This is a genomic window from Kribbella sp. NBC_01505 (assembly GCF_045040285.1).
In the GTDB taxonomy this organism is placed as follows: Bacteria; Actinomycetota; Actinomycetes; order Propionibacteriales; family Kribbellaceae; genus Kribbella.
The window spans coordinates 4429455-4486254 of record NZ_CP109425.1 but is presented as its reverse complement, the minus strand read 5'-3'; the positions used below and the strand labels follow the sequence as shown (position 1 = coordinate 4486254).

Below are 56800 nucleotides of genomic sequence, written 5' to 3'. Positions count from 1 at the left end.
CGCAGAGCGGGCAGTTCAGACCGGTGGTGGCGTGCAGGACGCACGGGATGCCGAGCCCGGTCAGCTGATAGACACCGGCCAGCACGAAGCCGCCGACACCGACCGCTGCCAGCCCCTGCACGCGCCGGTCGACCGGCGGGACCGGCCCAGCGGGGCGAATTACGACGCCTTCACTCACCGGACCACAGTAACCTGCCTTCCAGTTCGCAGTCGTGCACCAGAGAGGAATTCCGGTGACCACCCCTCCGTCCGGCCCGTACGACGGGTCCACGCCGCCAGGCCAGCCCAATCAGTACCCACCGGGTCAGCCCAACCAGCTTCCGCCGGGACAGCCCGGTGGCGGGTATCAGCCCAGCGGGCACATCCAGCCGGGCTACAACCCTTACAACCAAGGGCCTTCTGGGAAGGGCAGCTACCGGTACGCGCTGCCCGGTCAGCCGGTCGGCTACACCACCCGGGTGGGCGCCTCCCTCATCGACAGCGTTCTCCAGGGGTTTCCGATGGGGATCGGCCTCATCGTCACCATTTCGATCAGCACCGGCCCCCACGCCGACGCAGCCGGTCTCCCGCTGACCATCGGCGGCATCTGCAGCACCGTGATCTGGTTCCTGAACCGGGTGGTCCAGCAAGGCCGCACCGGCCAGTCACTCGGCAAGAAGATGACCGGGTCGCGGGTCATCAGCATCAGTACCGGTGAAAGGATCGGCTTCGGCGCGAACCTCGGCCGCGAGCTCCTCGCCTACTTCTTCAACTACCTCTGCTTCATCAACCTGCTCTGGCCGCTCTGGGACGAGAAGCAGCAGACCTGGCACGACAAGGTAGTCAACGACATAGTCGTCAGCACATGACCACTCCGTCTCAGAGCTAGTGCGATAGAAGGAAGCCGGCGCAGGTCACTGACCACAGGACGCTGGTGAAGGTGCCGATGATGAAGCGCTCCGCTACTGCTTGCGGAGTGACGGAGGCGGGCTGGTCAGGACTGCGTAGCTCGGGATAGCGGGCCAGCCCCTTGATCGCCAGCACGATGGCCAGCCCCTCCGGCCAGCCGGCCACCAGGGCCGCGAAGATCGCACCACGCTCGAGTGAACCGATCAGGGCGCCGCCACGCAGCACCTCACCGGCCTTTTGGGTCGACTGGGCCCGAGTGTTGCCCCGGTCCACCAAAGCGAGCACAGAGGTCGTCAGCGGGCCGCCGCCGGTCACTGCGAGCCCTCCGGCCAGCAGGAGCAGCACATTCCACCAGCGCTCGTCCCAGTCGGCCACACCGTTGCCGTAGAGCAGCACCAGGCCGCCGGCCACTCCACAGGCCAGCATCAGGCCGCTGAGGATGATCTCCAGCGTCGCACCAGCCTTGGGCACCCACGCCAGTACGGCGAGGATCAGCCCGGCTCCGGTGAGCGCCAGGACGAGTGCCGTCACGCAGCGACCTCGACGCGGGCGAGCAATTCGGTCGCGAGCAACCGTCCACGCTGCTCCTCGGCCACTCCGGCCGCCTGAGCCCGTTGGGTTACCGCAGATTGGCTGATCCCCAGTTTCACGCCGATCTCCCGTCGTGTCAGTCCCTCTGCCAGCAGGTCGGCGACAGCCCACCCGCGGTCGCTGCGCCGGCGCAGTACCGACGCCATCAACCAGAGCACCGTCTCCACCTGATCGGCCACCTGGGCGTCGGAGCCGCACACATTGACATGGTGCGGACTGATCTTCGCCTTGTCGACCGCCTGCCGCGCATACACGAACGCGTCCCCGTTACCGGCCCGCGTGCTGCGCGGGAGCGGCTCGATCACGTCGCCGATCCCGAGCCCGACGTACCAGGAGTCCAGGCGGAGCAGCTCGACGATGATGTCGATCGTTGCCTTGGCCCCGGAAAGCACGCCCTGAAACTCGTCCCCCGCGGTCCGCTCGAACTTGCGGAGAAGTCCGGGACGCCGGGGACGGCGATTCAGATTGTTCAGTAGCTCGGGTACGAGATCGCTGGTGATTCGACTGCCCCGCTGATCTACCGTGAGAACAAAGACCACTGCCCTGCACCTCCTCACTGACGGATTAAGGCTACAGTCTTATTCACGCTGAGTGAAGGCAAAAACCTGAATCGGTTCACCCGATCACTCCCCGTAGTCACCCCGCAAGGCAGCCGATTCCCCAATTCTCCGCTCAATCGAGCCACTTCGCCATCTCGACTCACCGGGCGATTTCACTCCGCGTAAGGCCGAAAAGCTCACTTTTCCTGCTCCAAAGGCCCCAAAACCGCCGCCCAGCACCCCATCGACCTACGGTGACAAGGTGGCGACACGAGCCCAGGGCCGGGCCGGCCGGGGCTCCCGGAATTCGCCGGTGGACATTCGGCCGGGGCCGGATTGATCCTCAACAGCCTGAACCGGTTCCCTGACGCGATCGCCGGTCACGTCTTCCTCGCTCCGGACTACGGGCTGCATTCCGACACCGAGAAAGTCGCGCGGGGCAGTAACTTCGCGACGATCTGCACCAGAGCCATCATCACCGACGCAGCATCGCCAATGCCGTGGCCGGTGGCCGGATCGACGGCCACGCCAAGGCGCTCGGCTTTGCTTACACCACTGAAGAACTGCGCGAGTCCGGGATGGTGAACCGGTACACGGTGAACATGGCGCTCGCGCAGAACGCCGATCACGCGGACACCGATCTGCAGCGGATCGACGGACCCGTCGGCGTCCAGGTCGGTGCGGACGACGAGGTGTTCGACGCGACGAAACTGGCCGAGTTCTCCCGGCAGGCGCCCCATGTGAAGGTGACGATCCTGCCGGGAGAGACTCACCTCAGCCTGCTCGACACTGCAGCGGCTCAGGTCGGACCCTGGCTGCAGAGTCAGTCGGCCAACGGCAGATAGACCTTGCTGTCATTGGCCTTGAAGGTCTCGGACATCTCGTTGAAGCCGGCCTCGATCGCCTCGGTCGACGTCAGCCCGCGCTCCTCGGCGTACTTGCGGATGTCCGCGGTGATCCGCATCGAGCAGAACTTCGGCCCACACATCGAGCAGAAGTGCGCGGTCTTCGCGGGCTCGGCCGGCAGCGTCTCGTCGTGGTAGGACCGTGCCGTGTCCGGATCCAGCGAGAGGTTGAACTGATCCTCCCAGCGGAACTCGAACCTGGCCGTCGACAACGCGTCGTCCCAGGCCTGCGCCCCCGGGTGCCCCTTGGCCAGATCGGCAGCGTGGGCAGCGATCTTGTACGTGATCACGCCGACCTTGACGTCATCGCGGTCCGGCAGACCGAGGTGCTCCTTCGGCGTGACGTAGCACAGCATCGCCGTACCCAGCCAGCCGATCTGCGCCGCGCCGATGGCGCTGGTGATGTGGTCGTACGCCGGCGCCACATCAGTTGCCAACGGCCCCAATGTGTAGAACGGCGCCTCACCGCAGAGCTCCTCCTCGAGCCGCACGTTCTCCGCGATCTTGTTCATCGGCACGTGCCCCGGACCCTCGATCATCACCTGGACGTCGTGCTCCCAGGCGATCTTGGTGAGCTCCCCGAGCGTCCGCAGCTCGGCGAACTGCGCCGCGTCGTTCGCGTCCGCGATACATCCCGGCCGAAGCCCGTCGCCGAGCGAGAACGTCACGTCGTACTCACGCAGGATCTCGCACAGCTCGGCGAAATGCGTGTACAGGAAGGATTCCTGGTGATGCGCGAGGCACCAGGCCGCCATGATCGACCCGCCGCGCGAGACGATGCCGGTGATCCGCCGCGCGGTCAGCGGCACGTACCGCAGCAGCACGCCCGCGTGCACGGTCATGTAGTCGACACCCTGCTCGCACTGCTCGATCACCGTGTCGCGGTAGACCTCCCACGTCAGTGCGGCCGGATCACCCTTCACCTTCTCCAGCGCCTGGTAGAGCGGCACGGTCCCGATCGGGACGGGTGAGTTCCGCAGGATCCACTCGCGGGTCTCGTGGATGTTCTTGCCGGTGGACAGATCCATCACGGTGTCCGCGCCCCAACGGGTGGCCCAGACGAGCTTCTCGACCTCGTCCTCGATCGAGCTGCTGACCGCGGAGTTGCCGATGTTCGCGTTCACCTTCACCAGGAACTTCTTGCCGATGATCGTCGGCTCGCTCTCCGGGTGCCGGCGGTTGACCGGGATGACGGCCCGGCCGCGGGCCACCTCGGACCGGACGAACTCCGGATCCATGTTCTCCCGGAGTGCGACGTACCGCATCTCCTCGGTGATGGTGCCTGCTCGGGCGTGGGCGAGCTGGGTCAGGTTCGCCCGCCCGGCCACCCACTCGCGCCGCAGCGCGGGCAGACCGGTCTGTACGTCGATCTGCGCGGTCGCGTCCGTGTACGGCCCGGACGTGTCGTACAGGTCGAAGTGCTCGCCGTTGGTGAGATGGACGCGGCGAGCTGGAACTCCCAGCTCGCCGCGGTAGATCTTCTCCGACCCCGAGATCGGGCCGGTGGTGACAGTCGGTCGTACGGTGCCGATAGTTGTCACTTGCTGTGCTCCCTACGCCGGAATTACCCGGACAGGTTCGGCGGTCGGCGGCGCCGGATTCCTCCAGCCGCCCTCTCAGCCCACTACGGTGCGAGCTCCCGCGATCTCCAGTTATCAGCCATACCTTAGTAGAGTTCCGACGATGCGCGACTTTGTGTATCCGCCGGTAGTCGGTTTCGCCAGGACGGCCTTCAAGGTGCTGGACGTGAACTTCCAGCTCTCCGGCACCGAGAACGTGCCCCGTAGCGGCGGTGCGGTGATCGCGCTGAACCACATTAGCTACGTCGACTTCATCCTCGGCGGGTACGGCGCTGTGCCGAGCAAGCGGCTGGTCCGGTTCATGGCCAAGGACATCCTGTTCCGGAACCGCTGGTCCGGTCCGCTGATGCGCGGGATGCACCACATCCCGGTGGACCGCGGTGCCGGCGCGGCGTCGTACTCACAAGCACTTGAGTACTTGCGGGCCGGTGAGGTGGTCGGTGTCTTCCCGGAGGCGACGATCAGCCGGTCGTTCGAGCTGAAGGAGTTCAAGTCCGGGACGGTCCGGATGGCGGCGGAGGCCGGCGTACCGGTGATCCCGCTGATCCTCTGGGGCACCCAGCGGATGCTCACCAAGGACCACCCGAAGGACTTCTCCCGGCACCGCACGATCGCGATCACGGTCGGTACGCCGATGGCCGTGACCACGGACGACGATCCGGTCGAGGCGACCGCCGTACTGCGGTCGACGATGGCCGAGATGCTCGACGACACCATCCGCGCCTACCCGGAGCAGCCGCCGGGCGCCTGGTGGCTGCCGGCCGCGTACGGCGGCTCCGCGCCGACTCCAGAAGAGGCGGATGAGCTGGACCGCGAGGAGCTGGCACGCCGGGCCGAGCGGCGGCAATAGCACCGACGCACCCCGGACAAGGGGTTGACCCTTGACGGTCTGTGAGGGTACGAAGGGCACTTGTTATTGACAAGGCAGGAATCTGGGGGATTTCTGTGCTGCTTGCCTTGTGCTGGGCGGGGGAAGGTTTTGTGTTCGATTCACCGGAAGAACTGCGCCTGTTCGAACCCGGGACGCTGGTGGTGGCACCGCATGTCGCGGAGCACATCCCGGATGCGGGGGCCTATTTCATCGACTGGTCCACCCGGGACCTGGACGCCGAGCGCGCCCGTGAGGTCGAGGCCGCGGTCAACGGGCGCCGCTGCGCGAACGGCTGGTTCCCGCTCGAGCGCCTGGACAGCATCGGTCACCGGGGTTTCTGGCGCGGTCCACTGACCTATCTGGCCCAGATGACGGCAGACGACGCGGCCATCCTGCAGGACTGGGCCGCACGCGGCCTGACCGGTGAGAACCGGCGGCGTATCCAGGCCACCGTCGATCACCTGCTGCACCAGCAGGGGCACGCGGCCGCTGCCACCTGGGCAGTGGCCGTTCGCCCCCAGGCTGGTCTGGACGCGGACGCCCTTGGCGACCGGCTCTTCACAGCCTGGGAACAGAACCTCGACGCGGTGCGCACCAAGGACGTGGCCAAGGCAGTGCGCCGCTGGAACCGCTAGTGCCTAATGGAACTGCGGGATGATCAGGTAGAGCCCGTAGAGCACCGCAGCGAGGCACGCTGCGAAGCACAGTGACGCCACTGCGGTGTCCACCATCGGGGCCGGCCGCTTCTCGTCGATAGCTGCCGCCCGGCGCGCCATGGCGGTCACACCGAAGGCGAACAGCACCGCCAGCCCCACTCCGAAGAGCAGGCTGACCAGGGCGACCTCACCGAGTGCACTCCAGTTGATGTGCATCGTCCTGCCCCTCTCAGACCGCCGCGGGCGCCGAGGAGGCGGCCGGGGTGCTCGGGTACTCGTTCACGTTGTTGGAGGTGACCGGCGTACGCCGCGAAGCCAGGTAGATGCCCCCGCCGGCCGCCACAGCCAGTACGGCGATCAGCGCGACCCCGAGGTTTCCGGAGTTCGCGACGCGACCGGCCAGTGCCCCCACGATCGCCGCGGCGGGCAGCGTGAACAGCCAGGCCAGCGCCATCCGGCCGGCGACCGTCCAGCGCACCTCGGCCAGCCGCTTGCCCAGACCAGAGCCCAGGATGCTGCCGGAGCAGACCTGCGTGGTGGACAGCGGGAAGCCGAGGTGGGAGGAGGCCAGCAGCACTGCGGTCGAGCTGGTCTCCGCGGCGAAGCCCTGCGGCGACTCGATCTCGGTCAGGCCCTTGCCCATCGTCCGGATGATCCGCCAGCCGCCCAGGTAGGTACCGGCCGCGATCGCCAGACCGGCGGCGAAGATCACCCAGAGCGGCGGACGCGAACCCTGCGCGAGGCTGCCGGAGGTGATCAGGACCAGCGTGATGATGCCCATCGTCTTCTGCGCGTCACCGGTGCCGTGCGCCAGCGAGACCAGCGAGGCGGACGCGATCTGACCGACCCGGAAGCCGTCGTCGACGCTCTTCTTCCGGGCGCGGGCGGTGATCTTGTAGGCCAGGAAGGTGCCGAGCAGCGCGACCACACCGGCCACGATCGGCGCGGCGACCGCCGGGATGATGATCTTCTGCGCGACCGTGCCGAAGTTGACCGCACCGCTGCCGGCCGCAATCCACGTGGCGCCGATCAGGCCGCCGAAGAGCGCGTGCGACGAGGAGCTGGGCAAACCGACGTACCAGGTCAGTAGGTTCCACAGGATCGCGCCGACCAGGCCGCCGAAGATGATGGGGACCGTGACCTTCGTATCGTCGACCAGACCGCTCGAGATGGTCTTGGCGACTTCGGTGGAGACGAACGCGCCGACCAGGTTCAGTACGGCGGACAGCCCCACCGCGACCTTCGGTTTGAGCGCGCCGGTGGCGATCGACGTCGCCATCGCGTTAGCGGTGTCGTGGAAGCCGTTCGTGAAGTCGAACACCAGTGCGGTGACGATCACCACGATGACGAGAAACGACAGATCCATCCCGATCACATCCCTCGGCGGACGAGTTGTGGCACTCGACCGACCGTAGGGGTGGTGGATGAATTCGAAATGAATGAGATTCGGGAATCTCATTCCAGGATCAGGTGCGCGATCCCGTAGCAAGCGGCGGCGACCAGACCAGCGGCCGGAATGGTCAGCACCCAGGCGGTGACGATGCCCTTGGCGACACCCCACCGGACGGCGGACAGGCGCTTCGTGGCGCCCGCACCCATGACGGCGCTGGTGATCGTGTGGGTCGTGGAGACCGGTGCGTGCAGGCCGATCGCCATCACATACAGGACACCGGCGGCGATGGCCTCGGAGGCGAAGCCGCGGGCCGGGTCGAGGTGGATGATGCGGCGGCCGAGGGTACGCATGATGCGCCAGCCACCGGAGTAGGTCCCCAGCGAGATCGCGGTCGCGGCGGAGAACTTCACCCACAGCGGGATGCCGTCGTCGGCGTCCGCGTGCCCGGTCGTGAGCAGCGCCAGGAAGATCACGCCCATCGTCTTCTGCGCGTCCTGCAGACCGTGCCCGAGCGCCATCGCGGCGGCTGACAAGGACTGCGCCAAGCGGAAGCCGCGGGTGGTCTTGCCGGGGTTCTTGCGCCGGAAGATCCAGAGGATCGCGATCATCAGCAGGAACGCACCGAGGAAACCGATCGCCGGCGAGAGCACCATCGGGATGACGACCTTGTCGACGATCCCGGTCCACAGCACCACGCTGGACGAGGCCAGTCCGGCGCCGACCAGGCCGCCGATCAGGGCATGCGAGGAGGAACTGGGCAGGCCGAAGTACCAGGTGATCAGGTTCCAGGTGATCGCGCCGATGAGGGCCGCGATGACAACCACGAGTCCGTGTTGTCCGGACGGAGCGGTGATGATGCCCTTGCCGACGGTCTCGGCGACCTCGGTCCCGGCCAGCGCGCCGAGGAAGTTGCAGACCGCGGCCATCGCCAGCGCCACCCGCGGCGTCAGCGCCCGGGTCGAGATCGAGGTCGCGATCGCGTTCGCCGCGTCGTGGAAACCGTTGGTGTAGTCGAAGGCCAGTGCGATCACGACGACCGCGATGACGAGCGTGAGCTCCAACGCTCAGCTCTCCTTGACGGCGATCTGCTCGACCGTGTTGGCGACATGCTCGAACGCGTCGATCGCAGCCTCCAGCAGATCGACCACGGTCTTCAGCTTCAGCACCGTGAGCGTGTCGTACTCACCGCTGAACAGCTTGGCGATGATCCGGCGGTGCACCGCGTCACCGGTGTTCTCCAGCCGGTTGATCTCGATCCAGTACTCGGCGAGGTCCTTCATGGTGCGCAGCCGCGGCATCGTCTCGGCGGTCAGCTGCGCGGCCCGCTGGAGGACCTCGATCTGCTCGGCGACCTCCTCCGGCAGCTTCTCCAGGTTGAAGAGGTGGATCGTGTCCACCGCCTCCTCCATGAAGTCCATGACGTCGTCGAGGTCGGAGGCCAGCCGGTAGATGTCCTCACGGTCGAACGGCGTGACGAACGTCGAGTTCACCCGCCGGATGATCGAGTGGGTGGTCTCGTCGGCGGCGTGCTCGGCGTCCTTCATCTGGACGGCGATCTGATGACTGGCCGAGAGGCCACTGCCGACGGTGCTGCCGAGCAGTTCGGCGAGGATCCGAGCTCCGTCCACGAGGTGGTTGGCGGACTCGGTGAAAAGGTCGTAGAACGTCGGGTCGTTCGGACGCAGACGTAACGGCACTTCAAGCTCCGGGTGAACGAGGGACAAACCGTTGATCATGCTAGGGGGAACAGTCCACGGATCTCGCATCCGCGGGGTCAACGTAGCGCGTCGGGGTGAACTAGTTCACTAGGAGATGACAACCGAGTAATCAATCGGTATCAGCGCGTGATCACGGCGTACAGGTCGAAGAGGCCGACGACGAGCACCAGACCGGCGGCGACGCGGAGCACTCGCTCGTGGCCGAGGGCATGCACCGCGGCACCCCGGGAACGGCGGTAAACCGCGCTCACAGCCGCCCAGCAGCCGAGTGAGAGCACCAGTACGACGATGCCGAGGCCGGTGCGCACGTCGGACGAACCGTGGCCTGAGGCAAGCAGCAGGATCCCGTTGGCGATCAGGCCGAGCGAGGTGCGTCGCCAGGCGAGCAGGGTCCGTTCGGGCTGTAGTCCGGGGTCCGGTGTGCTCATCGCCACAGTTATCGCCAGAGGGCGAAGATCAGACCGATCAGACCGGCCCCAGCGATAGTTGCCGCCAGCATCAACGGCAGTCTGGTCACAGGCAATGGCTCGCCGCGGCGCATCGCGACCATGTTCTGCTGCCAGCGCCGCAGTGCCCCGAACGTCGTGACCAGTCCGGCACTCACCAGGATCAGTCCGATGATCCGGGCCGGCCAGCGATCCAGTCCGAGGTCGAGGAACTGCACCGCCGAGAGGCCACCGGCATAACAGGCCAGTGATGTCCGCAGGTAGGCCAGATAGGTCCGCTCGTTCGCCAGAGTGAACCGGTAGTCGGGCTCCTGCTCCTCCTGCATCAGCAGGTCACCAGACCGTGCTTCTGCTTGAGTGCCAGCACGCGCCGCACACTGGCGTCGAGCTGTTTGGCGAAGGCCTCGTCCTGCTGGGCCTTCACCACCAGTGCGTTCACCATGGCCGCGGTGAGGTCCGCCGCGCCGTTGATGACGATGTCTCCGCCGGCCGCGATGACCCGAGTGGCCCGCTGACCGGCCGGGACCTTCGCCACGTTGGCCGCCGCCCCGACATCGTCGGTGATCACGACGCCGTCGTACCCGAGGTCGCCCCGGATCATGCCCTGGATGACGGTCGAGGAGAACGCCGCCCGGTTCTTCGGGTCGATCTTGGTGTAGGTGACCGTGGAGACCATCAGCATCTCGGTGCCGGCCTCGATACCGTCCGCGAACGGCTGCAGGTCGTCGTCACCACGAACCGTGACGTTGTCCAGTACGTCGGCGGCGAAGTCGGTGTTGCCACGCACCTTGCCGATGCCCGGGAAGTGCTTGACCGAGGTGATCACGCCACCCGCCATCATGCCGCGGACGAACGCCTGGACCGGCGGGCCGATCTCTGCGGGCGTATTGCCGAACTCGCGGTCCAGACTGCCGATGGGCGCGTTCTGCTTCTTCAACGACACCGGTACGACGTCGGCCACCGGAGCGAGGTCGGTATTGATTCCGGCCTGCTTGAGCTGGCCTGCCCATTGCGTCGCTTGGGCGGTGAGCTTGTCACTCGTCCACGTGCCCTGAACTGTCGCCGCCGGGATCCGGGTGAACCCGGCGCCCTTCAGCCGCTGGATCTGACCGCCTTCCTGGTCCGCTGCGACCAGTGGCCGAATGCCTTCCACCGTGGCAGCCTTCGTGGCCGCGGCGGTCGCCGTACGGGTGTGGGCCAGGCTGCCACCTGCTCCTAGCAGCAGGACTCCGCCGGGCTTCTGCTTCTGGACGATCGGGCGCTGGGCAGAGGTCATGCCGTTGGCGCTGATGCCGGTCATGATCAGCTGGGCTGCTCGCTGGCGCAGTGTGAGGTCCTGCAGCTTCGCGTCGAGGCAGCTGGGCGTCGACGTCGGCGTAGCTGATGGCGTCTTGGTCGGCTGGCCGGTGGTTTTCGTCGGCAGCGGTACCGACGATGACGGGACCGTGTCCGGCCCAGCTGTTGGCGACGACTGGTCGTCGCTGCAGCCTGCGAGGAGTAGCGCGGACAGTACGACGAGGGCGGTGGAACGGGTCCGCATCACCGCTCCTGGCCGGTGTTATCGGCCAGGGCCTTGCAGATGGTGAACAACTGGTCCACCTGCTCCTCGGTCAGCGCATCGAAGATCGCACTGCGCACCTCTTCGACATGGCCGGGCGCGGACTCCACCAGCTTCTCCCGACCTGCCTCGGTGATGATCGCTACCTGACCACGGCGGTCGGACTCGATGCCCTCACGACGCACCCAGCCATACTGCTCCAGCCGATTGACCGCATGCGAGAGCCGGCTCCGCGAGCCGAGCGTCGCAACGGCGAGCTCGCTCATCCGCAGCCGACCGTCCGGTGCGTCGGACAACCGCACCAGGATCTCGTAGTACGTGTGCGGAATCCCGGCGTCACGCTGCAACTGCTGCTCGATCCGGCCGTTCACTACGCGTTGGGCCGCGATGAACGCACGCCAAGCCTGCTGCTCTTTCTCATTCAGCCATCGGGGTTCCGCCATGTCCGCAGCGTAGTGCCTCGTCGAGGAGCGTTGGTGCCTTTAGCGGTGGTCCAGTCGTTCGCTGGCAAGGCGGAGGAGGAGAGCGATGCGGAGCATCTCGCGACGACGACAACGCCGCCAGCGGGCGTCTGGGGCGCCGCTAAAGGTGCCGAACGCTTCTCGACGAGGCACTGTCGTTTGCTCTGATCAGCAGTACTGCAACGGCGCAGACCGACATGCCGAGGATCGCGAGTACGCCGATGGTCTCGTCGAGCACGAAGTAGGCCAGCACCATCGTGGTCGGCGGCACCAGGTAGAGCAGGCTGCTGACTCTGGTTGCGCCGGAAAGCTTGAGATTCACCAGGTACAAGCCCCATCCGCCACCGGTTGCCAGCAGCACCAACCACAGGACAGCGCCGTAGAAACCCGGCTCCGTCGGGACGGTGAGCTGGGTGGTCGCGGCCCCGAGTGTGACGAACAGGACACCCGAGACCAGGCTCTGCACGCAGAGCGCGTCGAACGAGTTGACTGTCGACTTGCGTCGGCGATCCAGGCAGGTGCCCGCGACCAAGCCCAGCAGACCGGCCAGCGGGATCAGGAACAGCAGCAGCGAGCCATGGCCCGCGTGGAGGTCGTCGGCGACCACCAGCGCCACTCCGGCTAGCCCGATCACCAGTCCGATCCATTGGCGTCGGCTGACCGACTCTCCCAGCAGCGGTCCGGCCAAGGTCGCGATGACCAACGGTTGGAGCGATCCGATCAGCGCTGTGGCTCCGGCGGTGATGCCGTGGTCGATGCCGGTGAAGATGGCGCCGAGGTAGACGAACTGGGTCAGCACGGCCATCCACACCTGGGTGACGAGGTCGCGACGGGTCAGGCGCGGGCGCCGGACAGCCAGGATCACCGCGCCGAGCAGTCCGGCGACGAGGAAGCGCCAGGCCAGCAGGTCGAACGCACTCGTGTACCGAGTTCCCCAGCCCGCGCCGATGAAGCCCGAGCTCCAGAAGACGACGAAGCCGGCTCCCGCGGCCAGCGTCATCAGGCGCAGGCTCGGCGTCCGTCGTACTGCCAGGGCGGTTGTCATGGCCCGAGAGTAACCACACCGGTCGGTATACTGTCAGTATGCCTGTTCAGCAGATGAGACTCCTGGTCGATCGCGCAGTGCCGGCGGCGGACCGGCTGACACCGGCCGGTGCGCGGATCCTGGCGGCGGCCTCGACCCTGTTCTACGAGCAGGGCATCCGGACTGTCGGAGTCGATGCGATCGCGGCGGCGGCAGACGTCACCAAGAAGACTCTCTACGACCGGTTCGGCTCGAAGGACCGACTGATCGCGGCCTACCTGGAGCACCGGAATCGGGTGTGGCACGAGTTCCTCGACGAACAACTGGAGGAGCGCGCGCCCGGAACGCCTGAGGAGGTGGTGCTCGCACTGTTCGCTGCGCTGACCGACTGGCTCGCCGGGTCGCGCAACGGCTGCGGGTTCATCAACGCGAGCGTGGAACTGGCAGCGCCCGATCACCCGGCGATGCCAGTGATCGTCGGCCAGAAGCAGTGGATGCGATCCGAGTTCGAGGCGCAGGCACGGCTGGCCGGGATGGCCGACCCGGGCGAACTCGCTGATCGACTGCTCTTGCTCCACGAGGGCGCGCTGGTCAGCTATCGCGTCGCGGCGATGGCGAACGCGACCGAAGTCGCCGCTCGCGCCGCCGCCGACATGCTGGCCGGCTGGTCTCGGGTTGGTTTTTGCGACAGAGTGTCGTAATCTCGTTTTTACGACAACTTGCCGGATAACGAGGGAGTCATGATGAACGCAGTTGCTGACCGGGCCGAGATCCTCGAGCTGTTCGGGCGGTATGCCGACATCGCGGACCTGAAGTCGTTCGACGCCCTGCCCGCGCTGGTCCACACCGACCCGCTGACCATCGACTTCTCGTCGGTGACGGGGATGGCGCCGATGACAGTCCCGCTGGACTCCTACCGCGAGGCGCTTCGCGGATCCTTCGGTGCCTTCAAAGCCACCCACCACGCGATCACCGGCCACGTCGTCACCATCGACGGCGACCACGCGACGATCCACGCCCACGTCCGCGCCGAGCACTGGCTCCCGAAGGAGCTCGCCGGCGACGGCCCCGATCGCTGGCTGGTGGTCGGCTTCTACGACAACGAGGCAGTCCGGACACCGGATGGCTGGCGCCTCACCAGCGTCAAGCTCACCGCGATCCACCAGGAGAACGAGCACCTGGCCGCCACCACAGCAGCGCAGGCAAGCTAAGTGCCGAGGATCCGTGGCGGCAGCATCGAGAAACACCACGAGCTCGTCTGGGCCGACCTCGCCGACGCAACGCGCCGACTCCTCCTGGAGCGCGACTACGACTCGATCAACATGGGCCACATCGCAGCCGAGGCCGGCATCGCCCGCAACACCCTCTACAACTACGCCCGCGACAAAGCCGCATTGGTCCAAGCCCTGACCGAGCGAGCCAGCCGACCAATGCTCGAGCGCGTCACCACAATCGCCGCCAGCACCGAAGAGCCCGCCGCCGACCGTATGCACCAGATCGTCGAGGCAGTCTTCGAAGCCTCCACAGACCAAGCCCTGCAACCGATGTTCCGACCAGGCGCCGGCCCCCTGATCGACGAACTCCCCAAAGGCCCCGGAGGCCCGTTCCACGCCATCATGGCCGAGGTAGAAAACGTAGTCCGAGCCGGAATCACCCGCGCCGAATTCCGCGACATCCCCGACGTCCCCCTCACCGTCGAACTCCTAGCCGGCGCCATGCGAGCCGGCGCCGAACGCATCGGCCGAGACCCCGCCACCTACAAACCCACCGTCCGCGCCACCCAACAACTAATCCAGGCCGCCCTAACCCGCTAACCCGGCCGTTCGGGCCGAGGGCCGCGCACGCTCCGGCCGCGATGCCCTCCTGGCCGATGTACGGATGGATACCGCCGCCGACCGGGCACGCCAGTGCGGACCTCACTCCGCGGCGCGAGCGGAACGCGCCTTAGCGGGATCTAGTGCCTGTTGCGATTTGGCGGCTGCTCGCTCCCCAAACCGGTTTGGGGAGCGATAGCGGATCGGTGATCGGTCGCGGTGGCTGGGCACTTCGGTTGGCCAGTAGCCCCTCCGTCCCGAAGGTGCTCGTCTCGTCCCGCCGCTCGGGTTCGGCCGATTTCGTACGCGATGGCTGGTCGCCGCTGCGGCCGGTTTGACTGGACCGGGTGGCTGGGGGTGGTCTGGGGCTGGGCCGGATGGTGCGGTCGGTGACCGCGGTTCCCGTTGCCTGTGGCTGACGGGTTGTGGTTGCCCCCAGACGATGAGCATTCCTGTCAGGTGACCCGCCGCTGCAGTTCGGGTCGGGTGCCAGGTCGACCACCGCAGCTCCGGTCGGGGGCCAGGTCGACCACCGCGGTTCGGCTCGGGTGCCGGTCGACCACCGCGGTTCAGGTCGGGCGCCAGGTCGACCATCGCGGTTCGGGGCATCTGCCTAGCCTGCGGAGTTTCGCTGGATCTCCGTTGAGATTAACCCTTCTCTGCTCAAAATTTGAGGGGCGAACCGGCAACTTGCGGGGAGATCCCCTCGTTTTCTGCACCGCAACCGAAGCCCGGAAGCCCAGGCGACGGGCACCCGGGGCGCCGGCCTCGCCGTCCACCTCGGCCACAGGATCGGCCAGCCAGCCTGCTCGTTGGCGCCGGCCGCGGCGGCGAGTACCCGGCACCGAGGCCTCCGGCCGCATCCCAGCGCGCCAAGGCGCGGTTTGCGGGGATCTACTGTCACCCAGAGACAGCAGATCCCCGCAAAGACGCAGTAGCTAAGGGGATAGCGAGGTCAGCGACCAGGTTCCGGTCGCTTGGGCCTCTCGGCACAGGTTCACGGACGATTGCTGCCGGTATTTGGCAGTAGATATCCGTGGATCTCCCCTTGGGGAGGTCAACCACTGCGGCCTGCAGCTCCTGCGGTAGCTGGTCGCCGCTGCGGCCGATTGGCAGAGAAGCGGGTGCCTTGGACGGGCTCGGGCTGAGGGGATGGCGAGGTCGGCGACCGCGTGCCCGCTCCTTGAGCTTCGCGGCTGCGGCTGCGGCTGCGGCTGCGGCTGCGGCTGCGGCTGCGGCTGCGGCTGCGGCAAACGCGGGGATCTCCCTTCAAAGTTGCTGCTTCTCGCCTCAAATTTTGAGCAGAGAAGGGCCAATCTCAACGGATATCCGGCCAAACGCCACACAGCACCCCGCCACGGCGACGGATCAGCTGGCAAGCCTCGTGGCGATCGGCAGCAACCACCGAGACGGCTCACCTACTGGCCTCGCCGCGCCCGCAGCAACCACCGCGACCCAGCAACTGGCCTCGCCGCGCCGGCAGCAACCACCGCGGCGGCTCAGCAAATAGACCTCGTCGGCGGCGGGCTCAGCCGAAGCCCGTCAGCCCTGAGCAGCGGCAACCTCGGTCACCAACCGCACCATCCCGCCCAACCAAAGACGACCCAAGCCACACCGCTTCAGTCAAACCGGCCGCAGCGGCGACCAGCCACCGCGTACCCCGCCGGCCGAATCTGAGCGACCGGACGGGACGAGCACCGTCAGGGAGGCGGGGCGCCTGGCCAGACCGAGCCATCAACCATCGCGATGGATCAGCCACAAGCCCGCGACAGACGACGCCCACCTTGGCGTCGAGCGTTAGGTGGTCCGGCGGGAAAGGGTTAGGCCCACCAGGCGGGAGACGACCATTGCGACGTAACCGAGGCCGGCGAGTTGCTCGAGCATGACCACGGAGCGACCCCAGTCGGAGATCGGGACGACATCACTGAGCCCGGTGCTGGACAGAGTGGTGAAGCTCAGAAAGAGCAGCTCCATCCAAGTACGGTCGTTGCTAGGGGCAACCGCTGCGATGAAGCTGCCAGGCACGAGGACCTGGACAAAGACGAACAGGTACGCGAACCCCCAGGCCACCAAGGTAAACGTGGCACCGGTCGCGTACAGCTCGTCCGTGCTGACGTCGTGGTCGGACAGCATGTAGCGCAGCAAGCTATAGGCAGCGTAGAAGTAGAACGCCGCGTGCAACACGGCGGAGATGGCCACCACAGCGTCGCTCGAGTTGTACACATCAATGAAGGAGAGCGTGACCGCCGGTATCCCCAGCCCGATGCTGATCCAGGTGAGACCCGGCGTAGCTCGGACCGAGAAGACAGCGAGCACCAGCACGACGATGCCGATGATCTCGAAGCCGACGCGCCCTGCCTGTGAGCCTTGCGTCAGCGGGTAGATCACCACGCCGAGCAACTGCACGACGAGCAGTACGGCGGACGGATGCCGCCGGGCGCCGGTGAACCAGCTCATGTCCGATCTTCCTCACGGGACGCGATGATCGCGGCCCGGCGAGCGAGGCGGTGGCTGCGGCGGATCTCCGCCTCCCGCATCCGGCGGAGCTCCTCGTCGGTCTCCGGCACCACCTGCGGCACCTCGCGCGGCTTGCCGTCCGCGTCGACCGCCACGAACACCAGATACGCCGAGGCCACGTGCACCTCGGGGCCGACCGCGTCCCACCGGTCGGCGGTGATCCGTACCCCGACCTCCATCGAGCTCCGGCCGGTCCAGTTCACCTGGCTGCTGAAGTGCACGACATCGCCGACCCGGACCGGGACCAGGAAGACCATCTCGTCCATCGACGCGGTCACCGCCGCGCCACCGGAGTGCCGGGCCGCGACCACGCCCGCGACCGAGTCGACCAGCGTCATGATCACGCCGCCGTGCACGGTGCCGAGCAGGTTCGTCTCGTGCTGCGCCGTGATGTGCGACAGCGACAACCTGGTCACCGAAGTCGGCCGTGACGCCGGGATGCTGGACATCTGGTCCCTCCTTGACCTCCGGACCGGGTTCGGTCCCGGGCCGCAGAGTACCGACCGAGTTGTCCACAGGTTCGAATTGACCGGCGGAAAGCAGGGCGATTCCTCGTACTTTCTCTGGCGAGGAGGTGCCCATGACAACCACCGAGACTCGCACCGACCCCCACCTGAGCCCGCTGATCGTCCTCCAGGCCGACCGCCTGGTCGCCCTGTCCCTCGCCACCTGCCGCCGGCACGGCTTCGCCCTGGAGTACGACGCCGGCGCCCTGATCCCCGCGGATTCCAGCCCCGGCCCGATCCTCGGCCTCACCAACCTGGCCCGGGCCATCGCCCAGGAGGATCCCGACGACTGGCCCCAGTTCGTCGACACCCACTTCATCGAGCTTCTCCGCCGGCTGGACGAAGGGGCCCCTGACCCACCCAACGACCCTGCTCGCGAGCTCATCCAGCGTCTGGTGCCACGTTCCGCGCTCCCACCCAACTGGATCGACGACCGACCCGACGTGCTCCCGGGTCTGCTGTCCGTGCCCGCGACGCTGCACGACACCACCGTCACCATGTATCTCGACCCGACCGACCTGGGCCTCACCTGGTCGGCCGCCGAAGCACTTGGCCTCGCCAACCTCCGCCGCCGCACTGACCACCTCGAGCTCCTCGAGGAGGACGGTGTTCAGCTGGCCCGTCTCACCGGCGATTGCTTCACCGCGTCCCGTGCTCTGGTCCTCGACACGGTCCTGCACGAAACCCTCAACCTCTCCGAGCTGCCACCTGCGGTCCTGGCGGCCGTCCCGTCCCGAGACCTCCTCCTGCTGCACGTGGTCCAGGACCTCTCGGTCCTACCCGCCCTCGGGCTCCTCCTCCATCTCACCGACCGAGCTCACAGCCAGGCGCCCGGCCCGCTGTCCCCCGACATCCACCTGGTCACCTTCACCCCGGCTGGCCATCCCACCTGGCATCCCGCCACCACCACGACCTCCCCCACCACCCTCGCCCTCTCCCCACAACTGACAACCCTCATCAGCTCCCTGCCGCCGGAGGTCAGGAACGAGGTGGAGTGAAATGCCCAGGCCAGTCGCGAGCGGAGATACGTGTGATCTCGCGGATCTCGCCCAGCGTGGACCACTCGTCCTTGCCGAGCCGCGCGAGCGGGCGCAACAGCCGGACCTCAGGCCGGCCCTCCGCGAGCACCGAGTCGTCGATGGCGATGGCACGGACCTGCCCGATCACCACCGTGCAGTCGCCGAGTTCGAGGGTGGTGTGCAGGGTGCACTCGATCGCGACCGGCGACTCGGCCACCCGCGGCACGGAGACTGTCCGGGACGGCTCGGCGGTGACACCGATCGCGTCGAACTCCGACACCTCCGGCGGGAAGTTCGTCCCCGATGCGTTCACCTGCTCGAACAACGGCTCCGCCGCGAAGTTCACCACGAACTCGCCGGTCGCCTCGACGTTGTTCAGGCTGTCCTTCCGGCCGACCGAGGTGAACTGCACCATCGGCGGCCGCACACACGACACCGTGAAGAACGAGTGCGGCGCGAGGTTCAGCACGCCGTCCGCCGAGCGGCTCGACACCCACGCGATCGGCCGCGGCACCACCACCGAGTTCAGGGTCGCGTAGATCTCCCGCGGCTCGACACTCTCCGGATCCAGTTCGATACGCACTCCCGCAGTACATCAAACCTGTTGCCCGACACCCCGATCCACCACCAGGATCGCCTCGATCGGAGGAACCCTTGACCGAGTACGACGACGACGATCTGCCCGAGGCCATCATCAGGCTCGCCGGGTACCACAACCTCCCCGCCGAGGAGGTGCACGAGGTTCCCGGCGGTGTCGCGAACCGCGCCTTCGCGGTCAGCTCACGCTGGTTCGTCCGCGTGGCCCGCGAGGGTTTCGAGAGCGATCTGCAGAAGGAGACCATCATCGTCCCGGCCGCCCGGGCCCTGGGCGTCCGCACACCCGCCGTCCTCGAGTACGACAACACCTGCACGATCGTCCCGGCGCCGTACGTCGTGATGGAGCGGGTACACGGGGTCGAGCCGGCCGCTGCTCCGGCGGAGCTCGCTACCGACCTCGCCCGCCTGCACGCCACCTTCCAGGCCCCACCGGTCCAGGCATCACCGGGGACGGCCGACGGACGCGAGAACGGTGCGCCCGAGACCGGTACGCCGCCGAAACCGGACGCTCCGCTGCTCGTCGGCGTACCGGCGGATGGTTGGGGCAGTCCGGAGCACGCCGTGCAGGCGCTGGCCATCAAGGGACACCTCGACCAGGGGACCGCCGACTGGCTGTGCGGGTGGATCATGCGGCTGGAGTCGCGCATCGACCGGTCGGCGCCCAAGGTGCTGATCCACGGCGATGTTGCCCCGCACAACCTTCTCGTCGATCCCGGCACCGGCGCTCTGCACGCACTGATCGACTGGGGTGATGCGGCCTGGGCCCCACGCGCTCAGGACTTCGCGAAGCTCCGACTCTCCGAGGTCGCTGCGATCCTTCCGCACTACCTCGCCGCCGCTACCGGGCCGCCTCTCAGCGCCGACGAGCTGGCCGCCGGCATCCTCCACTTCCACCTCTCCTGGGCCCTCAGCAAACTGACCGCACCACCCGAGCGCAACCAACGACATTGGACCGCGCCACCCCTCAGCCGCCTCGCCGCCCTCCTGCAGTTCTTCACCACCAACCCACCCGCACCGTGGAGCACGCTCACCTGAGCGGCATCAAGAAGACCGGGTTCTGGGTGTCAGAGGTGGCGTTTCTTGTGCAGAACAAGGGGTTTTGCGCTTGTTACGACATGGTGCAGACTGAGGTTCGTGACTGACTACGTGGCTGCACAGGAGCGGTACGACGACCGGATGGTGTATCGGCGGACGGGGCGGAGCGGGCTGCAACTGCCGGCGATCTCGCTGGGGTTGTGGCACAACTTCGGTGACGACAAGCCGTTCGAGACCCAGCGCGACATCCTGCGCCGGGCGTTCGACCTCGGCGTGACGCACTTCGACCTGGCGAACAACTACGGTCCGCCGTACGGTGCGGCCGAGACCAACTTCGGGACGCATTTCGCGCGGGACTTCGCGAAGTACCGCGACGAGCTGATCCTGTCGAGCAAGGCCGGGTACGACATGTGGCCGGGTCCGTACGGGCAGGGCGGTGGCTCGCGGAAGTATGTGCTGGCCTCGCTCGACCAGTCGCTGCAGCGGATGGGCGTCGACTACGTCGACATCTTCTACTCGCACCGCTTCGACCCGGACACCCCGCTCGAGGAGACGATGGGCGCCCTCGACACCGCGGTCCGGTCCGGCAAGGCCCTGTACGCCGGTATCTCGTCGTACAGCGCGGAGAAGACGCGGGAGGCGGCGCGGATCCTGCAGGAGCTGGGGACACCGCTACTGATCCACCAGCCGTCGTACTCGATGCTGAACCGTTGGATCGAGGAGGACCTGCTCGACGCCGTCGGTGACCTCGGCGTCGGCGTGATCGCGTTCTCGCCGCTGGCGCAGGGCGTGCTGACCGACCGCTACCTGGACGGCATCCCGGAGGGATCGCGGGCCTCGCAGGGCAAGTCGCTGAACCCGGACTCGCTGACCGAGGACACCCTCAAGCACGTCCGCGCGCTGAACGAGATCGCCAAGGATCGCGGCCAGACCGTCGCCCAGCTCGCCCTCGCGTGGACGCTGCGCGACGACCGCGTCACCAGCGCCCTGATCGGCGCCTCCAGCGTCAAGCAGCTGGAAGGCAACCTCGAGGCCGTCCGCAACCTCGAGTTCAGCAAGGAAGAGCTCGAGGCGATCGACGCGGACGCCGTCGAGGCCGGCATCAATCTGTGGAAGAAGAGCTCCGACCACTGATCCAGGCCGTCTCCCACCACCCCGGGCAACCGTTACCTTACGGAAAGTCCCGGGGTGGTTGCGTTGTGCAGTCGGTGGGCACACGCTGAGAGAGACCCTGGAGGTGGTTGTTGTGGCTGCTTCGACGCTGGAAATGGCGCTGAGCTACGAACACGAGCGGATCCGGGAGCTGGCCGAACCTGCCCACCACCCGGCCGCCGCCCACCCGGACCGCAGGCATCAGACCGACTGGTTCTACGCGATCGCGGCGCAGCACCTGGCCGCGGCCGAGGATGTGCTGCTGCCTCGCATCCGGCAGCTGCCCGACGGCGCCGAGCTGGTTGCTCGCTACGTCGGCAACGCCAAGGACCTGGAACGATCCCTGCGCTTCCTCAAAGGACGCCAGTACGGCGACAGCCGCGTTCTGCACCTGAATCCGCACGACGTCCTGCGCACGATCGACCGGCTACTCACCGAGCACGAGCGGCTCGAGTCCGACTACAGCCGCCAGCTGGGTGAGCGGCTCGACGCCACCGAGGTCAACGCGCTGACCGAGCAGCTCGTCGAGGCCGAGGAGGTCGCGCCGACCCGGGCGCATCCGAATTCGCCGCACACCGGCCGCGCCGGCCGGCTGGCACACCGGATGTGGCGGGTGGCGGACAACGCCTGGGACAGCGCCGAGGGGCGCGTCGTACCGACGAAGTACCACGTGCATCCCAAGCGCAATTCGGCGTTGTCGCACTACCTCTACGGAACGGCGATGCCCCCGGCAGAAAAATGACCGGCCAAAAAGTGACCGGGCCCGGATCCCCTCGGATGCCTCCGAAGGGCCGGGCCCGGTCGACCGGCTCTCACTGCGCCTGGTTGTGGGAGCCGGCCTGACGTCCTCCCCCGCTGCGCCTGGTGTGCGGGAGAGGACGGTTCAGGGGATTACTTCAAACCGTCGAGCGCCTTCTGGGCGCCCGGGTGCAACGGCACCGGGTCGGTCTTGGCGGCGTTCTCCTTGGTGATGCCCTTGGCCGCGGCGTTCACCGCGATCAGGGCGTCGAGGTTCTCGTAGATGGTCTTGGTGAGCTGCTCGGCCAGTGCGTCCGGCATGTCCTTGCGGACCAGCAGGACGTTCGGCACGACGATCGTCGCGACGTCGGCCGGCTGCTTGTACGTCGCGGCCGGGATCGGCGCCTCGGAGTACACCGAGCCGTACTTCTCGGTCATTTTCGGCAGCAGATCGGCGATCGGCAACAGCTTGACGCCCTTGCCGAGGCTGGTGGTCAGATCGGTGATGCCACCGGTCGGCAGGCCGCCGGACCAGACCAGCGCGTCGATCGAGCCCGACTTCATCGCGTCCACCGACTCCGGCAGGCCGAGCCGCTGGGCGGTGACGTCCTTGGCCGGGTCGAGGCCGGCCGCCTCGAGCAGCCGCCGGGCGATCACCTCGGTGCCCGAGTTCGGCGAGCCGGTGGAGACGCGCTTGCCCTTCAGGTCGGCGATCGAGTTGATGTTCGCCGAGGTGCGGACCGCGACCTGCGTGTAGTTGTTGTAGAGCCGGGTCAGCGCGACCACGTCCTGCTTGGCCTGGAAGCTGTTCTCGCCCTTGACCGCGTCGGCCGCGGTGTCACCCAGCGAGAAGGCGATGTCGTAGTTGCCGCCGACGAGACCCTGGACGTTCTGCACCGAGGCGCCGGTCTCACTCGCGGTCGCCCGGTAGCCGGACATCTTCTGCGAGATCACCGAGGCCAGCGCACCACCGAGCTGGTAGTAGACACCGGTGGTGTTGCCGGTGGCAATGGTCAGCCGGCCGCCGGACGCCGTACCGGATCCGGTGGGTTCGCGCTGACCACCACAGGCGACCAGTGAGAGCGTGGCGGCGAGCGCCACCACAACAACGGGGAGGCGACGGATTCTCATGATCTGGCGGATCCTTCCGTGGGTGCGGCCAGGCGTTGCCGCCGGACCACATTGATGACGACGGCAACAAGTAGCAAACAGATTCCGACGCTGATGGTTACGGGCGCGAGGTAAAGCAGCAGCAGCGCGGCCGGGACGCACAACGCGCGCTCGATCCAGGTGGTCGCGACCACGATCCAACCGCCTGTCACGACAGCGAGTGCGGCGACGGCGAGCATCGAGACGGCGAGCGTCCAGACCATCCCGACGAACGATCCCTGACCGAGCAGGTGCGCGCCGTTGTCGGTGAGCACGAACGCGAACGGCACCAGGAACGCGGGCAGCGTGTACTTCCAGGCCTGCCACATCGTCGGCATCACCTTGCCGCCGGTGATCGCGGAGGTCGCGACCGCGGCCAGCGCCGTCGGCGGCGACACCTCGGACAGGACGGCGTAGTAGAAGATGAACATGTAGGCCTCGGCCTGCGTCACGCCGAGCTGCACCAGCGCCGGCGCGATGATCACCGCGGCGATGATGAACGACGCGGTGACCGGAACCGCAAGCCCCAGGATCAGTACGGCGATCGCCGACAGCACGACGGTCAGAATCAGGATGACCGTGTGGTTGTCGGTGAACCCACGAGCCGCGCCGACGATGATCTCGGCCAGGTTCAGCCCGAGGCCGGTCTGCGTGGTGACCGCGACGATCACTCCGGCCGTCGCACAGGTCGCCGCCACCGGCAGCACCGAACGGGTGCCTTGGGCAAGCGCTTTGAACAGCGGCCGGCCGGTCAGCCGGTGCTCCTTGTCCAGGAACGACAGGCCGAACTGGATGATCACCGCGTAGACGACAGCCTTGAACGGCGGTACGTCGACCGCCATGAAGCCGATGATCACGAACAGCGAGAGGAAGTGGTAGCCGAACCGGAGCAGCAACTTCCGAGCGGACTGGGTCGACGTCTCGGCCGACGTGGTCCCGTGCCGGCGGGCATCGATCTCGATCGCGAGCAGGATGCCCAGGTAGTACAGGATCGTCGGGATCACGGCGTACCCGAGCACGGTCAGGTACGAGACCTGGAGGAACTCGGCGATGATGAACGCCGCCGCGCCCAGGGTCGGCGGCGACAGGATCGCGCCGATACCGGAGGCCGCGAGCATTCCCCCGGCCGGCTCGGGCGGATAGCCGGCCCGGCGCAGGATCGGCCACGACACTGTGCCGAGCGATACGGCGGTCGCCGTACCGGAGCCGGAGACGCTGCCGAGCAGGAAGCCGGCCAGCGTGACAGTCCGGCCGGGTGCGGTGCGGCTACGGCGGAAGGCTGCGAAGGACAGGTCGATGAAGAACTTGCCCGCGCCGGAGTAGTCGAGCACCGCCCCGTAGATCGTGAAGAGCACGATGTAGCTGGCGGCAACACTCAGCGGCGTTCCGTAGAAGCCCGCGGTCCCCATCGTGAACTGGCCGATGATCGCGTCGAAGTTGAAGCCCTGGTGGGCCAGCGACCACGTGTAGGGCAGGTAGCCGCCGTAGTACGCGTAGGCGATGAACAGCAGGCTGACCACCGGCAGGACCCAACCCGTCGTACGACGGCACGCCTCGAGCAGCAGGACGAGCAGCACAGCGCCCATCAGTACGTCGAGACCGGTCGGAGCCTGACGCCGTTCCAGGTAGCCGTCGAAGTCCAGCAGCGGGTAGATGCAGACCGCGAGCGCGATCAGCGCCAGCAACCAGTCCGTCAGACCGGGGTCGTCATGGGACCGCGGTCTGAACGGATTGAGGACCGCAGGGACCTTCCAGCCCCGGTAACACAGCAGCGTGATCGGCAGAATGGCTGCGAGAAAGATCACCAGGTAAAATTGGGTTCCCTGTGGTAATGGGAAGAACACCTGCGCGAGCACTCCGACACTGACGATCACGCACCAGACCGAGATCACCAGGTCGAGGGCAGGGCGAAGCCGCCGAGCGGGGCGCTCCTGCTCGTACTCGGCCAACTCCTCGTCGGAGGGCGTGCTCACGCCACCCCCCGTTCCGATACCGACAGTCATCTACCGGTTCCCTCCTGTGTGCGGAAGGCTAATGTTGCCGAACACTGCGTGGAGTCGCGTGATTACGTCTTTACCAAGATCTGACACATCCACGCGCCACCTGGCCTACGATCACCGCATGAGTGGCGCCGTCAGGATTCTTTTGGTCGAAGACGATCTCGATATCGCCAATGCCCTGATACCCGCATTGCGGCGTTATGGCCTGATGGTGACCCATGTCCGGACGGCGGCGGACGCCCTCGCGGCGGACCCCGGCGACCTGGTCCTGCTGGACCTCGGACTGCCCGACGGGGACGGCATCAACGTGTGCCGGCAGATCCGTTCGGTCTCCGACGTCCCGGTGATCGCGGTCACCGCGCGCGGTGAGGCGGCCGACCGGGTCCGCGGCCTGCGCAGCGGCGCCGACGACTATGTGGTGAAACCCTTCGCGATCTCCGAGCTCCTGGCCCGGATCGATGCTGTACTACGTCGTACCGGCCTGCTGCAGCCCCGCCCCCGGGTCACTGTCGGTGACCTGACCGTGGACATCGAGGCCCGGACCGTCCAGGTCGCTGACAAGCCCATCAGCCTGACCCGCAAGGAGTTCGACGTGCTCGCTGTGCTGGCCGCGCACCACGGCCGGGTCGTCCCCCGCGAACAGGTCGCCCTGTACGCCTGGCAGTCGGTCTTCGAGGCGTCCTCACGCACCATGGACGTGCACGTGGCCAGCCTGCGGGCCAAGCTCGGCCGTCCGGAGCTCGTGCAGACGATCCGCGGTGTCGGTTACCGCCTCGGTTCGGACTGACCGTTGCGTCGTCGCCTCCTGCAGTCCCTCGTTCCGATGGTCGTCCTGCTCGCCATCGTCGCCACCGTCCCACTGGCCAACTTCATCGCCACCGGCGCCTCCCGCACCCTGTTCCTGTCCCGCAGCAACGACGCCGACTGGTTCGCCACCATGGCGGAGGCTCCGCTGCAGTCCGGTGACATCGCCAACCTGCGCGAGATGGCGGTCCGGTACGACGAGCTCTACACCACGCCGGTGTTCATCGTCGACGACAACAACAAGGTCGTCGCCACCTCGAAGTCCGGGGTCGACCTGACCGAGCCGGACATCGCGGCCGCGCTCGGGAGCACCCTGGCCGGCCGGTTGCCGGCCGAGCCGCCGGCGCTGTGGCCGTGGGAAGGCGGCGAGATGATCGTCGCCCGCCCGGTCGCCAACAACGGCCGGATCCTCGGTGCCGCGGTGCTGCGGGTGCCGACCGACGACCCGCGGCTCGAGGTCCGGCGCAGCCTGATCCTGCTGCTGATCGGTCTGCTGATCAGCATCGGCGCGATCATCGCCGGCATCGTCCGGCCGATCAGCCGCTGGGTGATCAACCCGGTCAAGGACCTGGACAACGCGACCCACCAGATCACTCGCGGGGCGCTGGACACCAGAGTCGCCACCGACGGACGCGCACCAGAGCTCCGTCGTCTCGGCGACAGCTTCAACTCGATGGCGCTCAGCCTGCACCAGGCCCGGCAGCGCGAGCGTGAGTTCGTCGCCGACGCGTCGCATCAGCTCCGCACCCCGCTCACCTCGGCCCGGATCCACATCGAGGGTCTGTCCCGGCTGTCCCCGACCGCGCGCTTCGCGCTCAGCGACATCGACCGGCTCGGCCGGATCGTCCAGCGGCTGTCCCGGCTGGCCGGTTCGGACCGCCCCGGAGCCGATGCCGAGGGCAACAGCGAGGAGCCGCTGGACCTGGCCCAGGCGGTCAAGGAGCGGCTCGTCGGCTGGAAGGCCGTGTACGCCGCCGACGACCTCGAACTCATCATCGGCGAGATGGTCCCGGGCGGGGTCGGCCCCGAGCTCGAGGTCGACGACATCCTCGACGTACTGCTCGACAACGCCTCCAAGTACGGCGCTCCGCCGGTCGAGGTGTCGGTCACCCGCGACGGCACCGAGGTCGTGCTCTCGGTGCGCGACCACGGCCTCGGCCTCGGTTCCCGCGATCTCAAGAAGGTCGGCGAACGCTTCTGGCGCAGCGCCCACCACCGCGAGATGCCGGGCACCGGCCTGGGCCTGGCGATCGTGCGCTCCGAGGCGGCCCGCGTCGGTGGCCGGGTCGTCGCCCGCCCGCCGATCGGTGGCGGTCTGGTGATCGAGGTCCGCGTCCCGCTGATCGACGACTACGAGCTCTGACCGACGAACTGGTCGTAGAACGCGGTCTTGATGTCGACGACGACCTGCTCGACCACGCGGAAGCGCTGCTGCGCCTCCGCCGAGTCGAGCAGCTGCAGTAGGCGCGAGCCCAGCTGGTCGGAGTGGGTCTGCGAGAGCGCCGAGTCGGCGACCAACGGCTGGGACTTGGCGTCGTGCACGAGGTGCGGGTAGTAGAACACCGAGCTGCGGCCGAGGATCGGCCCGATCCGGCGCCACAGTTCGCCGTACTCGACGGCGACCAGGACCTCGCCCCACAACCGCAGCACCGTCAGGAGCTCGACGTCCGCGTACTTCGATTCACCGGCCGCCGCGATGAGCTCCAGCGAGGCCTCGACAGCGGCCGCGGTGGCCGGCGACTTGCGCGACCGCAGCACGGCTGACCGGTCGACCCCAGCCGCGAGGATGTCCGCGACCATGTCCTCCCGGTGCGACGGCGTACCGCCTGGTGTGGTGCCTTCTGGGTACTCCTCGCGAAGGATCACGCGGGCGGTACGGATCGCCTGCTCGTCGGTGAGCAGGTCGATCGCCAGGTCATAGGCAGGGGTGAACGCCAGCGACACGAAGCGCCGCTGCAGCAGGATCTCGTGCAACGTTGCCTCGGGCACCGTTTCGATGTCGCGCAGCACCGGATGGCCGCGGAACTGCTCGATCAGGTCGTCTTCGAACGCGTCCAGGTCGCTCACGGCGACACCTCCCCGGTGGGATCCGACTTCTCGATACTCTCGCGCCAGTTGGCCAGGTCCACGTCGTGCCCGATGTTCCACAGCTGGTCGAGCTCTTCCTGGACCTGTACGCCGAGGATCGTGTCCTCGGCCCCCTCGATCTCGAACTGTGGTGTGTCGATCGCCAGCTGCCCGTGCAGGAACACGCTGACCAGGTAGTGCTGGTCAGCGCGGTACACCGAGATCGATGCCTGCGAGTCGAACACCCGGACCTTCAGGTAGCTGCGGTGGCCCCTGTCCAGCCGGCTGTGCAGGTTGCAGAGCTTCTGCAGGCAGTCCTCCACCCCGCTCCGGACATGCGCCGCACCGGCATCGCCGGAGGACGCACGCAGCGCCGCGTCCCGCAGCCCGACCAACTCCGACTTCGGATGCAGCATCAGGATCCGCACCTCGGTACGGCGCTCTGTGATCGCCGTCCGCAGATCGCGTTCCAACCGGCCCAGGTTGGGGATCCAGGTGTTCAGGATCGTCACCTGTTGAGCCGTCGCGAGATAGCCCTCGAACACCTCGACGGGAAACACCCGGTGCACCTTCGTCACCCCGGCGTACTGCTCGCGGCGCTGCTGCTCGGCCACGCCTTCCAGGTCGAGGCCGGCCAGCCGCCGCCGGATGTCGCGCAGCGCGTCCAACGGCTGGAGCGCGACGAACAGGTTCAGGATCGCGCTGCCGACCAGCAGCAGCGTCAGCCGCGCCACACTCTTCTCGGAGACCTTGTCGGCCAGACCGAGCTGGTCCGCCAGGCCGACGGCGAGGGCGGCGATCGCCGGCACCCCGAGGGTCAGCCACTGGATCCAGCGCACAAACTTCGGGGACATGCATCCTCCGCGGGCGGACGGTAGAGACCGGGCGATGGTCCCATACCGATAACGCCCGAATGTGACCGGGGTCACTGCCTGTGAGGACTCAGACGTGGTTGTTGCGGTACCAGCGTTCGGCGGCCGGGTGCAGCGGCACCGGCATCGTCGCGATCGCCGAGCGCGGGTCGAGGGCGCTCGCCTCCGGGTGGTAGTGCTCGGGGTCGTTGATGTTGCCGATCAGGTCCTTCTGGCGGCGGAAGAGCGTGTTGACGATCCACCAGGCCCAGGAGTCGGACAGGTCGACGCGGGAGATCAGGTAGTTCGGGATGGTCAGGGTCGCGACGGCACTGGCCAGGTCGTAGGTCTTCGGCGGGATCGACGAGACGATGTAGCCGCCGAACTGCTTGAGCGCGATGGTCTCCGCGGTCTCCGCGATGTCGACCAGCCGGAAGCCGATGCTCTTCTGCAGCTCCTTGATCGGGCCGGTCGGCAGCCCGCCGCTCCAGATCATCGCGTCGATGCCGCGCGGGTTCGAATCGGGCTCCTCGGCCTTGGCCCGGAGCTCCTTCACCGCGTCCTCCAGTGAGAGCGCCTTCCTCGTCACGTTCGCGACCTTCGCGGTGTCCAGGATCATGTCGGCCACGAACTTGGTCCCGGAGTTCGCCGGGCCGACGCTGACGATCTTCTTCTCCAGGTCGGCGAGCGTCTTCACCTTCGACGCCATCGGCACCACGACGTGCACGTAGTTGTCGTAGGTCCGGCCGAGCGCCCGGAACTTCAGCGCCCCGGACTTGAACCCGTCGAGCCCCTCGTACGCGGCGTACGCGGAGTCGGAGGTGGTGAAGCCGACGTCGGCCTCACCACGCGCGACCCGGCGGAGGTTGTCGATCGACCCCGCGGTCTCGACCGGGGTCAGCGTCATCCCGGTGACCTCGCCGACCAGCAGTGCCAGTCCGGCGCCGAAGCGGTTGTAGACGCCGCCGACGTTCCCGGTCGCGAGCTTGGCCGGGGCCGACGGCGCCGGCTCGTCGGAGCGGCCCCGCGAGCACCCGGGCAGCGCGAACGCCGCCGCGGCGGCCGCGCCGAGGCCGAGCACACTGCGCCGGCTCATCGAATCCGGAAGAATCAGGCGGGAGCGATCCATACGGGACAACCTATGTGGCAACCGGTCCCGATCGGTAGCTGCGCGTGCCCGCCGCTACCGAACCGCTACCCGGAGCGTCTGGACGCAAGTTCTCACAAACTGTGTCTGGACGGGCCCCCGGTCGGTGTGACAGCGTTGTCAGGACGCGCCCGCGTGGGTTGCGTGACTGAACCCCAGTGACCAGGCCCCGGAGGATGATTTCGTGCACGACGACCGTCAACTCATCGAGGAGCGGCTGCAGCGCGCTCTGCGGGAGCGGATCCGCCCCGCGGTCTACGGCGCGGCGGTCCCGCTGGACATCAAGGTGTGGCACGCGCCTGGTGAGCCGGTCGCACCCGCCGAGGCCCTCGCCGCCACCTACGAGCCGGCCGAGATCGGCCTCCCCTGGGGCGCTCCCTGGGGCACCGCGTGGTTCCACTTCAGCGGCCAGGTTCCGGCCGAGTGGGCCGGTTCCGAGATCGAGGCCGTCATTGACCTCGGCTTCAGCGGTGGACCGGGGTTCTCCGCGGAGGGCCTGGTGCACACCACCAAGGGCGTTCCGCTGAAGGGCCTGCACCCGCGCCAGACCTACGCGCCGCTGTCGATCCTGGGCCCCGACGGTACGGCGGCCGCGGCCGGCGACTCGATCGAGTTCTACGTCGAGGCCGCGGCGAACCCGGAGGTCCTCGGTGACGCCGGTGGCTTCTCGCCGACCTCGATCGGCGACAAGCCCGAGCCTGGCGGCAAGCCGATCTACCAGCTCACCCGCGCCGACCTGGCCGTGTTCAACGCCGAGGTGTGGGATCTGATCCTCGACCTCGAGGCGCTGAACAGCCTGCAGCAGGAGCTGTCGCTCCAGGAGCCGCGCCGCCGCGAGATCCTGCGCGCGCTGAGCCGCTCGCTGGACGCGCTGGACTACGAGGACGTCGCCAAGACCGCGACCGACGCCCGCGCGCAACTGACCGACGTACTGAGCCGTCCCGCGCACGCCAGCGCACACCAGGTCTCCGCGGTCGGTCACGCCCACATCGACTCGGCGTGGCTGTGGCCGCTGCGGGAGACCCGCCGCAAGGTGGCCCGCACGGTCTCCAACGTCGCGACGCTGGCCGAGGAGTACCCGGAGCTGATCTTCGCGTTCTCGCAGGCCCAGCAGCACGCCTGGGTGAAGGAGAACTACCCCGAGGTCTGGGAGCGGCTCAAGAAGGCCGTTGCCGAGGGCACCATCGTTCCGGTGGGTGGCATGTGGGTCGAGTCCGACACCAACCTGCCCGGCGGCGAGGCGCTGGCCCGGCAGTTCGTGCACGGCAAGCGGTTCTTCCTGGACGAGTACGGCATCGACACCCAGGAGGTCTGGCTGCCGGACTCCTTCGGGTACACCGCCGCCCTGCCGCAGCTGGTGAAGCTGTCCGGCTCGAAGTGGTTCCTGACCCAGAAGATCTCCTGGAACAAGGAGAACAAGTTCCCGCACCACACCTTCTGGTGGGAGGGCCTGGACGGGAGCCGCGTCTTCACGCACTTCCCGCCGATCGACACCTACAACTCCGACCTGTCCGGTCGTGAGCTCGCCCGCGCCCAGCGGAACTTCCAGGAGAACGGCGCCGCGACCCGATCGCTGGCCCCGTTCGGCTACGGCGACGGCGGTGGCGGCCCCACCCGTGAGTTCATCGCGACCGCCCGCCGGGTCGCCAACCTGGAGTCCTCGCCGCGGGTCACCATCGAGTCCCCGACCGACTTCTTCAGCGCCGCCGAGGAGGAGTACGCCGAGCACGCGCCGGTGTGGTCCGGCGAGCTCTACCTGGAGATCCACCGGGCGACGTACACGTCACAGGCCAAGACCAAGCAGGGCAACCGGCACAGCGAGCACCTGCTCCGCGAGGCCGAGCTGTGGTCCGCCGCGGCCGTGGTCGCCGGCAAGCTGGACAGCTACCCGTACGCCGAGCTGGACCGGATCTGGAAGGCCGTGCTGCTGAACCAGTTCCACGACATCCTGCCGGGTTCGTCGATCTCGTGGGTGCACCGCGAGGCCGAGGCGACCTACGCCAAGCTCGGCGCGGAGCTCGAGGCGATCATCGGCAAGGCCCAGCAGGCGCTGGCCGGCAGCGGTGACGCGCAGATCGTCTTCAACGGCGCACCGCACGGCCGCAACGGGATCGCCGGCCTCGGCGCCGGCGTCGCGGTCGGCGAAGGCAAGTCGGTGACGGTCGAGAACGGCGTACTGGACAACGGCGTCATCCGGGTCACCATCGACGAGCGTGGCCTGATCACCTCCCTGTACGACGTCGAGGCTGCCCGCGAGGTCATCGCACCAGGTGCCGTGGGCAACCTTCTCCAGCTGCACGTGGACACCCCGAACCAGTGGGACGCGTGGGACGTCGACTCGTTCTACAAGAACAACGTCCGCGACGTCACCGAGGTCGACTCGGTCGACTTCAGCTCGGTCGACGGCGTCGCGACGGTCGTTGTGAAGCGTTCGTTCAACCGGTCCACCGTCACCCAGACGCTGCGGCTGCGCCCGGGCGCGAAGCGCGTCGACATCGAGACCGAGATGGACTGGCACGAGTCCGAGAAGTTCCTCAAGGCGTCGTACCCGGTCGACGTGCACGCCGACCGCTCGGCGTCGGAGACCCAGTTCGGGCACATCTTCCGGCCGACCCACCAGAACACCTCGTGGGACGCGGCGAAGTTCGAGATCGCCGCTCACCGCTGGGTCCACGTCGGCGAGCCCGGCTACGGCGTCGCCGTGGTCAACGACTCGACGTACGGCCACGACATCAACCGCACGGCCCGCCCCGACGGTGGCACCACCACCACGATCCGCACCTCGCTGATCCGCGCGCCGCGCTACCCCGACCCGCAGACCGACCAGGGGGTGCACATCGTCAACCACGCGCTGGTCGTCGGTGCCGGCATCCCTGAGGCGATCTCCGAGGGCTACCGCATCAACCTCCCCGAACGCGTCGTCACCGGCGCCGACGGCGTGGACCCCCTCGTCACCATCGACAACCCGAACATCGTGGTCGAGGCCCTCAAGCTCGCCGACGACGAGTCCGGCGATGTCATCGTCCGTCTCTACGAATCCACCGGCGGCCGCTCCCGCGCCACCATCACCCCCACCTTCGCCACCACCGCGGTGACCGAGGTCGACCTCCTCGAGCGCCACCTCGCGGACCGAGCCCTGGAGACCGGAGTCGCTCTCGACCTCCGCCCCTTCCAGATCCTCACCCTCCGCTTCAAGCGTTCCTGACCCCCGAAGGGGCACCGCCCTCCCCCCACCCCGGTGCCCCTTCACCTCGCGCCCGGTGCCAGCTTCTTGGTGCCGGGCGCGAGGTGTTCCTGGGCAAGGATGGTGCCCGAAGGCGCTCGGGCATGGTGAGGTACGGGCGATACTGAGGACATGGGGAAGCCGGTGTTCTGGGGTGTGTTGTTCTGGCTGGTTCAGCCGCTGTACTTCGTGACCGAGATCGTCACCGCTGGACGGGTGACGGTGCCGTATTCGTTCACGGGTAACACGATCAGCGAGCTCGGCGCTGTCACCTGCACGACCTTCGGCGAGCCGCCCTTGGGTCCGTATTCGGTCTGCTCACCGTGGCATGCATTTATGAACGTCTCGTTCGTGGTGTCCGGGGTGCTGTTGGCTGCCGGCGCGATATTGCTTCGCCCGCAGTTGCCGTCCGGACGGATGACCACGATTGCAGTGGTGCTGTATGTGATCGGCGGCCTGACCTCCATCGGCACGGGACTGGTGCCGATGGACAAGAACCTCGCCCTGCACAGCCTGGTGTCCGGCCCGGGCTTCCTCGTCCAGCCCCTCGCGTTGCTCCTGCTAGGCCTCGCCCTCCGCCGCACGCGACCGGCCTTCGGCTGGTCGACCATCGCCGTCGGCCTCGCATCGCTGGCCGGGGCAGTTGCCTTCAGCATCCACCCCAGCGGCACAGGTCACGGCTTCTTCGAGCGACTGTCGCTGTGGCCGGCGAACATCTGGGCCACCGCGCTGGCCGTGCTCATCCTCAGCGCGATGCGACGTCCAGGACGTCAAGCTCGCTCGCAGTGAGCTGAACGTCATTCATCGCGAAGAGCGCCGAGAGCTGCTCGACCGTACGTGCTGAAGCAATCGGGGCGACAACGGTCGGCTGCTGCGCCACCCAGGCGATTGCCACCGTGGCCAGCTGCACGCCGCGCTCCGTAGCGACGGCTTCCAACGCTTCAAGCACTCGGGTCCCGCGTTCGGTGCCCGCATAGCCGCCCGCCATTCCAGGCACGTCGCGGACGTTCCCGGAGGCCTCGCCCGCGCGGTACTTGCCGGTGAGAAAGCCGGAGGCCAGCGCGAAGTACGGCACGCAGGCCAGGCCCTCGCGCTGGACGACATCACGGAGCCCGCCCTCGTAGGTCTCGCGGGAGACGAGGTTGTACTGCGGTTGCAACGCACTGAACCGAGCCATGCCTTCGCGATCGGAGAACTCGAGGAAGGCCGCGAGCCGCTCGGGCGTGATGTTCGAGGCGCCAATGGCACGGACCTTGCCGGCCTGCACCAGCTCGTCGAGCGCGCCGATGACGTCGCCGACGGGGATCGACTCGTCCCGGTCGTAATGCAGGTAGTAGAGATCGATGTAGTCGGTCCGCAGCCGGCGCAGCGATTCGTCGACCGCTGCCTTGATCGTGGCCGGCTCGATCCCCATGTACTCCGGGTGATCGCCGACCTTGGTCGCAACCACAACCTGGTCGCGGTTGCCCCGGGCAGCGAGCCAGTCGCCGATGATCGTCTCGGACTGCCCAGGCACGTTCCCCTGCTCAGGAAAGTAGTTCATGTAGGAGTCGGAGGTGTCGATGAAGTTCCCGCCCCCGGCAACGTAGGCATCCAGCACGTCGCGCGACTGCACCGCGTCCGCCGTCCACCCGAACACATTGCCACCAAGGCAGAACCCCGAAACGCCCAAACTACGAAGATCCGTCATGCCCCGGCCAACGTTGCCAGCAGCCCCTTTGTTCCACCCACCCGAACATCAGTGCCGAAAGGGCGACGCCCCTGCCCCAACCCACCCACAGCCAGTCCACCGACACCGGCCAACCCAGGCGATTCACGGAGTCGTACTACCGGTGCGAGGCAGTAGGCCTCCGTGGACCCGCCGGCCTGCCCGCTCATCGCATCTTCGCGGGGACCTACTGCCGCTGAGCGACAGCAGATCCCCGCAAAGCGGTTCGTGTACCCCCGATTCGCGCCGTACCGGACAGGCCGGACACGTACACGGTGGCTGGGTCGCCGCGGCGGCCGATTCACTGAAGCGCTAGGCGGGCGTGGTCTGTGGCTGAGGGGGATGGCGAGGCCGGTGACCACGGTTTCGGCTGCTTGAGCTTCCGGGCTTCGGTTGCGGTCGCGGTCGCGGTCGCGGTCGCGGTCGCGGTCGCGGTCGCGGAAAACGAGGGGATCTCCCCGCAAGTTGCTGGTCCTCCCCTCATATTTTGAGCAGAGAAGGGTCAACTTGAACAGATATCCAGCCAAATTTCCGCAGCCAGGCAGGCGAGGCTGGCGAGGCAGGCGACCCGAACCGCAGTGGTCAACCGCCGCGGCGGGTCACCTGACAGGCCTCCTGATCGTCGGCGGAAACCACAACCCGTCAGCCACAGGCGACGGGGAACCTCGGTCACCGGCCTCGCCATCCGGCCCAGCCACAGACGCGCCCAGCCACCCGTCTCAGTCAAACCGGCCGCAGCGGCGACTAGCCACCGCGTACGTCCTCGGCCGAATCCGCGCGGCGGGATGGGACGAGCGCATTCGGGACGGCGGGGTTCCTGGCCAGACAAAGCCCTCAGCCACCGCGACCGACCACCTGTCGCGATAGGCCACCAGGCACTGGGTGGCAGTAGACCTCCGCAAAGGCGAGCGGGCGTGCTCCGGGCGGGGGTTAGTTGGCCGCGGCGGCTACCAGGTTGGCAAAGGCGGCCATGCCTCGGCGGCTGGGGTGGAGGGGGGCTGCGTCGGATGCGGGGATCAGGCCTTCTAGCCAGCGTTGGGAGGCGGGGGCACAGGTGTCGTGGCCGATGCTGGGGGTGCGGAGGTCAACGTAGGTGGCGTTGTGGGCGGCGGACTGGGTGGCGATCATGCGGTTGAGGTGGTCGATGACGCCTTGGAGATAGGAACCGTCGGCCGGCCAGACGGGGACCTGGGGGAAGCAGCCGCCGGGGCGGATGTAGGTGCCGTAGCCGGTGACGAGGATGCGGGCGTTGGGGGCCAGCTCGTGGATCCGGTCGAGGGCTTTGCCGAGGGCCGGGGCGGTGGCATCGATGCTGGCGGCCAGCTGGTCTTTGCCCCCGGCCGTGTAGCGCTCCTTGCAGGAGACACCGGCGGGCGCGGGCAGCAGGTTGATGCAGCTGAGCGCGGCCTGGAAGAGCCCGGAGTCGTTGGCTCCGATGGCGACCGTCACCAGGTCGGTCGTCGACTTCAGAGCCTTGTACTGCGGGGGCACGAACCCGAACTGTTTCCCGCTGAAGTCCGGGATCGCGGCACCCGAACACGTCACGTCCGTCAGCCGGGCGCCGAGCTTGGCCGCCGCTACGTGCGGATAGTTCGCCGAGGAGCGCAGGCAGGGCAGGTCGATCTGCGGCAGGATCAGCGGGCCGGCGGCGGACGAGTCGCCGAGGGCGACGTACTCGAGCGGTTCGGCCGCGCGGGCGACCGCGGGACTGACCAGACCGGCCAGCATCACGCCCACGGCCAGCAGTACCCGTCGTTTCATACCCATCACCCTTTGCGGTCGGTCGAACACTCTACTTCTGGGTAGTAATGTTCGACCCCAAACCGCCCGCCGGTCGCTGGGGCCACGCCCAGAGTTCGAGGGGTGATCGTTGTGATGGATCACAAGGAGCTGCGTTCCGGCGGTGTGCCGGTGCATGAGCTCGTCCGATCCCGGCTGCCCAGACTGGTCGACGACGTACTGGCGCGACTGGTCGCCGAGATCCCGCTCTACGCGCAGTTGCCGGCCGAGGAGCTCCAGGGCGATATCCGCCGGATCACCGACCAGAGCCTGCGCGCTTTCATCGAGACCTTCCGGACCGGCGTCGTACCGACCGGCGAGATTCTCGCGCCCTTGAAGGAGTCGGCCCGGCGCCGGGCCGAGGAGGGCGTCCCGCTCGAGGCGCTGCTGGCCGCCTACCACCTGGGCGGGAAGGTCTGCGCCGACGACGTCGCCGCCGGGTTCCGGCCCGAGGAGCTGCCCGACGCGATCGTGCTCAACCGGCTCATCCTCGACTTCCTGCAGCAGGTCACCGCGATCGTCTCGGCGAGCTACTTCGAGGAACGGCAGTCGATCGCCGGTGAGGTCCAGGCGACCCGGCAGGCGGTGCTGGCCGCGCTGCTCGACGGTCGAGCGGTGGACGAGACCGCACTGCGGGCCGGCATCCGAATTCCGGCGGAGTACCTCGTCGCCGGGATGGCGTTCGGCACCCACCCTGATGAGCTCCAGCCAGGCGTCGATCCGCAGATCGTTGCCCGACGCAAGCTTCGGCGGATCCGGGTCGAGCTCGATCGGCTCACCGGCAGTATGGCGAGCCTCTCGGTCGACGGTGGGATCGCCTTACTCCCGCACCAGACAAGCGATGTCGACAACCTCCGCGCCAAACTCAGCCGAGTTGCCGGCGTCGACATCACCCTGGCAATCACCACCAGCCCGCCCTCCGACGTACCGGCTGCGGCCGCCCTCGTGCGGGACCTGCTCGACGTCATCCGCATCCACCGTCGAGAGCCCGGCGTGTACGAGCTGGACGACCTCGTACTGGAGTTCCAGCTGAGCCGCCCGAGCCCAGCCCGCGACCGCCTGGCGCAGCTCCTCGCACCGCTCGAAGACCGGGTAGACCTGCTCTCCACCCTGCGCTGCTACCTCGGCAACGCCCGCGGCCGCCGGCAGACCGCGGCCGACCTGCACGTCCACGCCAACACCGTGGACTACCGACTCAAGCAAGTCGCGAGACTGACCGGGCTCGACCCGGGCAGCGACGATCAGTTGCCCAGGATCGTCGCTGCGCTTGTCGCATTCGATGCTCACCGTTCACCAGGCTGACGTAGCGTGAATGCATGGCTCCGACACCACTGCTCGGTTCCCGCACCCTCGATCGGCAGACCGCCCGCACGCTGCCGCCGGGCCCGCACCTGCCGACGCTGGTGCAGAGCGTGCTGTTCGCGAACCAGCGCAAGACGTTCTTCCCACGGTGGCGCGAGAAGTACGGCGACGTGTTCACGATCCGACTGGTCCCGTCGAGCCGAGTCTGCGTCGTACTGAGCCGGCCGGACCACATCCGCGAGGTCTTCGGCGGCTCGCCCGCGGTGATGCACGCCGGCGAGGGGAACACCGCCCTCGAGCCGGTGATGGGATCGAGCTCACTGCTGCTGCTCGACGACGAGGACCACGTCCGGATGCGGAAGCAGTTGATGCCTGCGTTCTCCGGTCAGGCACTCCGTGGGTACGCCGAGATGGTGCACGAGCTCGCGGTCGCCGAGGTCGCCAGCTGGCCGATCGGCAAGCCGTTCCAGATGCATCAGCGGATGCGCAACCTGACGCTGGAGATCATCCTGCAGGTCATCTTCGGCGTGACCGACGTCGACCGGCTGAACACGCTGCGGCCGTTGATGGACAAGATCGTCTCGGTCAACCCGATCATCATGCTCGGCGGCTTCTATCCGGCACTGCTCCGCGTCCCACCGTGGCGGAGCTTCCTGCGCGCCCAGAAGCAGGTCGACGACATCCTGTACGACGAGATCGCGCGCCGCCGCGGAAACCTTGCCGGGCGCAACGACGTACTGACGCGGTTGCTCGCGGCCGGCGAGTGGACCGATGCCGAACTGCGCGACCAGCTGGTCACCCTGCTGCTGGCCGGTCACGAAACCACGGCCACTGCCCTCGCCTGGGCCTTCCACGAGCTGGCCCGCCGTCCGGAGGACCTGGCCTTCGGGCAGAACGCGGCCGACCACAGCGCCGACGGCGAACTGGAAGCCATCGTCAAGGAGTCCATGCGCCTGCACCCGGTCGTCTATCAGGTGGGCCGCCGCCTCACCGAGACCACGGACATCGCCGGATACCGGCTCCCCCGCGGCACGACCATCCTGGCCGCCATCGGCCTCGTCCATCGCGACGCCGAACACTTCCCCGCCCCTGGCGAGTTCCGCCCGCGACGCTTCCTCTCCGAGGACCCGCCCGCCCCCGGCACCTGGATGCCGTTCGGCGGCGGCGCCCGTCGCTGCATAGGCGCCGGCTTCTCCCTCATGGAAGGCACCGAGATCCTCCGCGCCACCCTAGCCGCCTACAACCTCCAGGCCCCCGACCCCACCCCAGAACCGGCCATCGCCAATAACGTCACCCTCGTCCCCAAACACGGCACCCGACTCACCGTCACCCCCCGCTAACGTCCGAAAGAACCGCACACGCGGTCTCCGGATCTTCGGACGTTAGCGGCGACTTCGGATGTTAGGGGTCAGTTCTCGGGGTCGGTGACGTCGCCCAGGTCCACGTTTTCGTAGGTGGAGAGGTCGGTGTCGTCGTCGTCTTCGAGCTCGAAGTTGTCCTCGTCGTCTACGACGTGGATGGCGGCTTCTTCGGCTGAGGCGGCGGCGCCGTCGAAGCCGACGTCCTCGGCGACCAGGTCGGAGTCGCTGTCGGAGTGCGCGCCTTCGTCGGGGGCGACGAGGCGGCCGGAGCGGCGGGTGCCGACCTCGGGACCGCCGACGTCTTCGCCGTCCTCGGCGTACGGGTCGACATCGGGCTCTTCCTGGGCGATCCGCTGATCCAGCGTCTCGCCTTCGAGCGCCTCCTCGGCGGTGGTGCCGAATCCTTCACCGGCGGACCACTTCTCGGGCGGCGAGTAGCCCTCGTCGAGCAGATCGTCCACCCCACGGTCGTTCAGGGTGTCCTCCGCCTGCAGCTGGTCCTCGTCGTCGACGCTGTAGCTGCCGTAGTCCTCGCGGTTGTTCTCCGTCATGCAGACACAGTGTCCCTTCGAGCCCCAATGAATCAAGCCGGGCACAATGAACGAATGGATCCGGTCAGGCTCACGTTGGACCAGCTGCGGGAGCTGCGCGACGACATCGCCCCGCAGGCGGCGCGTCGTTCGCGGGCTTCGGTGCGGCGGCGGCTCGAGCGCTGGCGGGACCGGATCTTCTTCATCGCCCAATGCGCGCTCGCCGCCGGCGTCGCCTGGGCCCTGGCCCGGTACGTCGTGGGCCACAAGCAACCGTTCTTCGCACCGGTGGCGGCGATGGTCTGTCTGGGCTTCAGCTTCGGCCAGCGGCTACGTCGAGTCGCCGAGGTGATGGTCGGCGTAGCCGTCGGGGTCGGAGTCGGTGACCTGTTCGTCCGGTTCTTCGGGACCGGCGTACCGCAGATCGTGTTCGTGATCGCGCTCGCCATGAGCATCGCCGTACTGCTCGGTGCCGGCACCCTGATGGCCACCCAGGCCGGCGTCCAGGCCGCGATCGTCACCACTCTGCTCCCCAATCCCGGCGCGGGCTTCGACCGCTGGCTGGATGCGGTTCTCGGTGGCGTGGTCGCGCTCGCCGCGGCGACGATCGCCCCGGCCGCCGCGATCAGGCGTCCGCGGCAACAAGCCTCCGAGGTACTGAACGAGCTCTCCGCGATCCTGGTCGAGACCGCCGAGGGCCTGCGCGACAAGACCGATCAAGAGGCCCATGCGGAAGAGCGCGACGAGCGTGAGCTGACCGATGCGCTGCGCAGAGCACGCGCCAGCGAGGCCATGCTCGACGACCTCCGCAGCGCCGCCGCAGAAGGTGTCGCCGTCGTCCGCCTCTCCCCGTTCCGCCGCCGGCATCGTGGCCGAGTGCAACAGATCGCCGACCTGGTCGTCCCGCTGGACCGCGCGATCCGCAACATCCGCGTCCTGGTACGGCGCTGCGCGGTCTCGGTGTGGCGCGACGAGCGGATGCCCGAGGAGTACCCGATGCTCCTCGACCGCCTCGCCGACGGCACCCGGTTGATCGCCGAGTCCCTGTTCGAACCGGCCGCCAAGGTCGCCGCCCACCGCGTGCTGGGCGAGCTCGGCCGCCGTACGGCGGATATGCCGCTCCCGACCGGTCTGTCCGCGGTCGTCGTGCTCGGCCAGATCCGCTCCACCGTGGTCGACCTGCTGGAGCTGACCGGGACGTCGTACGACGAGGCTCGCAAGCTCGTGCCGCTGCGCCTGGATGGACTGGACGAGAAGTAGGTCCGGACAAAGTGTCCTAGGTCACATCGAGAAATTTCTCGGTTTTCCCGTCATACCCCGGTCCGGCGTGCGTCTCACTGGCATGACGATCCACCGACTGATGACCGCGCTGGCCACCGAACAGGGCCGGACCGACGCACTCATCGAGACGACCACCCCCACAGACGACCGGAGCGACGCCGCCGCTGAGCAGTAACTGGCGCGAACCGGACGAACGGATAACCGGCGGCGCACCCGAACGGTCCTACCCACCGAGTTGGACCGCACGGATGACGCACACGAAACGCAGAGGCGCCCATGTGCAGCGCCGCCGGATCCGTCCGGTGCATCACCACAGAGATGCACCGTAAAACCACCCACCGACTGTCCTGACGCCGCTTGCGCGAGGCTCAGGCCAGATCCGGTGGGTGGTTTTTTTACTGCACGACAGTGATTTCGGTGGTCACCGAGTTCGCGATGAAGCACTCCTGATGCGCCAGGTGATGCAACCGGCCCAGCACCTCGGCCGAAGGCTCCGTGCCACCCCAGACGATCTTCGGGTTCAGCGTCACCGCGGTGACCGCGACCCGCCCAGCCGCGTTCTTGGCCATCACGCCGACCGCGTGGTCGTCGTACGACTCGACGACCAACCGCTTGCGGGCCGCGATCGCGAGGACCGAAAGCATGTGGCAGGACGAGATCGCCGCCACGAACGCCTCCTCGGGATCGACCGGCCCGGGACTGCCCAGGTACGCCGGACTGGCGGACCCGGGCACGGTGACCCCACCGTCGAAGCGCCACTCATGGTCGCGGCTGTAGGTGTCGTAGGTGAACTCGTGCTCACCACGGCTCCAACTGACATCGACCACGTGCTCCGACATGTTCAGATCACCTCTCAGCTACATGCGCTCCGGGCTTCCCGGTGACGGGGTTCAAGCGTACGGGAGTGTCCCCGGGCAGCTCGGCGACGAAGTCGCTGTCGTAGCGCGATGCCATCCCGGCCACCGGGAAGTCGGTGCTGACGAACTGTGCACCGCTGCCCAGCGCGATCCCGACCCGGCTGAACTCGTTGTTCCGGATCGTCGCCAGCGGCTCGTCGGACCGGGTCCGGACCAGGTAGCCCTTCTTCACCAGGCGCTGGATCTCGGCCGTGCCCGCGGCGCGCGGGTCGTTCACCTGGGTGATCGCGGCGTCGGCCTCACCCTCGGCACCGCGGGTGAAGACGGCGCGGCCCTCCAGGTTCGGCTTGCCCGCCCGATACAGGTCGCGGATCTCGGTTCCAGGACCACCGTTGTCAAAGTAGAACAGCACCTTGCCGGCCGCGTTCTTGAGCGTCGGCCAGCCCTTGGTGGTCACCGACTGCTCGAGCGTCAGGCCCGGCTTGCGTACGTCGTCCGGCGACAGCAACTGCTGCTCGCTGAAGACCGAGCGGATCTCGGCGTCGACGCTGTTCAGGTTGCCGGCGTCCCACGGCGGAGCCTTCACGCCACCCTGGGCGACGATCGCCGGGTCGGACTGCTTCAGCTCGAGGTTGATCACGATCGGCGCCGCGTGCGGGTGCGCGTCGGACCAGGTCTTCACCTGCTGCAGGCACTGCACGAAGCTGCGGCAGACGGTGTTGTAGTCCACGTCGACGATGTGCATCACCTTGATGCCGGGCTTGGCCAGCTCCGGGTCGGTGAGCGCGGGCAGCTGGGCGATCTTGCGGATCAGCGGGTAGGTGTAGAGGCCGCCGGCCGGGTCCGGGAACAGGTCGAGCTCCAGCTGCCGGACGTTCTGGTCCTCGAGCTGCTGCCCGAGCGGGGCGTGCGAGTACCAGAGGTCGACCGAGTCCGGACGCTGCCCGAACTGGATCTGCTTCTCCTTGTCACTGACCTCACGGTGGTAGGAGTTGTGCGAACCCATCACCTGGATCTGGTTCATCTTCACGCCGGCCGACGTACTGGCCTGTGAGGTCTGAGTGGTCAAGGCCGAACCGGCCAGGCCGGACGCGGCGACGGCGGTGGTCGCGATCCCGGCGATCACCGATTTGCTGATACGCATCTGTTGCGTTCCCTCCCATGAGTCATGACGCAGATCTGACGGCAATCTGTCATACGAAGGTGGCAGCGTTGTCGACGATCCGGTGCACAATGGCCGAATGGTGACATCGGGGGCGTATCCGCTGCGCCGCACACCGACCCAGGACCGGGCCAGCCGCCAGGTCGAGCGGATTCTCGACGCGGCCTGTGCCGAGGTCGTCGAGCGTGGGTACGACGCGGCCTCCACCAGCGGGATCGCGAAACGGGCCGAGATCGCGGTCGGCAGCGTCTATCGGTACTTCCCCGACAAACGCAGCCTGATCCAGGCGATCGAACGCCGCAACCAGGCCCGCTACACGGAGGCGGTGAGCATCCGGCTGGCAGAGGTGACCAGCTGGCGGCAGGCCGTCGACGTCACGATGACGACGTTCCGCGAGATGCACCGGACCGACCCGGGCTTCCGCGCCGTCGTCCTGAGCGGACTCGGCGATCCGGATCTGGAGACCCAGCCGGGTGAGTACGACGACCAGCACGCCGGCGAGTTCTCGGAGTTGCTGGTGGGGCGCTTCGGCGCTGTCGACAGCCGCGAGTTCCGCTTGGCGGTCACGCTCGCGATCGCGATGGGCGAGGCCCTCGCCCATCTGGCCGACCGGCTCGACGAGCCCGAGGCCGAGTACGTGCTGTCGCAGGGGCTGCCCGCCATCTACAGCGCGCTCGCCCCACATTTCCCCGTGTGAATCACAAAACCCTCACCTGTCATCAGGTGAGGGACTCCAAAGGCCGGTCGGGGACTACCGCTGTGGCAGCGGCTCCCCCGTTGAAGGCTGGCCCGTTGAAGGCTGGCCCGCTCGCGGCCCCAACTGGGGCCAGTGGGTGACGCGACCGGCGATCCGGCCGCGACGTGGCGCGCGCACGTCGTACGCGACGATCACACGATCGCCCTTGACGTACGACGTCCTGCTGCCCGTCGGGATCTTGCGAGCGACCTCGAAGGGTCCCTCACCCCGCCGGGTGTAGTACTCGACCGTCACCTCGGTGTAGACAGCCGGGGTTCCGTTCTCCAGGCGGCCGTGCACCGGGCCGCGGACCCGGATCACCCGCCCTGCGGTCTTTTCCTCACTACCCGAAGCGTTCGCCTCACGCCGGGAACCACTGACCACATCCGCCACGATCAAGGTTGTGACCAGCAGCACCAGGCCGAACCCACCGAGTACAACGATGGTCAACATGGCACTCACCCCCGACGCGTCGCCCGCGAGCGACGCGGTCGTTGTCGAAACTGACTGCGCGGCCTTTGCCGCACGACGGTGAGACGCCGGTTACACGTACTAGGTTCCAGGTTCGGACAAAGAATTTGTTCCGTCAGGTTCCCGACATGCCGAACTGGTACTCCGGAGGTACCGGACGCCCCGTTCCGAGTGCTTCCTCAGCGGCCAACCAGTAGTCGGTCAGCGGATTCGCACCTTCGCGCACAGTAGCCAGCTGAATCCCCTCCGCCAGCAGTTCGTGCGCCCGCTGCGGATCGCCGGTGTCCAGGGCGTACCGGACAAGCAGCAGCCGCACGCGCGGATCAGCCGCCACCTCTTCCGACAGCCCGTCGAACAGCCGCCGCGCCAACTCCGCGTCCGCGTCGAGCGCAGCCCCGATCGCCTCGACCTGCAGTTCGACCAGATCCGGCAGCAGCGCCACCGCCTGCTCGTAGTACGAGAGCTCGCCCGTCACGAACCCGAGGTTCCGCAGCGCCCACGGGTTGTCCCCCGACTCGCGCCACGCCTCCAGCGCCCCGGCCTCATCGCCGGCGTGGTACCGCGCAACCCCACGGTGATACCAGACCAGCCAGTTGTCCGCCGCCTTCTCCAGCAGCTCCCGCCACCCCACCAACGTCCCGTCCGGTACGCCGTCCACCGCCGGCAACTGTCCATCCAGCAACGGCAACCAGGCCCGCTCGCGGTCCGTCATGGTCTCCACGGCGAACGGCGTCCCTTGCGATACCGACCATCCGCTCCGCGCCAGCTCCAGCGCACCCCACCCTGATCCAACCGCCAGCCGCTCCGCCGGTGCCGCGTCGATCACCGCCGACCACTCGGCCTCGCGCGCCGGCAGCCCGTCGACGACCGCGTGCAGTGCCACGGCGCCCGCCGTACGGGCAACTTGCCAGTCGTCGGAGTGTGCCGCTACCGGATCCACCGACACTCGACCGTAGGCCTCCAGCCATTGCCAAGCAGTTGCCCCCGGCAACTTCAGGTGCTCCATCTGGGTCCGCGCCAGCCCCGCCTGAATCTCCGCATACCCAGGACCGTCAAGACCCGGCGCCAGCCACTCCTGCCACCGGCGACCGCCCGGAGCCTCGCCCCAGACGAACAGCTTCCGTCCCCGCAACCGCTCGGTCGATGTCTGCGCCAAACCGTTGCCCTCAGCATCGACTGATGCGATCCACGGCCGCTCGCCCGGGATCGGTTCGAAGAAGTAGTCGACCGCCTTCTCGTGCGAGGTCGGATAAGTCAGCTCACTCGACACGTCGATCAGATCCAGCCGAGCGCCGTACCCGTATTGCCACGCCTGATCCGCCGGCGCCAGCACCCGCGTCCGCTCGGACTGGTCAACCGCGATGTTCGACCACCAGTACGCCGGGACCTCGTGGTCGGCCGGATTCTGCAGCCGCACGCCGACGTACAGGAAGGTGGAGTCGGAAGGCAGCCAGAAGTCGAGCTGGGTGACGAGGTTCCGGGTCCGCTCGAGCTCCCACAACCGCAGGATCGGCGTACCGTCCGGACCCTCGACGCGCGCCGCGTGCATCGGGGCGCAGGTCCCGGTCCAGTGGCCGGTGCTGCCGAAGTTCCACTCGACGCCGCCCGCGAACCAGGCGTTGCGCAGGGCAAGGTTCGCGGGTTGGAAGACGGGGTTGCGGTAGAGCAGCTCGGCACCGGACGCCTTGTCGATGAGCGAATACAGCCGGCCTCCGAGGCTCGGCAGCACGACCGCGCGAACGTGATCGTTCTCCAGGACGAGCGACGGCAGTACGGTCTCGACGAGCGTGCGGTCGTACCCGTCCTGATCCAGACACGGCAAGGTACTGCGCAGACCGCCGTACTCGATGTTGGCCCGGAGGTCGGCCGGGAGCTCGGCGAGGTTGCGGACCTCGTGCACCTCTTGGTGGCTGCGCAGCGGCGGCAGCGGGTTCTCGCCGCCCAGAGCAGCGGCGGGCAGCACGAGATCTTGCGCAGAAAGGATCGTCACACCCGACATTCTTGCAACTACGCGCAATGGAGTCCATCCCTGCTTACCGTCCGGTATACATGTCCGCATGGACGCCGATGTGATCGTCGTGGGGGCGGGACTGGCCGGGCTGGCAGCGACCGCGGAGCTTGCCGATGCGGGCAAGAAGGTGCTGCTGCTGGACCAGGAGCCGGAGGCGTCACTGGGCGGCCAGGCGTTCTGGTCGTTCGGCGGGCTGATGTTCGTGGACTCCCCCGAGCAGCGCCGGCTGGGAATCAAGGATTCACACGAGCTTGCCTGGCAGGACTGGCTCGGCTCGGCCGGATTCGACCGGCTGGAGGACGAGGACAAGTGGGCCCGGCAGTGGGCCGAGGCGTACGTCGACTGGACCGCGGGCGAGAAGCGGTCCTGGCTGCACGACCAAGGTGTGCGGTTCTTCCCCGTGGTCGGCTGGGCCGAGCGCGGCGGGTACAACGCTGACGGGCACGGCAACTCGGTGCCGCGCTTCCACATCACCTGGGGCACCGGCCCGGGCCTGGTCGCGCCGTTCGAGCGCCGCGTGCGTGAGGCAGTGGCCAAGGGCCTGGTCGAGTTCCGCTTCCGGCACCGTGTCGATGAGCTGACCGTCACCGGCGGTGTCGTCGACGGCGTCTCCGGCAAGGTGCTGGAGCCCAGCAGCGTGCTCCGCGGTCAGCCGAGTTCGCGGACCGAGGTCAGTGACTTCGAACTGTCCGCGCAGGCGGTCATCGTCACGTCGGGCGGCATCGGCGGCAACCACGATCTCGTCCGCCAGCAGTGGCCGAAGCGGATGGGTGAACCACCGAAGCGGATGATCAGCGGCGTACCGGCGCATGTCGACGGCCGGATGCTCGCGATCACCGAGCAGGCCGGCGGCCGGTACGTGAACCGCGACCGGATGTGGCACTACACCGAAGGCATCCAGAACTGGGACCCGATCTGGCCGATGCACGGCATCCGGATCCTGCCCGGCCCGTCGTCGCTGTGGTTCGACGCCACCGGCAAGCGGCTGCCGGTCCCGCTGTTCCCCGGCTTCGACACCCTGGGCACGCTCGAGCACATCATGACCACGGGCTACGACTACACGTGGTTCGTGCTCACGCAGAAGATCATCGACAAGGAGTTCAGCCTCTCCGGCCAGGAGCAGAACCCGGACCTGACCGGCAAGGACATCAAGGCCGTCCTCGGCCGCGCCCGCGGGGGACCGACGCCGCCGGTGAAGGCGTTCATGGACAAGGGCGCCGACTTCGTGATCCGGGACGACCTGGCCAGTCTGGTCCGCGGCATGAACGACCTGACCGGCGACAACCTGATCAACCTCGCGGACCTCGAGCGCCAGATCGTCGCCCGGGACCGCGAGCTGACCAACACCTTCACCAAGGACCTGCAGGTCACCGCGTTGCGCGGGGCCCGCAACTACCGCGGCGACAAGCTGATCCGGGTCGCGACTCCACACCGGATCCTCGACCCCAAGGCCGGCCCGCTGATCGCGGTCCGGCTGAACATCCTGACCCGCAAGTCGCTGGGCGGTCTGCAGACCGACCTCGACTCGCGGGTCCTGCGCAACGACGGTACGCCGCTGCCTGGCGTCTACGCGGCCGGCGAAGTGGCCGGCTTCGGTGGCGGCGGGATCCACGGCTACCGCTCACTCGAAGGGACCTTCGTCGGCGGTTGCCTGTTCACCGGTCGCACCGCCGGCCGCGCAGCTGCCAAGGCAGTCAGTTAGAAGGCCATCGAGAGGAGATCGGCGAACAGCTCCTGTTCGTCGATCTCCAAGCCCCTGCTGGTGAAATAGGTCGCCATGTTGTGGCAGTCCCGGAGGAGGAACTCCATCCCCTTCGGGTTACCGACGATGTCGATCACCTGCGGCAGATCGATCATCACGATCCGCTCCTTCTGAGCCAGCACGTTGTACGGCGACAGGTCGCCGTGCGCGAGGCCGGCCCGGGCCAGCTCCCGCATGGCGCCCCGCAACTGCTCGAAGTACTCGCCGAGCAGCTCCTTCGACGGCCGGACCTGGGCGAGCCGTGGCGCGGCCCCACCCTCACCGTCGTCGATGAACTCCATCAACAGTTCGGTCCCGTCGATCTGGACCGGATACGGCACCGGGACGCCGGCTTTCCACAGCTGGTTCAGCGCACCCCACTCCGCGCCGGCCCACTGGCCCGCGGCCACGTTGCGGCCGTGCTGGGTCTTCTTGGCCATGGCCCGGCTGTCGCGGCTGTTGCGGGTACGCCGACCTTCGACGTACGACGTACTGCGGTGGAAGGACCGGTGCTCCTCGCCGCGGTACCGCTTGGCCGCCAGCAACGAGGACTGTGCAGGCGCGTCGCCGATGGCTTCGACGGCGCGCTCGATCAGGAAGACATCAGCTTCCTTACCGGTTTTAAGGACGCCGAGCTCGGTATCGATCGCGGCCTGTGCCGTCACCACCCACGAAGGGCGGGGCTCAGGCCCGCGAGAACCGCGCTCGACGTCCAGCCAGGTGGTCCAGCGCTGGTTCGGCGCCAGAGTTTCGTCGACCTGCTGGAATTCGAATGAGTACGAGTCAGATTCGGTACGAAAGACGTCGGAAGACATCGGGAGTGCTCCTGAGGCTTGGAGTGAGACTGACGCGGACATGCCGCAGCACAGTGATAGCCATCCGTCAGCCCTCCTTAAGCCCAGGCAGCGCTCGTCGCCGCTCAAGTCGATTCAGCATGCCCGCCCAGATCCAGCCGCGCAACGTATTTATCTACGGTCGACAGACACCCCAGCGCAGTAGCCGCTCAAGGCCAGCTGTCGATGCTCCTCGGGGATCAGCGCAACTGTGATCGTTCAGTCGGGCGGAGCCGCAACTCCTGCCCTGCCCACTGGGGTCCGAGCTCGCCGCGGACGACCCCGTACGCCGCGTCGTCGGCGAAGCGCGCGAGCCAGACGAGGACGGTGTCGTCGCGGAGCGGGAGCGCGGGAAAGTTGTTCTCGGCGGGAAGCGTGCGGAAGATCGCCAGCGGCGAGACGCCTAGCGTGGTGAGGATGGGGAGCAGGTCGTGCTGGAAGTGGTCTTCGAAGCCGTCGGCGGCCGGATGGACGATGCCCGCGATGACCGATGACGCCGGGCTGGTTGGGTGCGGTGCAGTTGGCTGTGGGTAGTCCGGGCCGAGGTGGATCGGTTCGAGCAGGAGCGCGTTGTCGGAGTCGAGCATGGTGGCGTTGGCCGCTTCCGCGTGTTCGCGCCAGATCGGGCCGTAGTAGAACGACTTGAGAGCTTCGGCGCGGGCTTCGAGACTGTGGAAACCGCGGAGCCAGACGAAGCGGTCGGGGTCGTCCAGGTCGCGGAACTGACCGGCGATGTGCATCCCGCACACCTCCTGGCCTTCGACGAAGTGTTCGTCGAACAGGTCGATCAAGGCATCACGCCGGCCTGGGTGCAGCGTGTACTGGCGGAGGTCGACGACGGAGCAGCATTGGTTCACCTCGCGAGCCAACCAGCTCAACCTGCCAGAACATGTCAGCTTTCGGGTAGCGTCGGGCGGGTGGACTTCGAGGAGGCAGCCGACCAGCTGTATGCGGTTCCGGCTGCCGACTTCATTGCGACGCGCAACGAGCTGGCCAAACAGTTGAAGGCTGACGGCGACCAGCTCGGTTCGACGCGTCTGAAGGCGCTGCGCAAACCGACGGTCGCCGCCTGGGTCACGAACCTGGTGGCCCACAACGCGCCGGACGACCTGGATGATCTGATCGCGCTGGGCGACGAGTTCCGTGAGGCGACCGCCGACATGGACGGCGGCCGGCTGCGGGAGTTGACCCCCAAGCGCCACCAGTTGCTGGACAAGCTCGTCAAAGAGGCTGGCCGGCTCGCCAAGGCGGCCGATCAGAAGGTCAGCGCGGATGTCACTCAGAAGCTCCGCGAGACACTCGATGCTGCCCTGGTCGACCCTGCTGCCGGCGACGCCGTACGGGAGGGGCGTTTGAGCAGTGCGCTGCGGCATGTCGGGTTCGGCGTCGTGGACGAGAACGGCGAACCGACCAACGTCACCCCGCTCACCGACGAACGGCGCGCGGCCGCGCGAGCCCGCCGGAAGACCCAGCAGGCCGAGGAAGCCGCCGATACCAAGGCCGCGGACGAGCAGGACCGCGCGCAGCGCGAAGCCGAGGAACGCGAAGCCAAGGAGCGCGCCGAGGCCAAGAAGGTCTTCGAGGAGGCCGTCGCCGTTGCTCAAGCGGCCGAGGCACGCGTCGAGGACCTCGACAAGCAACTCGACGATGCCCGCGAGGCGCTCGCCGAGGCACAGCAACTGGTCCACAACGTCGGCGCCGAGCTCGACGAAGCCCGACGTACCGCCCGCGAAGCCCAGAAGGAAAGCCGCGAGGCGCGCAAACGCTACAACCGCATGTGAGGTGGGTACCGGGGTCGCATGGCGCGATCGATCTGGAGCGGTTACATCACCTTCGGCCTGGTCTCGGTACCGGTCGGGCTGTACAGCGCGACCCAGGAACACGAGCTGGACTTCCACCAGTTCCAGCGCGGCACCTCCGACCGGATCCGGTACAAGCGGGTCAACGAACGCACCGGCCGTGAGGTCGCGTTCGACAAGATCGTGAAGGGCCACGACCTCGGCAACGGCAAGTACGTCGTGGTCGAGCCGGCCGAGCTGGACGACATCGCGCCGGGCAAGTCCCGGTCGCTGGAGATCGACACCTTCGTCGACCTGGACGAGATCGATCCGATCCACTTCCAGAAGACCTACTACCTCGGTCCGAAGGACGGTGACAACGCGTCGTCGTACGGGCTGTTGCGGGATGCGCTGGTGAAGACGAACCGGGCCGGGATCGCGAAGTTCGTGATGCGCGGCAAGGAGTACCTGGCCGCGATCCGCGCGCAGGACAAGGTGCTGGTGCTGGAGACGATGTACTTCGCGGACGAGATCCGGGACCCGGTCGAGGAGCTGGACGGTCTGCCGGCCAAGTCGCGGGCCGGGAAGCAGCTGACGATGGCCGCCGACCTGATCGAGGCGATGAGCGGCGAGTGGAAACCTTCGTCGTACAAGGACACCTATACCGAGCGGGTGAAGAAGCTCGTCGAGACCAAGCGCAAGGGCAAGGAGGTCGTGTTCTCCGAGGAGGAGCCGGAGGCGACCACCCCGACCGACCTGGTCAGCGCGCTGCGCGCCAGCGTCGAGGCCGCCCGCAAGTCCCGCACAACTCGCACCACCAAGAAGGCAGCGCCCAAGAAGAAGGCAGCGCGGAAGAAGGCAGCCTGAGGGCTATTCGCCGTGCGCCATCAGGTACGTCGTCGGGTTCGGCGGGGCGCCGGCGTCGAGCCAGCGCTGGAAGCCGACCGGGTTGCGGCGCTCGAACTCGTCCAGGCAGATCCGCCGCACCTCAGCGACCGCCTGCCGGTCGCGCATGTCAGCGCCCTGGGCGAGCTGGCCGGCGGTCTCGACCCAGACATCGCACAGCTCGCTGATGCTCAGCGGGCACTGCAGGGAAGCGATCAGCGCCTCGTCCTCGAGGAACTGCTCCTCGGTCAGCCGCCGGATCCGGCGCTGCCGACGCCAAGACCGCTCGGGGCGATCCGGCACGACGAGGTCGATCAGCACGAAGATGACCGCCCCGACCAGGAGCGTCGCGACACCGAAGGCGCCGTCCGCGACCAGGCGGACCAGACCGGGCAGGCAGAGCACGCCGACCGCGGCGAAGGCCGCGACCGTGACGGCCGAGTAGTCCGGGGTTTCGTCGACGACGTGCCGGATGACCGCGGCCAAGGGCCAGACGATCAGGAACACGACGCCGAGCAGCAGCGATGCCCCCAACGGGCCAAGCAGCAGCACGCCGGTGAGTGCCCCAATCGTCGCGGCACCCAATCCGGCAGCAATCACCACCCGCTGCACACTCACAGTCACGCCCACCTCACGTAATCCCACCCACTACTCCGTAGAACGAGCGGCCCTATCCCACCGTTCCCCAAAGAAGACGTCTGGAACCTCGCGAAAGGTTGTCATCGCCCGATAGGGAGCTGGGTCAGGCGCTGGCGGGCTCCGGGGCGGGATCGAGCGGGTTGGCGATCTCGTCGGCGGGCAGCCGGCCGAAGTAGACGACGAAGAGGCAGATGACGGCGGGCCCGACGCCGGCGATGACGAAGACGGCCGGGACGCCGAGCAGGGCGCCGGCCGGACCGGCGAGAGCCATCGAGACTGGCATCAGCAGCAGCGAGACGAAGAAGTCGAGACTGGAGATCCGGCCGCGGAGCTGATCCGGAACCCGGCGCTGGAGCAGCGTGCCCCAGATGACCATCGCCGCCGAGCCGGAGGCACCGACCAGGGCGGCACCCGCCGCCATCACCCAGAGGTCCCGGGCGATACCGAGGACCACGATCGGCAGCGCCCCGAAGCCCCAGATCAACGTCATGATCGTCAGGTAGCGGCGCGGCAGACTGCGGGACGAGATCAGCAGCGCACCGATCGCTCCGCCGATGCCGAAGGCCGCGAGCACCAGACCGAAGTCCTTCGGCCCGCCGCCCAACTGGTCCTTGACGGCGAACGGCAGCAACACCTCCAGCGGCCCGAGGATCAGCAGCACGAAGACCGTGCCGAACAGCAACGACGCGAGCAGCCACCGCGTACGCCGTACATAGGTCCAGCCTTCACGGAGATCCGCGAACATCGCCCGCATGCCGGTCGCCCGCTCCTCGTCGACCTCGGCCGGCTCCGCAGCCGGGAGCCGCATCGCGAGCACACAGGCGGCCGAGAAGAAGTAGGTCAGCGCGGTGATCAGGATCGCCAGCCCCGGCGACATGGCGGCGATGACTAGACCGCCGAGCGCGGGGCCGGTGGCCTGCTGCGCCAACGGCCGCAGCGTCCCCTCGAGCCCGTTGGCCGCCAGCAACTCGTCAGCAGGCAGCAGCTTCGGCACGAGCGCCGTGTACGCCGGTATCAGGAACGCCTCGCCGGCGCCGATCAGCACGGCGGCTCCGGCCAGATGCCAGATCTCCAGCAGCTCGGTCAACGCGAGACCCGCGACCACGAGCAGCACGAACCCCCGGACCACATCGGCCGCGACCATGACCGAGCGCTGCGAGAGCCGATCGGCCGCAACTCCGCCGAACAGCACGCAGACAACCAAACCGATGCTGTACGCCGTGGTCACCACCGACAGCTGGACCGGACCGCCACCGAGCTCGATCACCTGCCAGGCCAGCGCGACCAGCCACAGTCCACTGCCGAGCAGCGCCACCGCCAGGCCGATCCAGAGCAGCCGGTAGTTGCGGTGCCGCAGCGGCCGAACCGCCTTCCACCCCGCGCCTGCCTCGCTCACGATCGCCTCCTTCTGCTCGCACCGCGGACTCTTCCACCCAGCGCCGACAGAATATCCATGCGAACAGTTCACGTGTCAACAGTTTATCTGTGCATGGAACGGCGTAGACTCCCTTCCATGCCGCCGGAGATGAGCCCCACCCAACTCCAGGCCTGGCGAGCGATGTACCGCGCGGACACCCTGCTGTTCGCGCATCTCGACAACACGCTCCGGACCAGGCTGAAGATGAGTTACTTCGAGCACGAGGTGCTGCGCGCCCTGGACGGCGCCGGCGGCCGGATGCGGATGGCCCCGCTGGCCGCGGAGCTGATGATCTCCCGCAGCGGCGCGACCCGGCTGATCGGCAAGCTCGAGGACAAGGACGGCTGGGTGGTCCGCCGGAACACTCCCGAGGACCGCCGCGCGACCTGGGCGGAGCTGACCGAGGACGGCCGGACGGCGCTCGACGCGGCCCGACCCGTGGTCGAAGCTGTGGTCTCGACGTTCTTCGCGGATCATGTATCGAATGAGGACCTTCACGGCGCGAGCCGGATCCTGGACGTCCTGGCCGACGCCAATCCGAACGACGACGGATTCGACTGCGGCCTCTGACCAGGGCCTTGCCCCATGACTCTGTCTATTCCGCGCTCCGCGCGGCGGCCAGGGGGCTTTAACTCCAGCCCTTCCCTCGTCACTCCAGGTCAGGAGGCCCCATGACCGGCGTCGACGAGCGGTTCGCGGAGCGGGTGCGCGCCCTCAAACCCGCCCCCTGCGACTACCCCGCCGATCTGCTGCGCAGCCTGTACGACGCTCAGCTCGGCAGCCGGCACGCGGATCTGGCCGCGCGCTGGATGCAGGCGCAGGGCCACGGCTTCTACACGATCGGGTCGGCCGGCCACGAGGGCAACGCGGCCGTCGCCGCGGCCCTCCGGTCGACCGACCCGGCGCTGCTGCACTATCGCTCCGGCGCCTTCTACCTGGCCCGCGCTGACCAGTGCGGTGTGAAGGACGGACTGCGGGACATCCTGCTCGGCGTCGCCGCCGCAACCACCGAGCCGATCTCGGGCGGCCGGCACAAGGTCTTCGGCCGCCACGACCTCGCGATCATCCCGCAGACCTCGACGATCGCGTCCCACCTGCCGCGGGCGATGGGAGTCGCGTTCTCGATGGCCCGCGCCGCGAAGCTCGGCGTACCGTCGCCTTGGCCTGCGGACGCGATCGTGGTGACCAGCTTCGGCGACGCATCCGCCAACCACTCGACGGCCACCGGCGCGATCAACGCCGCGCTGCATACGTCGTACCAGGGCATCCCGATGCCGTTGCTGTTGGTCTGCGAAGACAACGGGCTAGGGATCAGCGTGCGGACGCCGGACGGCTGGATCAAGCAGGCCTACGGCCAGCGGCCCGGTCTGCGGTATTTCGATGCCGATGGCACCGATCTCGCCGCGACCCTGACAATGGCGACGGAAGCAGCCACCTTCGTACGACGGAATCGGCGGCCGGCGTTCCTCCGGCTGCGGACCGTCCGGCTGCTCGGCCACGCCGGCTCCGACGTCGAAGCGGCGTACCGGAGCACGGCAGAGGTCGCCGCCGACGAGGTGCTGGACCCACTACTCGGTACGGCGCGCCGCCTGCTCGGCGCGGGTCTCACCGCCGACGAGGTGATCGATCTCTACGAGGACAAGCGCGCCGAGGCGATGCGGATCGCGGCCGAGGTCTCCGGTCTTCCACAGCTGTCATCCGCCGAGGCAGTCGCCGCGCCACTCCGCTTCCCCGACCCGGCGACCGTCGCGCAAGCGTTGCCCCAACGCACACCGACCACAGAGCGCCTCACACTGAGCCAATCCATCAACCGCGCGCTGAGCGACGTACTGGCGTCCTATCCCGAGGCGATGGTCTTCGGCGAGGACGTCAGCCGCAAGGGCGGCGTGTACGGCGTGACGCGCGGACTGCAGAAGGCGCATGGCGCGGCCCGGGTCTTCGACACCTTGCTGGATGAGCAGTCGATCCTCGGTCTCGCGCTCGGCGCCGGGGTCTCCGGGCTGCTGCCGATCCCCGAGATCCAGTACCTGGCCTATCTGCACAACGCCGAGGACCAACTCCGCGGCGAGGCAGCGTCACTGAAGTTCTTCTCGCAGGAGCAGTACTCGAATCCGATGGTTCTGCGGATCGCTGGCTATGGCTATCAGAAGGGCTTCGGCGGCCACTTCCACAACGACGACGCGATCGGCGTCCTGCGCGACATCCCGGGTCTCGTGATCGCGTCCCCCTCGCGCCCGGACGACGCGGCGGCGATGCTGCACACCTGCGCCGCGGCGGCCCGATCGTCCGGCACGGTCAGCGTCTTCCTCGAGCCGATCGCGCTCTACCACCGCCGCGATCTGTACGACGAGGCCGACGACGCGTGGTCGACGCCGTACCCGACCGAGCCGGTGCCGATCGGCCGCGGCCGCACCTACGGCACTGGCACCGAGTTGACCCTCGTGAGCTTCGGCAACGGCGTACCGATGAGTCTTCGGGTCGCGGCGCGGGTTCCCGGCGTACGGGTGCTCGACCTGCGGTGGCTGGCGCCGTTACCGGTCGAGGATTTGTTGCGTGAGGCAACGGCCACCGGCCGGGTGCTCGTCGTCGACGAGACCCGGCGATCCGGCGGCGTGTCCGAAGGCGTGCTGGCCGCGCTGATCGACCATGGCTACGCCGGCCGAATGGGCCGCGTCACGTCGGAGGACTCGTTCGTCCCGCTCGGCGACGCGGCGCGGCAGGTGCTGCTCAGTGAGGAGACGATCGAGACCGCCGCCCGGGCACTGCTCAAGAACTGAAGATCCGCTGCCAGATCGACTTCTTCGCCGGTACGGCGGGCTCCTCGGCGGCACGGACAGCCGCCCGCCGGCGGTTCTCCAGCCACTCGTCGTGGTCGACGCGCCACTGCGCGAGCGCCGCCTCGGCGTCGACCTTCCCGACCGGGATCACCGGGCCGGTGGTGTCGCGGATGTTCAGCACGATCCGCTTGTTCAGGTCCTCGAGGTAGTCGCGCACCTCGGACTCCCGGCGCATCTTCGCGACCTTCTCGCGGATCTGCGCCTTCTCCTTGCGCAGCAGCAC

At 67.9% G+C, this 56800-nt stretch carries 57 protein-coding genes and 1 riboswitch (2 of these 58 only partly in view); of the genes, 24 read left to right on the top strand and 33 right to left on the bottom strand.

Annotated elements, in window-relative coordinates; genetic code table 11:
* Nucleotides 1–178, bottom strand: partial view of a DUF2752 domain-containing protein gene (locus tag OG474_RS21235; RefSeq protein WP_405064089.1) — the 5' portion only. It extends 251 nt beyond the left edge of the window; 178 of the gene's 429 nt are visible here — the first part of the coding sequence; its start codon is at nt 176–178; its stop codon lies off the left edge, out of view.
* A gap of 55 nt (nt 179–233) precedes the next feature.
* Here OG474_RS21235 and OG474_RS21230 point away from each other — a divergent pair, with 55 nt between their 5' ends.
* A complete protein-coding gene (locus OG474_RS21230) occupies nt 234–848 on the top strand; it encodes an RDD family protein (protein WP_405064088.1) in 615 nt (204 codons plus the stop codon).
* Between the two features lie 16 nt (nt 849–864).
* On the opposite strand, the gene OG474_RS21225 is transcribed toward OG474_RS21230, so the two are convergent.
* Complete coding sequence (locus tag OG474_RS21225) at nt 865–1419, bottom strand: hypothetical protein (protein WP_405064087.1); 555 nt, start codon at nt 1417–1419, stop codon at nt 865–867.
* On the bottom strand, nt 1416–2018 hold the full coding sequence (locus OG474_RS21220; protein WP_405064086.1) for a SatD family protein: 603 nt from the start codon (nt 2016–2018) through the stop codon (nt 1416–1418). The genes OG474_RS21225 and OG474_RS21220 overlap by 4 nt, the downstream gene beginning before the upstream one ends.
* A 500-nt stretch (nt 2019–2518) precedes the next feature.
* Here OG474_RS21220 and OG474_RS21215 point away from each other — a divergent pair, with 500 nt between their 5' ends.
* Nucleotides 2519–2863, top strand: coding sequence for an alpha/beta fold hydrolase (locus tag OG474_RS21215; RefSeq protein WP_405064085.1), 345 nt, complete (start codon nt 2519–2521; stop codon nt 2861–2863).
* On the opposite strand, the gene thiC is transcribed toward OG474_RS21215, so the two are convergent.
* Nucleotides 2842–4464 (bottom strand): phosphomethylpyrimidine synthase ThiC, encoded by a 1623-nt coding sequence (gene thiC, locus OG474_RS21210; protein WP_405064084.1) that lies wholly within the window; start codon nt 4462–4464, stop codon nt 2842–2844. The two genes, OG474_RS21215 and thiC, sit on opposite strands and share 22 nt — an antisense overlap.
* Nucleotides 4457–4576, bottom strand: a riboswitch (TPP riboswitch). It overlaps the preceding gene by 8 nt.
* 30 nt (nt 4577–4606) lie before the next feature.
* Here thiC and OG474_RS21205 point away from each other — a divergent pair.
* Both OG474_RS21205 and OG474_RS21200 read left to right on the top strand, forming a co-directional pair.
* On the top strand, nt 4607–5353 hold the full coding sequence (locus OG474_RS21205) for a lysophospholipid acyltransferase family protein (protein ID WP_405064083.1): 747 nt from the start codon (nt 4607–4609) through the stop codon (nt 5351–5353).
* A 95-nt stretch (nt 5354–5448) separates the two neighbouring features.
* The gene (locus OG474_RS21200; protein WP_405064082.1) at nt 5449–6009 is read left to right on the top strand and encodes a hypothetical protein; all 561 of its coding nucleotides are present in this window, start codon (nt 5449–5451) and stop codon (nt 6007–6009) included.
* 3 nt (nt 6010–6012) lie between these two features.
* On the opposite strand, the gene OG474_RS21195 is transcribed toward OG474_RS21200, so the two are convergent.
* The 9 genes from OG474_RS21195 to OG474_RS21155 form a co-directional block, all read right to left on the bottom strand.
* On the bottom strand, nt 6013–6246 hold the full coding sequence (locus tag OG474_RS21195) for a hypothetical protein (RefSeq protein ID WP_405064081.1): 234 nt from the start codon (nt 6244–6246) through the stop codon (nt 6013–6015).
* A 13-nt stretch (nt 6247–6259) separates the two neighbouring features.
* Nucleotides 6260–7396 (bottom strand): anion permease, encoded by a 1137-nt coding sequence (locus OG474_RS21190; protein WP_405064080.1) that lies wholly within the window; start codon nt 7394–7396, stop codon nt 6260–6262.
* 89 nt (nt 7397–7485) lie between these two features.
* Nucleotides 7486–8484 carry an anion permease gene (locus tag OG474_RS21185; protein WP_405064079.1) on the bottom strand — a complete coding sequence of 333 codons (999 nt, stop codon included), beginning with the start codon at nt 8482–8484 and terminating at the stop codon, nt 7486–7488.
* A gap of 3 nt (nt 8485–8487) precedes the next feature.
* The gene (locus OG474_RS21180) at nt 8488–9120 is read right to left on the bottom strand and encodes a DUF47 domain-containing protein (RefSeq protein WP_405064078.1); all 633 of its coding nucleotides are present in this window, start codon (nt 9118–9120) and stop codon (nt 8488–8490) included.
* A 140-nt stretch (nt 9121–9260) separates the two neighbouring features.
* On the bottom strand, nt 9261–9569 hold the full coding sequence (locus OG474_RS21175) for a DUF202 domain-containing protein (RefSeq protein WP_405064077.1): 309 nt from the start codon (nt 9567–9569) through the stop codon (nt 9261–9263).
* Nucleotides 9570–9577: 8 nt separating this feature from the next.
* A complete protein-coding gene (locus OG474_RS21170) occupies nt 9578–9913 on the bottom strand; it encodes a YidH family protein (protein WP_405064076.1) in 336 nt (111 codons plus the stop codon).
* Nucleotides 9913–11127 carry a glycoside hydrolase family 3 N-terminal domain-containing protein gene (locus OG474_RS21165; RefSeq protein WP_405064075.1) on the bottom strand — a complete coding sequence of 405 codons (1215 nt, stop codon included), beginning with the start codon at nt 11125–11127 and terminating at the stop codon, nt 9913–9915. The genes OG474_RS21170 and OG474_RS21165 overlap by 1 nt, the downstream gene beginning before the upstream one ends.
* Nucleotides 11127–11588, bottom strand: a complete 462-nt coding sequence (locus OG474_RS21160; RefSeq protein WP_405064074.1) for a MarR family winged helix-turn-helix transcriptional regulator — start codon at nt 11586–11588, stop codon at nt 11127–11129. The genes OG474_RS21165 and OG474_RS21160 overlap by 1 nt, the downstream gene beginning before the upstream one ends.
* Before the next feature lie 139 nt (nt 11589–11727).
* Nucleotides 11728–12651, bottom strand: a complete 924-nt coding sequence (locus OG474_RS21155) for a DMT family transporter (RefSeq protein ID WP_405064073.1) — start codon at nt 12649–12651, stop codon at nt 11728–11730.
* A gap of 38 nt (nt 12652–12689) precedes the next feature.
* Between OG474_RS21155 and OG474_RS21150 the strand changes: the two genes are divergently transcribed.
* The 3 genes from OG474_RS21150 to OG474_RS21140 are packed head-to-tail and all read left to right on the top strand — an operon-like array spanning nt 12690 to nt 14444.
* Nucleotides 12690–13331, top strand: coding sequence for a TetR/AcrR family transcriptional regulator (locus tag OG474_RS21150; protein ID WP_405064072.1), 642 nt, complete (start codon nt 12690–12692; stop codon nt 13329–13331).
* Nucleotides 13332–13373: 42 nt separating this feature from the next.
* Nucleotides 13374–13841, top strand: a complete 468-nt coding sequence (locus tag OG474_RS21145) for a nuclear transport factor 2 family protein (protein ID WP_405064071.1) — start codon at nt 13374–13376, stop codon at nt 13839–13841.
* Nucleotides 13842–14444 carry a TetR/AcrR family transcriptional regulator gene (locus OG474_RS21140; protein ID WP_405064070.1) on the top strand — a complete coding sequence of 201 codons (603 nt, stop codon included), beginning with the start codon at nt 13842–13844 and terminating at the stop codon, nt 14442–14444.
* A gap of 1797 nt (nt 14445–16241) precedes the next feature.
* On the opposite strand, the gene OG474_RS21135 is transcribed toward OG474_RS21140, so the two are convergent.
* Both OG474_RS21135 and OG474_RS21130 read right to left on the bottom strand, forming a co-directional pair.
* Complete coding sequence (locus OG474_RS21135; protein WP_405064069.1) at nt 16242–16901, bottom strand: potassium channel family protein; 660 nt, start codon at nt 16899–16901, stop codon at nt 16242–16244.
* Nucleotides 16898–17410 (bottom strand): acyl-CoA thioesterase, encoded by a 513-nt coding sequence (locus OG474_RS21130; protein WP_405064068.1) that lies wholly within the window; start codon nt 17408–17410, stop codon nt 16898–16900. The genes OG474_RS21135 and OG474_RS21130 overlap by 4 nt, the downstream gene beginning before the upstream one ends.
* 131 nt (nt 17411–17541) lie before the next feature.
* Here OG474_RS21130 and OG474_RS21125 point away from each other — a divergent pair, with 131 nt between their 5' ends.
* On the top strand, nt 17542–18465 hold the full coding sequence (locus OG474_RS21125; RefSeq protein WP_405064067.1) for a hypothetical protein: 924 nt from the start codon (nt 17542–17544) through the stop codon (nt 18463–18465).
* On the opposite strand, the gene OG474_RS21120 is transcribed toward OG474_RS21125, so the two are convergent.
* Nucleotides 18446–19069 (bottom strand): flavin reductase family protein, encoded by a 624-nt coding sequence (locus OG474_RS21120; protein ID WP_405064066.1) that lies wholly within the window; start codon nt 19067–19069, stop codon nt 18446–18448. The two genes, OG474_RS21125 and OG474_RS21120, sit on opposite strands and share 20 nt — an antisense overlap.
* 71 nt (nt 19070–19140) lie before the next feature.
* Here OG474_RS21120 and OG474_RS21115 point away from each other — a divergent pair, with 71 nt between their 5' ends.
* From OG474_RS21115 to OG474_RS21105, 3 genes are all read left to right on the top strand, one after another.
* On the top strand, nt 19141–20118 hold the full coding sequence (locus tag OG474_RS21115) for a phosphotransferase family protein (RefSeq protein WP_405064065.1): 978 nt from the start codon (nt 19141–19143) through the stop codon (nt 20116–20118).
* 99 nt (nt 20119–20217) lie between these two features.
* Nucleotides 20218–21252 carry an L-glyceraldehyde 3-phosphate reductase gene (gene mgrA, locus OG474_RS21110; RefSeq protein ID WP_405064064.1) on the top strand — a complete coding sequence of 345 codons (1035 nt, stop codon included), beginning with the start codon at nt 20218–20220 and terminating at the stop codon, nt 21250–21252.
* Nucleotides 21253–21364: 112 nt separating this feature from the next.
* Nucleotides 21365–22012 (top strand): hypothetical protein, encoded by a 648-nt coding sequence (locus OG474_RS21105; RefSeq protein ID WP_405064063.1) that lies wholly within the window; start codon nt 21365–21367, stop codon nt 22010–22012.
* 149 nt (nt 22013–22161) lie between these two features.
* Here OG474_RS21105 and OG474_RS21100 read toward each other — a convergent pair whose 3' ends face one another.
* Together OG474_RS21100 and OG474_RS21095 are read right to left on the bottom strand one after the other, a co-directional pair.
* Nucleotides 22162–23139 carry a TAXI family TRAP transporter solute-binding subunit gene (locus tag OG474_RS21100; RefSeq protein WP_405064062.1) on the bottom strand — a complete coding sequence of 326 codons (978 nt, stop codon included), beginning with the start codon at nt 23137–23139 and terminating at the stop codon, nt 22162–22164.
* Nucleotides 23136–25130, bottom strand: a complete 1995-nt coding sequence (locus tag OG474_RS21095; protein WP_405064061.1) for a TRAP transporter permease — start codon at nt 25128–25130, stop codon at nt 23136–23138. Before OG474_RS21095 ends, OG474_RS21100 begins: the two co-directional genes overlap by 4 nt.
* Before the next feature lie 148 nt (nt 25131–25278).
* Here OG474_RS21095 and OG474_RS21090 point away from each other — a divergent pair, with 148 nt between their 5' ends.
* Nucleotides 25279–25944, top strand: coding sequence for a response regulator transcription factor (locus OG474_RS21090; RefSeq protein WP_132414253.1), 666 nt, complete (start codon nt 25279–25281; stop codon nt 25942–25944).
* Nucleotides 25945–25947: 3 nt separating this feature from the next.
* The gene (locus OG474_RS21085) at nt 25948–27324 is read left to right on the top strand and encodes a sensor histidine kinase (protein WP_405064060.1); all 1377 of its coding nucleotides are present in this window, start codon (nt 25948–25950) and stop codon (nt 27322–27324) included.
* On the opposite strand, the gene OG474_RS21080 is transcribed toward OG474_RS21085, so the two are convergent.
* From OG474_RS21080 to OG474_RS21070, 3 genes are all read right to left on the bottom strand, one after another.
* Nucleotides 27312–28028, bottom strand: coding sequence for a hypothetical protein (locus OG474_RS21080; protein ID WP_405064059.1), 717 nt, complete (start codon nt 28026–28028; stop codon nt 27312–27314). The genes OG474_RS21085 and OG474_RS21080 overlap by 13 nt on opposite strands.
* The gene (locus OG474_RS21075; RefSeq protein WP_405064058.1) at nt 28025–28882 is read right to left on the bottom strand and encodes a hypothetical protein; all 858 of its coding nucleotides are present in this window, start codon (nt 28880–28882) and stop codon (nt 28025–28027) included. The genes OG474_RS21080 and OG474_RS21075 overlap by 4 nt, the downstream gene beginning before the upstream one ends.
* Nucleotides 28883–28970: 88 nt before the next feature.
* Nucleotides 28971–30008 (bottom strand): TAXI family TRAP transporter solute-binding subunit, encoded by a 1038-nt coding sequence (locus OG474_RS21070; protein ID WP_405064057.1) that lies wholly within the window; start codon nt 30006–30008, stop codon nt 28971–28973.
* 202 nt (nt 30009–30210) lie between these two features.
* Between OG474_RS21070 and OG474_RS21065 the strand changes: the two genes are divergently transcribed.
* Both OG474_RS21065 and OG474_RS21060 read left to right on the top strand, forming a co-directional pair.
* Complete coding sequence (locus OG474_RS21065) at nt 30211–33231, top strand: alpha-mannosidase (protein WP_405064056.1); 3021 nt, start codon at nt 30211–30213, stop codon at nt 33229–33231.
* Between the two features lie 150 nt (nt 33232–33381).
* Nucleotides 33382–34038 carry a DUF998 domain-containing protein gene (locus tag OG474_RS21060; RefSeq protein ID WP_405064055.1) on the top strand — a complete coding sequence of 219 codons (657 nt, stop codon included), beginning with the start codon at nt 33382–33384 and terminating at the stop codon, nt 34036–34038.
* Here OG474_RS21060 and OG474_RS21055 read toward each other — a convergent pair.
* Both OG474_RS21055 and OG474_RS21050 read right to left on the bottom strand, forming a co-directional pair.
* Nucleotides 33995–34939, bottom strand: coding sequence for an aldo/keto reductase (locus tag OG474_RS21055; protein WP_405064054.1), 945 nt, complete (start codon nt 34937–34939; stop codon nt 33995–33997). The genes OG474_RS21060 and OG474_RS21055 overlap by 44 nt on opposite strands.
* 948 nt (nt 34940–35887) lie before the next feature.
* On the bottom strand, nt 35888–36718 hold the full coding sequence (locus tag OG474_RS21050) for an SGNH/GDSL hydrolase family protein (RefSeq protein WP_405064053.1): 831 nt from the start codon (nt 36716–36718) through the stop codon (nt 35888–35890).
* A 102-nt stretch (nt 36719–36820) separates the two neighbouring features.
* On the opposite strand from OG474_RS21050, the gene OG474_RS21045 reads away from it, so the two are divergent.
* Both OG474_RS21045 and OG474_RS21040 read left to right on the top strand, forming a co-directional pair.
* Nucleotides 36821–38038 carry a PucR family transcriptional regulator gene (locus tag OG474_RS21045; RefSeq protein ID WP_405064052.1) on the top strand — a complete coding sequence of 406 codons (1218 nt, stop codon included), beginning with the start codon at nt 36821–36823 and terminating at the stop codon, nt 38036–38038.
* Between the two features lie 14 nt (nt 38039–38052).
* Nucleotides 38053–39378: a cytochrome P450 gene (locus tag OG474_RS21040; protein WP_405064051.1), complete on the top strand. Its 1326-nt coding sequence runs from the start codon at nt 38053–38055 to the stop codon at nt 39376–39378.
* A 68-nt stretch (nt 39379–39446) separates the two neighbouring features.
* On the opposite strand, the gene OG474_RS21035 is transcribed toward OG474_RS21040, so the two are convergent.
* Nucleotides 39447–39950 (bottom strand): DUF5709 domain-containing protein, encoded by a 504-nt coding sequence (locus OG474_RS21035; RefSeq protein WP_405064050.1) that lies wholly within the window; start codon nt 39948–39950, stop codon nt 39447–39449.
* 54 nt (nt 39951–40004) lie between these two features.
* Between OG474_RS21035 and OG474_RS21030 the strand changes: the two genes are divergently transcribed.
* Nucleotides 40005–41189: an FUSC family protein gene (locus OG474_RS21030; RefSeq protein WP_405064049.1), complete on the top strand. Its 1185-nt coding sequence runs from the start codon at nt 40005–40007 to the stop codon at nt 41187–41189.
* 416 nt (nt 41190–41605) lie between these two features.
* On the opposite strand, the gene OG474_RS21025 is transcribed toward OG474_RS21030, so the two are convergent.
* Together OG474_RS21025 and OG474_RS21020 are read right to left on the bottom strand one after the other, a co-directional pair.
* Complete coding sequence (locus tag OG474_RS21025) at nt 41606–42049, bottom strand: OsmC family protein (protein WP_405064048.1); 444 nt, start codon at nt 42047–42049, stop codon at nt 41606–41608.
* A gap of 7 nt (nt 42050–42056) precedes the next feature.
* Nucleotides 42057–43211, bottom strand: coding sequence for a phosphatidylinositol-specific phospholipase C1-like protein (locus OG474_RS21020; RefSeq protein ID WP_405064047.1), 1155 nt, complete (start codon nt 43209–43211; stop codon nt 42057–42059).
* A gap of 97 nt (nt 43212–43308) precedes the next feature.
* Between OG474_RS21020 and OG474_RS21015 the strand changes: the two genes are divergently transcribed.
* On the top strand, nt 43309–43926 hold the full coding sequence (locus OG474_RS21015; protein WP_405064046.1) for a TetR/AcrR family transcriptional regulator: 618 nt from the start codon (nt 43309–43311) through the stop codon (nt 43924–43926).
* A gap of 54 nt (nt 43927–43980) precedes the next feature.
* Here OG474_RS21015 and OG474_RS21010 read toward each other — a convergent pair whose 3' ends face one another.
* Together OG474_RS21010 and OG474_RS21005 are read right to left on the bottom strand one after the other, a co-directional pair.
* Complete coding sequence (locus OG474_RS21010) at nt 43981–44418, bottom strand: DUF3592 domain-containing protein (RefSeq protein WP_405064045.1); 438 nt, start codon at nt 44416–44418, stop codon at nt 43981–43983.
* A gap of 133 nt (nt 44419–44551) precedes the next feature.
* Nucleotides 44552–46426, bottom strand: coding sequence for a DUF5107 domain-containing protein (locus OG474_RS21005; RefSeq protein ID WP_405064044.1), 1875 nt, complete (start codon nt 46424–46426; stop codon nt 44552–44554).
* A 67-nt stretch (nt 46427–46493) separates the two neighbouring features.
* On the opposite strand from OG474_RS21005, the gene OG474_RS21000 reads away from it, so the two are divergent.
* Complete coding sequence (locus OG474_RS21000; RefSeq protein WP_405064043.1) at nt 46494–48149, top strand: FAD-binding dehydrogenase; 1656 nt, start codon at nt 46494–46496, stop codon at nt 48147–48149.
* Here OG474_RS21000 and OG474_RS20995 read toward each other — a convergent pair.
* The gene (locus OG474_RS20995; protein ID WP_405064042.1) at nt 48146–49003 is read right to left on the bottom strand and encodes a serine protein kinase RIO; all 858 of its coding nucleotides are present in this window, start codon (nt 49001–49003) and stop codon (nt 48146–48148) included. The two genes, OG474_RS21000 and OG474_RS20995, sit on opposite strands and share 4 nt — an antisense overlap.
* Before the next feature lie 218 nt (nt 49004–49221).
* On the bottom strand, nt 49222–49899 hold the full coding sequence (locus OG474_RS20990; RefSeq protein ID WP_405064041.1) for an NIPSNAP family protein: 678 nt from the start codon (nt 49897–49899) through the stop codon (nt 49222–49224).
* 39 nt (nt 49900–49938) lie between these two features.
* Here OG474_RS20990 and OG474_RS20985 point away from each other — a divergent pair, with 39 nt between their 5' ends.
* Together OG474_RS20985 and OG474_RS20980 are read left to right on the top strand one after the other, a co-directional pair.
* Nucleotides 49939–50802: a hypothetical protein gene (locus tag OG474_RS20985; RefSeq protein WP_405064040.1), complete on the top strand. Its 864-nt coding sequence runs from the start codon at nt 49939–49941 to the stop codon at nt 50800–50802.
* An 18-nt stretch (nt 50803–50820) separates the two neighbouring features.
* Nucleotides 50821–51666, top strand: a complete 846-nt coding sequence (locus tag OG474_RS20980) for a Ku protein (RefSeq protein WP_405064039.1) — start codon at nt 50821–50823, stop codon at nt 51664–51666.
* Nucleotides 51667–51669: 3 nt separating this feature from the next.
* On the opposite strand, the gene OG474_RS20975 is transcribed toward OG474_RS20980, so the two are convergent.
* Nucleotides 51670–52329 (bottom strand): hypothetical protein, encoded by a 660-nt coding sequence (locus OG474_RS20975; protein ID WP_405064038.1) that lies wholly within the window; start codon nt 52327–52329, stop codon nt 51670–51672.
* A gap of 97 nt (nt 52330–52426) precedes the next feature.
* Nucleotides 52427–53719, bottom strand: coding sequence for an MFS transporter (locus OG474_RS20970; RefSeq protein WP_405064037.1), 1293 nt, complete (start codon nt 53717–53719; stop codon nt 52427–52429).
* Nucleotides 53720–53836: 117 nt separating this feature from the next.
* Between OG474_RS20970 and OG474_RS20965 the strand changes: the two genes are divergently transcribed.
* Both OG474_RS20965 and OG474_RS20960 read left to right on the top strand, forming a co-directional pair.
* Nucleotides 53837–54310, top strand: coding sequence for a MarR family winged helix-turn-helix transcriptional regulator (locus OG474_RS20965; protein ID WP_405064036.1), 474 nt, complete (start codon nt 53837–53839; stop codon nt 54308–54310).
* A gap of 101 nt (nt 54311–54411) precedes the next feature.
* Entirely contained in the window at nt 54412–56517 is a 2106-nt protein-coding gene (locus OG474_RS20960; RefSeq protein ID WP_405064035.1) for a thiamine pyrophosphate-dependent enzyme, read from the top strand.
* Here the strand turns inward: OG474_RS20960 and OG474_RS20955 are convergent.
* Nucleotides 56507–56800: the 3' portion of a DUF1992 domain-containing protein gene (locus OG474_RS20955; protein ID WP_405064034.1), read on the bottom strand. It continues 204 nt past the right edge of the window; the window shows 294 of its 498 coding nt (coding positions 205–498); the start codon falls outside the window, past its right edge — the gene reads right to left on this strand; its stop codon occupies nt 56507–56509. The genes OG474_RS20960 and OG474_RS20955 overlap by 11 nt on opposite strands.

Bases quoted from the DNA above. Each gene is read 5' to 3' on its own strand.
- OG474_RS20995 (WP_405064042.1), bottom strand. From the start codon at position 49,003: ATGTCTTCCGACGTCTTTCGTACCGAATCTGACTCGTACTCATTCGAA.
- OG474_RS21040 (WP_405064051.1), top strand. From the start codon at position 38,053: ATGGCTCCGACACCACTGCTCGGTTCCCGCACCCTCGATCGGCAGACC.
- OG474_RS21190 (WP_405064080.1), bottom strand. From the start codon at position 7,396: ATGGATCTGTCGTTTCTCGTCATCGTGGTGATCGTCACCGCACTGGTG.
- OG474_RS21170 (WP_405064076.1), bottom strand. From the start codon at position 9,913: ATGCAGGAGGAGCAGGAGCCCGACTACCGGTTCACTCTGGCGAACGAG.
- OG474_RS21035 (WP_405064050.1), bottom strand. From the start codon at position 39,950: ATGACGGAGAACAACCGCGAGGACTACGGCAGCTACAGCGTCGACGAC.
- OG474_RS21100 (WP_405064062.1), bottom strand. From the start codon at position 23,139: ATGAGAATCCGTCGCCTCCCCGTTGTTGTGGTGGCGCTCGCCGCCACG.
- OG474_RS21070 (WP_405064057.1), bottom strand. From the start codon at position 30,008: ATGGATCGCTCCCGCCTGATTCTTCCGGATTCGATGAGCCGGCGCAGT.
- OG474_RS20965 (WP_405064036.1), top strand. From the start codon at position 53,837: ATGCCGCCGGAGATGAGCCCCACCCAACTCCAGGCCTGGCGAGCGATG.
- OG474_RS21030 (WP_405064049.1), top strand. From the start codon at position 40,005: ATGGATCCGGTCAGGCTCACGTTGGACCAGCTGCGGGAGCTGCGCGAC.
- OG474_RS20980 (WP_405064039.1), top strand. From the start codon at position 50,821: ATGGCGCGATCGATCTGGAGCGGTTACATCACCTTCGGCCTGGTCTCG.
- OG474_RS21165 (WP_405064075.1), bottom strand. From the start codon at position 11,127: ATGCGGACCCGTTCCACCGCCCTCGTCGTACTGTCCGCGCTACTCCTC.
- OG474_RS21010 (WP_405064045.1), bottom strand. From the start codon at position 44,418: ATGTTGACCATCGTTGTACTCGGTGGGTTCGGCCTGGTGCTGCTGGTC.
- OG474_RS21145 (WP_405064071.1), top strand. From the start codon at position 13,374: ATGAACGCAGTTGCTGACCGGGCCGAGATCCTCGAGCTGTTCGGGCGG.
- OG474_RS21205 (WP_405064083.1), top strand. From the start codon at position 4,607: ATGCGCGACTTTGTGTATCCGCCGGTAGTCGGTTTCGCCAGGACGGCC.
- OG474_RS20960 (WP_405064035.1), top strand. From the start codon at position 54,412: ATGACCGGCGTCGACGAGCGGTTCGCGGAGCGGGTGCGCGCCCTCAAA.
- OG474_RS21025 (WP_405064048.1), bottom strand. From the start codon at position 42,049: ATGTCGGAGCACGTGGTCGATGTCAGTTGGAGCCGTGGTGAGCACGAG.
- OG474_RS21075 (WP_405064058.1), bottom strand. From the start codon at position 28,882: ATGTCCCCGAAGTTTGTGCGCTGGATCCAGTGGCTGACCCTCGGGGTG.
- OG474_RS21130 (WP_405064068.1), bottom strand. From the start codon at position 17,410: ATGTCCAGCATCCCGGCGTCACGGCCGACTTCGGTGACCAGGTTGTCG.
- OG474_RS21090 (WP_132414253.1), top strand. From the start codon at position 25,279: ATGAGTGGCGCCGTCAGGATTCTTTTGGTCGAAGACGATCTCGATATC.
- OG474_RS21150 (WP_405064072.1), top strand. From the start codon at position 12,690: ATGCCTGTTCAGCAGATGAGACTCCTGGTCGATCGCGCAGTGCCGGCG.
- OG474_RS21125 (WP_405064067.1), top strand. From the start codon at position 17,542: ATGACAACCACCGAGACTCGCACCGACCCCCACCTGAGCCCGCTGATC.
- OG474_RS21160 (WP_405064074.1), bottom strand. From the start codon at position 11,588: ATGGCGGAACCCCGATGGCTGAATGAGAAAGAGCAGCAGGCTTGGCGT.
- OG474_RS21195 (WP_405064081.1), bottom strand. From the start codon at position 6,246: ATGCACATCAACTGGAGTGCACTCGGTGAGGTCGCCCTGGTCAGCCTG.
- OG474_RS21050 (WP_405064053.1), bottom strand. From the start codon at position 36,718: ATGAAACGACGGGTACTGCTGGCCGTGGGCGTGATGCTGGCCGGTCTG.
- OG474_RS21055 (WP_405064054.1), bottom strand. From the start codon at position 34,939: ATGACGGATCTTCGTAGTTTGGGCGTTTCGGGGTTCTGCCTTGGTGGC.
- OG474_RS21060 (WP_405064055.1), top strand. From the start codon at position 33,382: ATGGGGAAGCCGGTGTTCTGGGGTGTGTTGTTCTGGCTGGTTCAGCCG.
- OG474_RS21015 (WP_405064046.1), top strand. From the start codon at position 43,309: ATGGTGACATCGGGGGCGTATCCGCTGCGCCGCACACCGACCCAGGAC.
- OG474_RS21135 (WP_405064069.1), bottom strand. From the start codon at position 16,901: ATGAGCTGGTTCACCGGCGCCCGGCGGCATCCGTCCGCCGTACTGCTC.
- OG474_RS21020 (WP_405064047.1), bottom strand. From the start codon at position 43,211: ATGCGTATCAGCAAATCGGTGATCGCCGGGATCGCGACCACCGCCGTC.
- OG474_RS21000 (WP_405064043.1), top strand. From the start codon at position 46,494: ATGGACGCCGATGTGATCGTCGTGGGGGCGGGACTGGCCGGGCTGGCA.
- OG474_RS21155 (WP_405064073.1), bottom strand. From the start codon at position 12,651: ATGACAACCGCCCTGGCAGTACGACGGACGCCGAGCCTGCGCCTGATG.
- OG474_RS21175 (WP_405064077.1), bottom strand. From the start codon at position 9,569: ATGAGCACACCGGACCCCGGACTACAGCCCGAACGGACCCTGCTCGCC.